Raw genomic sequence first — 57,183 nt, 5'->3', positions numbered from 1 at the left:
CACCGATGGGCGTCTCCATGGAGATGGGCTCCTTGGCGATTTTCAGTACCTTGCGGATCTTGTCTTCCGGCATGCCCATGCGCATGGCCAGCTCTTCCGGGTTCGGTTCACGACCCATCTCCTGCAGCATCTGGCGGGAGATACGGTTGAGCTTGTTGATGGTCTCGATCATGTGCACCGGGATACGGATGGTACGGGCCTGATCCGCGATGGAGCGGGTAATGGCCTGACGGATCCACCAGGTGGCATAGGTCGAGAACTTGTAGCCGCGACGATATTCGAACTTGTCGACCGCCTTCATCAGACCGATGTTGCCCTCCTGGATCAGATCCAGGAACTGCAGACCGCGGTTGGTGTACTTCTTGGCGATGGAGATAACCAGACGCAGGTTGGCCTCAACCATCTCTTTCTTCGCACGGCGGGCTTTGGCCTCACCAATGCTCATGCGGCGGTTGATGTCCTTGATCTGGGCGATGGACAGACCGGTCTCTTCTTCGATCTGCTGCAGCTTGCCGATGGAACGCAGTACTTCTTCGTCCATCTCGAGCAGGCGGGGAGACCACGCCTTGCCGGCCTGCTTCTGGTATTCGAACCAGGCAGTTTCGCACTCGTTGTTGGTGAAGGCCGCGACGAAGGTCTTCTTCGGCATCTTGGCCTGCTCAACGCAGAGCTTCATGATGATGCGTTCCTGCACGCGGACACGCTCCATCATCTCCCGCATGTTATTGACCAGGCGATCGAACTGCTTGGGCATCAGGCGGAATTGACGGAACACATCGGCCAGCTGGGCGATGGCATTCTGGGTGTCGTCGTGGGCACGGCCATTCTGCTGAATGGAGAGACGAGTCACCTCGTACTGGGCACGCAGTTCGCCGAATTTCTCGCGAGCGACTTCCGGATCCGGACCACCGTCGCCATCATCGTCGGAGTTGTCGCCGTCTTCGTCTTCGTCTTCGTCCTCATCTTCGTCTTCGTCGGCGAGGTCGTCCTCGCTGAGCTCGGAGCCGATATGAGTGGCGGTCGGTGCCACGTCATCCACTTCGTTCGGATCGATGAAGCCGGAGATGATGTCGGACAGGCGAAGCTGCTCGGCTTCGTACTTGTCGTACTGTTCGAGCAGGTAAGTGATGGCTTCAGGGTACTCGGCGACGGAGCTTTGTACCTGGTTGATACCGTCTTCAATCCGCTTGGCGATGTCGATCTCGCCTTCGCGGGTCAGCAGTTCGACGGTACCCATTTCCCGCATGTACATGCGGACGGGATCGGTCGTGCGACCAATCTCAGATTCAACAGATGCCAGAGCCTGGGCCGCTGCTTCGGCAGCGTCCTCATCGGCGGTACCACCTTCAGCCATGATAAGGTCATCGGCATCCGGAGCGTTTTCAACCACTTGAATGCCCATATCGTTGATCATCTGGATGATGTCTTCGATCTGGTCTGAATCGACAATGTCTTGCGGGAGGTGATCGTTCACCTCGGCATAGGTCAGGTAGCCCTGTTCTTTACCTTTGGCAACGAGGAGTTTAAGCTGAGACTGCGGGGTTTGCTCCATAGAACTCATCCGGTTGGTGTTGCTAGGTTGCGCGTACAGTGCGCTGCTGCGCAAATAGCCAATTCTAATAGAAAACCGCCAGACATGCTATGTCTGGTTGCGGCGTCGGTCATGAGAAACCCCTGCCCGCAGTGTTGTCGGGGCCAGGTGGTTATAAAGTGTTTGCTTTCAATCCCGTCGATTCGGGCAACGCTATTCATATTGGGACTGCTCACTCAAATATCAAGCCCCACTCTCATTTCTTTTCTCAATCTGCACCTCTCTGATCAGCATCATCAGCTCCTGAGTTTCCTCAGAGCTTAGCCCTTCCTGCGCCACCTTGGCCTGCAATTCTTCGATCCGTTGCTTCAGGAAAAGGTTGATGAAACCGACAAAGGTATCCTGTAATTCTCCCAGAATATCGGGCTCCTGGTCGAGCTTTACCTCTTCAAACAGGTCATGCATCGCCAGCTGGGCAAGTATTTCTCCCTCTTTTGTGCCGCGCCAATGCTCCAGCAGGATACCCGTTGTCACTCCCGGCTGGGTCAGGATCTGCTGGTGCAACTGCAGCAGGAAAGGGATCCCCTGCAGGCGCAGCCCGGCCAACTCGGGCATGGCCGGCAGCTCGGCGGTGATAGCCGGATACTGCACCATCAGGGCCAGAGCCCTGCGGATCGGCGTCAGTTTGGTCGCCTTGGGTTTGTTGACTTCCACCTTGGGCTGGCTGCTGCGGGCAAACAGCTCGGCAATCCGCTGCTTGTTTTCTCCCCAACGCATCATGCTGGAAAGTCGGGTAATCAACCCCTCGCGAGTGAAACCTTCCGGTACCCGACGAATCAGCTCGGCGGCCTTGTTGGCCACTTCAAACTTGCCTGCCTCACCGGAAAGAGCCGCATCGCGCCCGAGGCGTTCGAACATGAAATCCGCAAACGACTGGGCCTTGTCGAGTAACGCTTCGAACCCCTCCTTGCCGATCTGGCGTACCAGCGAGTCGGGATCCTCGCCATCCGGCAAAAAGACGAACTTGAGTTCACGGCCGTCCTGCAGGTGGGAGAGCGCGTTATCCAGCGCACGCCAGGCCGCTTCCCGACCGGCGTTGTCGCCGTCGTAGCAACAGACCACCTCTGCCGTGGTACGGAACAGGGTGTGGATGTGATCGCTGGTGGTCGCAGTCCCCAGTGCCGCCACCGCATAGTCGATGTCGTACTGGCCGAGCGCCACCACATCCATGTAACCTTCTACCACCAGGATCCGGCGCGGATCCTTGTGTGCCTGCTTGACCTCATAAAGGCCGAACAGCTCTCGCCCCTTGTGGAAGATGGGGGTTTCCGGGGAGTTCAAGTACTTGGGCGTGCCATCCCCCAGCACTCGGCCACCGAAGCCGATGACCCGGCCGCGTTTGTCCCGGATCGGAAACATGATGCGATCGCGGAAACGATCGTAGCTGCCCGGGCCGTTGTCACGGGGGATCAGCATACCGCCCGAAATCAACAGTTGTTCGTGATCCCGACTGGCGCCAAAGCGGCGACGCACCTGATCCCAGTCCCCAGGGGCATAACCGATGTTGAAGCGCTTGACCACCTCGCCAGTCAGGCCCCGGCCTTTCAGATACTCCACCGCCTGAGGCGCGTTCTTGAGATTGCTCTCGTAGAAGCGCGCAATCTGGTTCATCAGCTCGAACAGATCCTTGCTGACGGCAGGTTGGCTATGGCTTGATCCACCCGCCGTTTGCTCACGGGGGACCTGCATGCCGTGCAGGCTTGCCAGCTCTTCGATGGCATCGGGGAATTCCAGGCCGTCGTACTCCATGACAAAGCCGATGGCATTGCCGTGGGCACCACAACCGAAACAGTGATAGAACTGCTTCTCCTGGCTGACGGTAAAGGAGGGGCTTTTTTCGTTATGAAAAGGGCAGCAAGCCTGGTAGTTCTTACCGGCTTTCTTCAACCGCACACGGGAGTCGATCAACTCGACTATGTCCGTGCGTACGAGCAGATCATCGATAAAGGATTGCGGGATCCTGCCAGCCATAACCGTCCTGTTTCATTGCATAGGAAATAAAAAAGCCGCGCATTCCAATGGGAAGCACGGCTTCTTCGACCAAACAAGAGAGTTGCCTGTTACGCCAAGCGGGTTTTCACCTGAGCACTGACGGCGCCGACATCGGCACGCCCCTGAATTTTTGGCTTCAAGACAGCCATGACTTTACCCATGTCAGCCATGACGGCAGCACCACTTTCAGTGATGGCTTGCTCGATCAGGGCGGCAATTTCGTCTGCGGTCAGCTGTTGTGGCAGGAACTCCTGCAGCACAACGATCTCGGCAGACTCTTTGTCGGCGAGCTCCTGGCGACCGGCAGCTTCAAACTGGCTGATGGAATCGCGACGCTGCTTGACCATTTTGGTCACGACAGCGAGGATCTCTTCATCGTTGAGCTCGACACGGGTATCGACTTCACGCTGCTTGATTTCTGCCATCAACAAGCGGATAGCACCCAACCGAGGCTTGTCTTTGGCAAGCATGGCGAGCTTTTGCTGATCCTTGAGTTGATCCTTCAGAGACACGGCATGATCCCTTGATTAGTACAGGCGGATACGACGTGCGTTTTCGCGGGACAGCTTCTTGGCGTGACGCTTGACAGCGGACGCTTTGGCGCGCTTGCGAATGGTAGTCGGCTTCTCGTAGAACTCACGGCTACGAACTTCGGACAGGATACCGGCCTTTTCGCAAGAACGCTTGAAGCGACGCAGAGCAACGTCAAACGGCTCATTTTCACGGACTTTGATTACTGGCATGTGCCTTTCACCTCAGTGATAAATTGTTAGCTGACCTTCAATCGATCAGCATGTCTTAAAATGGTGCGAAATTATACTCTGGACAGGGAATGAAAGTAAACCCGCAGAGATCGCTCTGGTTTAAAAAACCCGCGAAGGTTACCATAGCCGTCTCATTTTAGCAGTGAAATTTTTTAGCAATGCGTGTATTGGGCATAGAGACATCCTGTGACGAAACCGGGATCGCGATCTTCGATGATCAAAAAGGGATCCTTTCCCACCAGTTGTACAGCCAGGTCAAGCTGCATGCGGACTACGGCGGCGTCGTTCCCGAGCTCGCCAGCCGGGACCATGTACGCAAGACGATCCCCTTGATCCAGGCCGCCTTGAAAGAGGCCGGACTTGGCAAGGATGACATCGATGGCATCGCCTATACCGCGGGGCCAGGTCTGGTTGGCGCCATCCTGGTCGGGGCGACCATAGGCCGCTCGCTGGCCATGGCCTGGGACAAGCCAGCCATCGCCGTGCACCACATGGAAGGTCACCTGCTGGCCCCCATGCTGGAAGAGCGAGCCCCCGAGTTTCCCTTCGTAGCGCTCTTGGTCTCCGGCGGCCACTCCATGCTGGTCCGGGTCGATGGCATCGGCAGCTACCAGCTGCTGGGCGAATCGATCGACGATGCCGCCGGTGAGGCGTTCGACAAGACCGCCAAGCTGATGAGTCTGGACTACCCCGGTGGTCCACTGCTCTCCCGGCTGGCAGAAAAGGGCACCACTGGGCGCTTCACCTTCCCCCGTCCCATGACCGATCGCCCAGGGCTCGACATGAGCTTCTCCGGCCTCAAGACCTTTGCCGCCAACACCATTGCCGCCAACGGTGATGATGAACAGACCCGTGCCGACATCGCCCGGGCGTTTGAGGATGCGGTGGTCGACACCCTGGCCATCAAGTGCCGCCGTGCCCTGAAAGAGACCGGTCTCAATCGTCTGGTCGTGGCAGGCGGCGTCAGCGCCAACCGTCATCTGCGCGCCCAGCTGGCCGAGCTGATGGAGAGCCTCAAAGGTGAAGTCTTCTACCCGCGCACCGAATACTGCACCGACAACGGCGCCATGATCGCCTATGCCGGCATGCAACGCCTGAAGGCGGGAGTCTTCGAACCCCTCGTCGTCAAGGCCGTGCCGCGCTGGCCGCTGGACACTCTGGATCCGGTGTGATCCTGACGATCCACGACAAAAAGAAAGGGGCCTGCGGCCCCTTTTTCATCTTGATGACGGTATTCATACCCGTTTAGTTGGTGCGGAACAGCGCCTCAATGGACAGCCCCTGCCCCAGCAGAATTTCCCGCAGACGGCGCAACCCTTCCACCTGGATCTGGCGTACCCGCTCACGGGTCAAACCAATCTCGGCGCCCACGTCTTCCAGGGTGGCTGGTTCATAGCCGAGCAGGCCGAAACGGCGGGCCAGCACTTCACGCTGCTTGGGATTCAGCTCCTCCAGCCAGTGCACTATGCTGCTGCGCATGTCATCTTCCTGGGACTCCAACTCGGGTCCCATGCCGCGCTCGTCGGAAAGTACGTCCAGCAGCGCCTTGTCGCGATCGCCACCGATGGGAGTATCCACCGAGGTGATCTTCTCGTTGAGCTTGAGCATGCGATTCACATCGTCCACAGAGCGATCCAGTGCAGAGGCGATATCCTCGGCGGTCGGCTCATGGTCGAGACGATGGGAAAGCTCGCGTGCAGTGCGCAGATAGACGTTCAGCTCCTTGACCACATGGATGGGCAGACGAATGGTACGGGTCTGGTTCATGATGGCCCGCTCTATGGTCTGGCGGATCCACCAGGTGGCATAGGTGGAGAAACGGAAGCCTCGCTCGGGGTCGAACTTCTCGACGGCGCGGATAAGGCCGAGGTTGCCCTCTTCGATGAGATCCAGCAGCACCAGGCCGCGGTTGTTGTAGCGCCGGGCAATCTTGACCACCAGGCGCAGGTTGGATTCGATCATGCGCTTGCGCGCCGCTTTGTCGCCACGCAGGGCACGGCGGGCGTAGTAGACTTCCTCTTCAGCCGTGAGCAAGGGGGAGAAGCCTATCTCCCCCAGATAGAGCTGGGTGGCGTCCATTACCTTGTTCAGCTCGGGCGCCATCAGTTCATCGGAAATGGTCTCTTCGGCTTCGGCCGCCACTTCCTGAACCTCTTCTTCCTCCTGAACCTCCAGCTCCTCGTCGAACTCTAACTCTGCATCCTGCATTACCAGTTGTTCTTGGCTCATGATATCTCTCCCTGACCTACACCAGAGTAAGACTCAGCTCTCTGAGTTAACGCTTTGGCAAATAGCCCATCGGGTTGATCGACTTGCCTTTGTACCGGATTTCAAAGTGCAAGCGCACATCCGGCGCATCCGTGCTACCCATATTGGCGATAACCGCTCCGCCCTTCACGGTGTCTCCCTCCTTGACCCTCAACTCATCGTTGTGAGCGTAGGCGGAGAGGTAGTCATCGTTGTGCTTGAGAATTATCAGCTTGCCATAACCTCGCAGTGCACTGCCCGCATAGACCACTTTGCCGCTGCTCGCAGCGTAAATGGGTTGGCCCTTCTGGCCGGAAATGTCGATGCCCTTGTTGCCTTGTTCCGCAACGGAGAAGCCTTCAACGATCCGCCCTTTGGTCGGCCAATGCCAGGAGAGTGTTGACGAGGAACTGACGGTTTTTTGTTCTTTCGCCTGAGCGTATGCTGTTGACGAGGCAGGAGCAATCGTTTTCTGAGCAATAAATGGTGTGGTCGTACCTGCCGGATCCGTGGCCAGGGGTTTGGGCCCCGTGCTGGTCACCACCGGTGTGGTTGCTGCCACCATCTGACCACCCGAGGACCCCGCGCCCCCCACATTGAGCACCTGGCCCACGTGCAATGCATAAGGAGCCTGGAGGTTGTTGCGCTGGGCCAAGGCCTGGTTGGAGAGACCAAACTGGCGACCGATGCTGCTCAAAGTATCGCCACGGCGCACCTCGTAACTGCCAGACCCCGTCACGCTGCCACGACTGACAGGGCTGCCGACGGTTGCCACCGCCATGGGGGCGGAAGCGCCATCGAGCCTGAGCTGCTGGCCGGGATAAATGTTATAGGGGGGAGTGATGCCATTGATGCTGATAAGCGAAGCCACATCCATGCCAGAACGAAATGCAATGGAGTAGAGAGTGTCTCCTTTGACCACGGTGTACCCGTTGCCTGCAATGCCGGGCTTGGTTATACCTTGACGCACGGGGATGGTCGAAGCGACCTGATCATTGCCCAGGCTGTGCACCGGAGCCGCAGTCTTGCTGGAGGAACAGGCAAGCAGCAGCCATGACAACACGACGACACCGCTACCTTGCCAAACACGCGAACACATAGTGGATCCTTAACGACTAAACCAGAAATAGGCCGCAACGGCCAAACCAATACAGAGCCAGCCCAGCACATCCACATAGTGCATCAGCTTGCGCTCCATCTTCTCGCCGCCCCAGCGCATCAGACCTGCAACCAGGAAGAAGCGCATGCCACGACCGATCAGCGAGGTCAGGATGAAAGGCAACAGTGCCATGTGGAGCAAGCCAGCCGTGACGGTAAACACCTTGTAGGGGATCGGCGTGAAGCTGGCAATAAAAATAACCCAGATGCCCCACTGCGCGAACCACTGCTCGGCCAGGGCAATCTTGTCCTCATAGCCAACCGAGGTCACCAGCGGCTGCACCACTGGCTCCCACAGGGCATAGCCGAGCAGATAACCAAACAGGGCGCCCAGCACCGAAAAGAGAGTGGCCAGCGCGGCATAGTGCCAGGCGCGATGAGGTTTGCCGAGCGCCATGGGCGCCAGCATCACATCCACCGGGATGGGCCAGAAGATGGATTCAATAAAGGCGGTGATGGCCAGATACCAGGGGGCATACTTGTGGCGTGCCCACTGCATCACCAGAACATAAAGGCGGGAAAACAACTTCACTCGACATCTCCGTCAATCAGGGGAACGAAACGTACCGGCTCCAGGATCCGGCTGGTGAGCTGGGAACCCGATCGCTCGATGAGCTGCAGGGTCTGCTGACCATCACCCACCGGCAACACCAGACGACCACCGTCAGCCAGCTGATCGGTCAGGGCCTTGGGGACCTCACTGGCCGCCGCCGTCACCAGAATGGCGTCGAAAGGGCCCTTGTTGGGCCAACCTAGCCACCCATTGCCGTGCTTGGCCGACACATTGTGCAGATCGAGCTGGCGCAATCTGCGCCGGGCCTGAAACTGCAGCGACTTGATCCGCTCCATGGTGTAGACATGCTCCACCAGGTGGGCCAGTACCGCCGTCTGGTAGCCCGATCCCGTCCCGATCTCCAGCACATGGGCCGGATCGTTCTGGATCAGCAGCTCGGTCATGCGCGCCACGATGTAAGGCTGGGAGATGGTCTGCCCATGGCCGATGGGCAGGGCCGTATTGTCCCAGGCCTTGTGGGCCATGGCCTCATCCACGAACAGCTGGCGCGGCACCTTCGCAATCGCCGCCAATACGCGGAAATCGCGGACATCCTGGGCAATCAGTTGATTCAACAGGCGCTGTACTATCACAACGTCATCCCTGCAGATCCAGCCACGCGCCCAGGGTCGACAGACTGCCGTAGGCCGTCATGTCGATGGTCAGGGGAGTGATGGAGACATAACCCTGCTCGATGGCGGCAAAGTCCGTTCCCTCTCCCGCATCCTGCTGGTTGCCGGGGGGCCCAATCCAGTAAACGGGCTGACCACGGGGATCCTCGGTGCGGATCACCGACTCCGCCCGGTGGCGATTGCCAAGACGCGTCACCCTGATCCCCTTGATCTGCTCGAGCGGCAGATCCGGCACATTCACGTTGAGGATCTGATCCGCAGGCAACGGATGCACCATCAGCCCCCGCACCAGCTGGGCGGCGTAGTGGGCCGCACTGGCGAAATGAGTCTTGCCCACCAGCGATACGGCGATGGAGGGGAAACCCAGATGACGCCCTTCCGTCGCGGCAGCCACCGTCCCCGAGTAGATGACGTCATCCCCCAGGTTGGCCCCGTGATTGATACCGGCCACCACCATGTCGGGCTCAGGGCGCAGCAGTTCGTTGACCGCCAGATGAACGCAGTCGGTCGGCGTCCCCTTGACCGCATAACTCTTGATGCCGTGAAAACTGGACGCATCGAGGCGGGTGACCCGCAGCGGTACTTCCAGCGTCAGGGAGTGGCTGGCACCGCTGCGGTTGCGATCCGGTGCCACCACCACGACCTCGCCACAGGCACGCAACGCCTCGCTGAGGGCGCGAATGCCCTCGGCGTGTACCCCATCGTCATTACTGACCAGAATTCGCATCGGTTGAGTTCCTGAAACCGTGATCGGCCTCTTCGGCCTGCATTAACTCTCGTACCACGCTGGTGGCAAAGGCGCCGGCAGGCAGGAAGAACGACAGGGTCAGCACCTCGTCCTCCCGTTGCCAGCTCATCTGCTCCGGCTTGAGCAGCAGCGGGCGCCTGTCCTGATCCAGCCCGGCTTTCTCCAGTCCTTCGCACCAGTCACCATAAGGAGCCAGCACTTCTTGCTCGAACTCGGCAGCAGCGCCCTGGCTCGCCAGACGGCCACGGCCCCACTGGGGAGCGGTCAGCTGCACGTCTCCGGAGGCAAGGCGTGCCTCCAGCTCGGGAGTCACGCTCTCTTCGCTGAAGATGGAGTGGCTGCCCTTGAGCATCACGCAGTCCCCGGCCAGCAGCTGATGGGCCAGTCCCTGCTCGATGCGGGCGCTGACGATGGTATTGAACAGCATGCTGCGGGCGGCGGACAGATAGAGGGAGCGCTTGTTGCGATCCTTGATCCGTTTGCCGGCGAACATCGCCTTGGCGGCCTCCAGGTTGTTGCCACCTCGGCCGAAACGCTGCTCGCCGTAGTAGTTGGGCACCCCCTGGGTTGCTATCGCCTGCAAACGGGATTCCAGCCCGTCGGCCTGCTCCAGCCCGGTGAGACGCAGGGTGAAGTGGTTGCCCTTGAGATAGCCGACCCGCAGCTTCTTGTTGTGGCGCTTCACCTCAAGGATCCGGATGTTGTCGTTCTCGATGACCGAGAGATCCGGCTCGCCCTTGCCCGGCAGATGGATGCCGAACCACTGTTCGGTCACCGCATGGCGATCTTTCAGACCAGCCCAGGTCACTGCATTGCGGGCAACCCCGGCCGCATCGGCCAGCAGGCCAGCCACCCAGGCAGTATTCTCGCCGGTTTTGCGTACCCGGACGAAGATGTGTTCACCCTCGCCGCAAGGTTCGAACCCGAGATCTTCATTGACCACGAAGTCGGCGGCCTCGGCCTTGAGGATGCCGCGAGCAGTGGGCGTCCCGTGCAGATAGGCAAGTTGTTCAAGCATCATTGTTCACCAGCAAGACGACGGCTTCGGTGGCGATCCCTTCCTTGCGCCCCGTGAATCCGAGTTGTTCGGTAGTGGTCGCCTTGACGTTCACCCGGTTCAAATCACATTGCAGATCCGCGGCCAGCACGGCGCACATGGCGTCGATATGGGGGGCCATCTTGGGGGCCTGGGCGATGATGGTCACATCCAGGTTGCCGATGGCATAACCTGCGAGCTGCACGCGGGCAAAGACATCCCGCAGCAGGATGCGGCTGTCGATGCCCTTGAATTCGGCGGCGGTATCGGGGAAGTGGCGGCCGATGTCGCCAGCGCCGATGGCCCCCAGCAGGGCATCGCTCACCGCATGCAGCACCACGTCACCATCGGAGTGGGCCAGCAGGCCCTGTTCATAGGGCACCGCCACCCCGCCCAGCATGCAGGGACCGACCCCGCCAAACTTGTGAACATCAAAACCATGTCCGATCCGCATCATGCCTGCGCCCTCCTCAATACACGGAAATCTGTCTCATCAAAACCATGTCCGGTGCGGATCATGCCTGCTCCTCTGGGGATGAATCGGGTCGTGCCGACCGGCACGCACGTTGTTGCTGTAAATAGAGCCCGGCCAGGGAGAGATCTTCCGGCCGGGTCACCTTGATGTTGTCGGCCCGCCCTTCCACCATGCGCACGGGGAAACCGGCGCGTTCCATGGCGGAGGCTTCATCGGTGATGGCAGCGCCGAGCGCCAGCCCCTCCTCCAGCGCCCGCTTGAGGGGGCGGACCAAAAACATCTGGGGCGTCAGGGCATGCCAGAGCTGCTCGCGATCCACGGTGGCGAGGATATTGCCGGCCGCATCGGTGCGCTTCATGGTATCGCGCACCCGGCTGCCGAGGATGGCACCGCCAGAGGCCATGGCGGCAGCAATGAGCGCATCGAGATCCTCGTGGGTCAGACAGGGCCGGGCGGCGTCATGCACCAGTGCCCACTCCCCTTCTGCCACGTGCAACGCATTGAGCACGGAGAAGGCGCGCTCGCTTCCCCCTTCCACTCGCAGCACCCGCGGATCGGTGGCCACGGTCAAGGTCTCAAACCAGCGGTCGTGGGGCGCCAGCGCCACGATCACACGGGCGATGGCGGGATGGGAGAGCAGACGCTCCAGGGTGTGCTCCAGAATGCATTTCCCTGCCAGGGACAGGTACTGCTTGGGGCAACTGGCCCCCATGCGACTGCCAATACCGGCAGCCGGGACGATGGCGGTCAGGCCGCTCAGGCTATCAGTCATCGTAGGGGGCACCATCAGGCTCCGTCACCTGATCCTTTTCTTTGGGAATGATTCGGTAGAAGGTCTCGCCCTGCTTGATGTAGCCAAGATCGTTGCGCGACAACTCCTCGATGGCCTCAAGGCCAGAGGTAAGATCGTCGATTTCCCGGTAAATCAGGCTGTTGCGGTCCTTGAGTACCAGGTTGTCCTGTTGCTGCCGCTCGATGGCGGTGGAGAGTTCCCGATAGTCGGAGAGGCCGTTTTTCCCCAGCCAGAGGTCATATTGCAGCCCTCCCAACAGGAGGAGCAGGATAAGAGTGAGTAGCCGCATGCACTGAGTCTCCTTCAAGCGGCCTAGTTTCCCATATTCGCAGGCAAGACAAAAGAAAGCCTGTGTGCCGGATGGGTTGGTCGGAATAAAAAATGCAGTTCGCACACGCCCATAAGCGCAGAACGAAAAAGCCCCGCCAGATGGCGGGGCTTTGTGAAGCATGAACGCAGGCGAAAATTAAGCCTGGTTCTTCACTTCTTTCAGACCACGGAACGGAGCCTTGGCACCCAGGGCTTCTTCGATACGGATCAGCTGGTTGTACTTGGCAACACGGTCAGAACGGCTCATGGAGCCGGTCTTGATCTGGCCAGCAGCGGTACCCACAGCTAGGTCGGCGATGGTCGCATCTTCGGTCTCACCGGAGCGGTGGGAGATGACGGCAGTGTAGCCAGCGTCTTTGGCCATCTTGATGGCAGCCAGAGTTTCGGTCAGGGAACCGATCTGGTTGAACTTGATCAGGATGGAGTTGGCGATGCCGTTGTCGATACCGCGCTTCAGGATCTTGGTGTTGGTTACGAACAGGTCGTCACCCACGATCTGGATTTTCTTGCCCAGTTCGGCGGTCTGGTAGGCGAAGCCTTCCCAGTCGGATTCGTCCAGGCCATCTTCGATGGAGACGATCGGGAACTTGGTGGTCAGGTCAGCCAGGAAGTCGGAGAAACCGTTGGAGGTGAAGATACGACCTTCGCCCTTCAGGTTGTACTCTTTCTTCTCTGCGTCGTAGAACTCGGACGCAGCGCAGTCCATGGCCAGGGTGATGTCGGTGCCCAGTTTGTAACCGGCAGCGGCAACGGCTTCAGCGATCACTTCCAGCGCTTCGGCGTTGGATTTCAGGTTCGGAGCGAAACCACCTTCGTCACCGACGGCAGTGTTGTAGCCCTTGGACTTCAGCACTTTGGCCAGGTTGTGGAACACTTCTGCGCCCATGCGAACGGCTTCTTTCAGGGTCTTGGCGCCAACCGGCTGGATCATGAACTCCTGGATGTCGACGTTGTTGTCGGCGTGCTCACCACCGTTGATGATGTTCATCATGGGCAGCGGCATGGAGTAGACACCCGGGGTGCCATTCAGCTCGGCGATGTGGGCGTACAGCGGCATGCCTTTGGCAGCAGCGGCAGCTTTGGCGTTGGCCAGGGAAACAGCCAGGATGGCGTTGGCGCCGAACTTGGATTTGTTCTCGGTACCGTCGAGGTCGATCATGATCTGGTCGACAGTGGCCTGGTCCTTGGCATCTTTACCCAGCAGAGCCTGAGCGATCGGGCCGTTGACAGCTTCGATGGCTTTCAGCACGCCTTTACCCAGGAAACGGCTCTTGTCGCCGTCACGCAGTTCCAGCGCTTCGCGGGAACCGGTGGACGCGCCAGACGGAGCGGCTGCCATACCAACAAAACCACCTTCCAGGTGAACTTCGGCCTCAACGGTCGGGTTACCACGGGAGTCGATGATTTCACGACCGATCACTTTAACGATCTTGGACATGTGTATTTCCTCAGGTTTCGTAAAAAAACAACAAAAATATGCCAAAAAAAGCGGCTGTGGCACAGAGCCCCAACCGCATTTATTTTCAATTACTTCAAATTACGCTTCTGATACTCGCCCGCCGCCTTCACAAAACCGGCGAACAGGGCGTGGCCATCACGGGGAGTCGAGGTGAACTCCGGGTGGAACTGCGCGGCCACGAACCAGGGGTGATCCGGGATCTCGATGATTTCCACCAGCTTCTTGTCGGCGGAGAGACCGGTCACCTTCAGACCTGCCGCTTCAATCTGCGGCAGCAGCTTGTTGTTCACTTCATAACGGTGACGGTGGCGCTCGTAAATGGTCGGGCTGCCGTACATCTGACGCACCTTGGAGTCTTCCACCAGGTGGCAGAGCTGGGAGCCCAGACGCATGGTACCGCCCAGATCGGACTTCTCGGTCCGGGTCTCGACGTTGCCTTCGTCATCCACCCACTCGGTGATGAGACCGACCACGGGGTAAGGGCTGTCTTTCTTGAACTCGGAGGAGTGAGCCCCTTCCATGCCCGCCACGTTGCGGGCGTATTCGATCAAGGCAACCTGCATGCCCAGGCAGATACCGAGGTACGGGATCTTGTTCTCGCGGGCATATTTGGCGGCCAGGATCTTGCCTTCCACACCGCGCTCGCCGAAGCCACCCGGTACCAGGATCGCATCCAGACCTTCCAGCAGCTCGGCGCCACGGGTCTCGATGTCCTGGGAGTCGATGTACTTGATGTTGACGGAGAGACGGGTCTTCAGGCCACCGTGCTTGAGCGCTTCGTTGACGGACTTGTAGGCATCCGGCAGGGAGACATACTTGCCCACCATGCCGATGGTGACTTCGGCAGTCGGGTTGGCCTCTTCATAGATGACCTGTTCCCACTCGGCCAGGTCGGCTTCTTTGCACTCGATGCCGAAGCGCTCGGTGATGTAGCCGTCCAGACCCTGGGATTTCAGCAGCGCCGGGATCTTGTAGATGGAGTCGACATCCTTCATGGAGATGACGGCGCGCTCGGGCACGTTGCAGAACAGGGCGATCTTGGCACGCTCGTTGGCCGGAATGGCGCGGTCGGAGCGGCAGATCAGCACATCAGGCTGGATACCGATGGAGAGCAGCTCCTTCACGGAGTGCTGGGTCGGCTTGGTCTTCACCTCGCCGGCGGCGGCCAGGTAAGGAACCAGGGTCAGGTGCATGAACATGGCATTGTTGCGACCCACGATGGCCGCCAGCTGACGAATGGCTTCAAGGAACGGCAGGGACTCGATGTCGCCCACGGTACCGCCCACTTCGACGATGGCAACCTGATGACCTTCGGCACCGGCAATCACCCGCTCCTTGATGGCGTTGGTGATGTGCGGGATCACCTGGATGGTGGCGCCCAGATAGTCACCACGACGCTCCTTGCGCAGCACGTCTGCATAGATGCGGCCGGTGGTGAAGTTGTTGCGGCGGGTCATCTTGGTGCGGATGAAACGCTCGTAGTGACCCAAATCCAGATCGGTTTCGGCCCCGTCCTCGGTTACGAACACTTCACCATGCTGGGTCGGGCTCATGGTGCCCGGATCCACGTTGATGTACGGGTCCAGTTTCATGATGGTCACATCCAGACCACGGGCTTCCAGAATGGCTGCCAGAGAAGCTGCGGCAATACCTTTGCCGAGGGATGAAACAACGCCACCAGTCACAAAAATATATTTGGTCGTCATGCTGAACCTGAAAGAAGTTTAGGGAATTTTAAGGGGTGCTTCGGGGATGAAGCAGGACGGGGAAACAGTATACCAAAACCCCCACTCCCAAACAATGAACAAAAATCTATCAGGCTCCCCGCCGCCCCGTCTTGCGCCAAATCAACTTTGCTCGGTTTCCTTGGCCTTGTTCCAGGCCTCGTCCAGCTTCTCCAGGGAGCAATCCGTCATTTTCAGACCTTCTGCGGCAATAAAGTGTTCAACCTGACGAAAACGACGCTCAAACTTGGTGTTGGCAGCCCGCAGCACCTGCTCGGGATCCTTGCCCAGATGGCGCACCAGGTTGACGGTGGCAAACAACAGATCGCCGAGCTCGTCGCTCACCCGAGCCTCGTCCACGTCGACCATCAGCGCCTCTTCCATCACCTCCTCGATCTCCTCGTGGATCTTGTCCACCACGGGCCCCAGGGTCTTCCAGTCGAAACCGACGGTGGCGCAGCGCTTCTGGATCTTGGCGGCACGGGTCAGGGCAGGCAGGGAGAGGGGGATATCGTCCAGCACGCTCTCCTTGTCGAGCGCGGCCCGCTCTTTGGCCTTTTCCGCCTCCCAGTTCGCTTTTACCGCCTGCTCGTCACCGAGGTCGGCATCGGAGAAGACATGGGGGTGGCGGCGAATGAGCTTCTCGCTCACGGTATCGACGATGTCGGCAAAATCGAACAATCCCTGCTCCTTGCCGAGCTGGGCATAGAACACGACCTGGAACAGCAGATCACCGAGTTCCCCCTTCAGCCCTTGCCAATCTTCGCTCTCGATGGCATCCGCCACCTCGTAGGCCTCCTCCAGGGTGTGCGGCACTATGGTCTGGAAGCTCTGCTTGAGATCCCAGGGGCAGCCCCCGTTCGGGTCACGCAATCTGGCCATGATGTCGAGCAGTTGGGGAAGGTCGTAGCGTTGGGACATGGGCAACTCACTTTCGATTCGGTAAATGGGGTTCATGAATATCCACTCACGCCATGGCTCCACATGATGTGGAGCCATGGCGGCCGGAGATGGGGCGCATGATATCCGTCTTCAATGCTCTACAAGGAGGGAGAAAATGCAGACCGGCCACTGGGGCCGGTCGGTTGAGCATTACAGCCGCTTGGCGCTGATCACGTCGTTGAGCTGACTGAGCTTGGCCAACGCCCGGTTGAAGGCGTTGATGTTGTAAATCTCCAGCTCCATGTCTATTTCGGCGGTCTGCTCGCGCACGTTGGAGCGCGAACGCACTCCCATCACGTTGATCTTCTCGTTGGCGAGCACGGTGGTGATGTCGCGCAGCAGGCCGGATCTGTCGTTGGAGAGAATGCGGATGGTGAGACCGTAACCGCCGGAGTAGTTCTCCCCCCAGACCGCATCGATCAGGCGCTCCGGGTTGCGACGCGACAGCTCCTTGAGCTGCTCGCAATCCTCCCGGTGGATGGAAACCCCCCGTCCCATGGTGATGAAGCCCTGGATGGCGTCCCCCGGGATGGGCTGGCAGCAGCGGGCGATGTGAGTCATCAGGTTGCCCACCCCTTCCACCACGATGTGATCCTTGGGTTTGGGGCGGAAGGGCACATTGGCCTTCTGCTCCAGCTTCTCCAGCAGACGGCGATCTTCTTCTTCCGCCGTCGGCTTGTTGTAGCGGGTGTCCAGATAATTGAGCAGCTGGTTGATGCGGATGTCGCCGCTGCCAATACCGGCCAGCAAATCTTCCAGCTCCTCCGCATGGAAGCGCTCCAGCACCACCTTGTCCACCTTGGAGAGGGTGAGGTTGTGTCTGTCCAGCTCTTTCTCCAGCAGCTCCTTGCCGGCGGCGATGTTCTTGTCCCGGTCCAGCTTTCTGAACCAGGTGGCCACCTTCGCCCGCGCCCGGCTGGAGCGCAGGAAGCCGGCGTTCGGGTTCATCCAGTCGCGGCTCGGGTTCGGCTCCTTCTGGGTGATCACCTCCACCTGGTCGCCGGTCTGCAGCGTATAGGTGAAGGGCACGATACGACCGTCGATCTTGGTGCCGATGCAGCGGTGACCGATCATGCTGTGCACGTGATAGGCGAAGTCGAGCGGCGTCGCCCCTGCCGGCAGGTCGATGACATCGCCCTTGGGAGTGAAGACATAAACCCTGTCCTCGAACACCTGACTGCGCAGATCGTCCAGCAAGGAGCCGCTCTCCGAGAGATCCTCCTGCCAGGCGAGGAGTTTGCGCAGCCATTCGATCTTGTCTTCGAAGGTGCTGGTCTTCGCAGCGGCCTGGGCCCCTTCCTTGTAGCGCCAGTGCGCGGCCACACCGAGCTCCGCATCCTGATGCATCTGCTCGGTACGGATCTGGATCTCCACCGTCTTGCCCTCCTCCCCCACCACCACGGTGTGGATGGACTGGTAGCCATTGGGCTTGGGGTTGGCGACATAGTCGTCAAATTCGCGGGGAATATGGTGGAAATGGGTGTGAACGATACCGAGCGCCGCGTAGCAATCCTGCAGCCGCTTGGTGATCACCCGCACCGCGCGCACATCGAACAGCTCGTTGAATTCGAGGTGCTTCTTCTGCATCTTGCGCCAGATGCTGTAGATGTGTTTCGGTCGGCCATAGACCTCGGCCTCGACGCCGGCCTCGGCCAGGGCATCGCGCAGAGACTGCACGAATTCACGGATGTAGCGCTCGCGGTCGAGCCGTTTCTCGTCCAGTTGCTTGGCGATCTGCTTGTAGGTGTCCGGGTGCAGGTAGCGGAAGGCGAGATCCTCGAGCTCCCACTTGAGCTGACCGATACCGAGGCGGTTCGCAAGGGGGGCATAGATGTTGGTGATCTCCTGGGCCATCAGCACCCGGGTCTCCTCATCCGCCTTCTTCGCCTCACGCAGGCAGGCGATGCGCTCCGCCAGCTTGATGACCACGGCGCGCACGTCCTCGACCATGGCGAGCAGCATGCGGCGCACGTTGTCCACCTGCTCCGGCGAGGTTTCGCTGCGGTGAAGGGTTTGCAGGGAGCGGATGGCCTCCATCTCCAGCACCCCTTCCACCAGCTTGGCGATCTTGGGGCCGAAGTCCTCGTTCACCTTTTCCTGGCTGATGAGACCGGCTTCGACGAAGGGATAGAGAATGGCGGCCTTGAGGGTGGCGAGATCCATGCTGAGCATCAGCAGGATGCCCACCATCTCGACCCCGCGCACCAGCAGGCGGTTGGTGAGCGCTTCGTCACCCAGGGTCAGGCAATACTGGTAGACGGTTCGCAGCTGATTCTTGTCACTTTCACTCAGGGTAAGGGAACTGACCCACTCATCCAGAGTGAAATTGTCTTTCAAATGAATATCGCGCACCGCAACCATGGTATCAATCCTTAAAAGTGTGGGGTCGAAAGCCGATGCTCTCCTCATCCCCTCATCAACTGATGACTGCCTCAAATGGGGATGCATGAAAGAGTTTTCAAGGCATGTCACCGCGCAAGGTGACAGGGCTCTTCCCCGCATCCGATCCACTATCGACGACCTAGATTACCCTAATCACTCCCGCTCAAACAGCGCTGCCGCCGCTGGAAAACCAAGATAACCGCATGCTGCCCTGCCCGTTGAAGGCAGCGAGAAACACCTGTTTTACCTCACTCTGGCAGCATCATGCACATCGAAAAATCATCACGACCGCATCTTGATTCATCCAGAATAATGCGGTCGCCTCGACTCAGCCCCGTTCGAACAGCGCCATGGACTCCAGATGACCAGTGTGGGGGAACATGTCCAGCATCCCCAGACGGGTCAGCTTGTAGCCCCCCTGCACCAGCACCTGACTGTCACGGGCCAGGGTGACCGGGTTACAGGAAACATAGACCACCCGTTTGGGGGAAAGTGCCACCACGTGGCTCATCACCTCCAGCGCCCCGGGTCTGGCCGGATCCAGCAGCACCAGATCGAACCCTTCCCGGGCCCAGGACATGCCCACGATGTCGCCGCTCAAGTCCGCCTTGTAGAAGCGGGCGTTGTCGATGCCGTTGCGGCGAGCATTCTCCTGTGCACGCGTCACCATGGCGAGCTCCCCTTCCACCCCCACCACTTCGCGGGCCTGACGGGCCAGCGGCAGGGTGAAGTTGCCGATGCCGCAGAAGAGGTCCAGCACCTTGTCATCCTTACCTGCGTCGAGCCAGCTCAATGCCTGCTCCACCATGCGCTGGTTGACGGACCCGTTGACCTGGATGAAGTCGCCGGGAGCGAATGCAAGAGACAGGCCATCCAGCGTGTAACTTGGCTGAGACTGTTGACGCAGAGGTTCGATCTGCTCGTCCGCCGCCTGCAGATAGAGGTCTATCCCCTGGGCGGTGGCAAACTCGGTCAAGTGCGCCCGATCTGCCTCGGTGGGGCGACCGGTGTGGCGCAGCAGCATCAGAATGCCCTGCTCCCCCTTAATGAGTTCCGCATGGCCCAGTTCGCGCTGGCTCTTCAACCGGTTGAGGCATTCGCGCAGAGGGGCGATAAGAGCAGAGAGGGGCTCGGCCAGCACAGGACAGCCGGCAATCTCTACCAGATCGTTCGACTGGCGACGACGAAAGCCCACCCGGGTGCAGCGACCGTTCTTGTCAAACTTGATGGCCAGACGGCAGACCCGGCGGTAGGCGCGGGACTCCCCCGTCAGCGCAGGTGCCAACGCTGGCGCCTGGATGTTGCCAAGGCGCTCGAACAGGCTGACCAGTCCCGCCTCCTTGGCCGCCAGCTGATCTCCCTCTCCCAGGTGCTGGGCACTGCAACCGCCACACTCGCGATAGTGGTCGCAGAAGGGGGCAACCCGGTTGACCGCCGGGGTCACCACCTGTTGCAGGGCGGCGTGGGCATAGTGCTTCTTGTCGTCGATGATGCGGGCCTTGATGGCCTCGCCGGGCAGCGCCCCTTCGACGAAGATGGCCTTGCCTTGATGACGGCCGACGCCGACACAGTGGTGATCCAGACTGTCTACCGTAAATTCAATACGTTGGGGCTGGGTGGATTTCTTTTGGGGCTTGAAAAACTGGGCCATAAAACTTGGTGCCTATAGGTGGCTATGTCATGATTGTGGAATCTGCGGCAGACCATTGTCCCACAAGAATAATCGTATGACCAAATACGGCCTGAGGGCCCCAGCCGCGGCATCCGCCCCATCGTCCATTCTGACCAAAAGTGGCCCATTGATATGACCGGATACGGCCTGAGACCCCGTACAGCGACAATGACTGTATTGCCTGCCCGACCCCGGTGCCTGCATGCGCCCCGGATCATGGCTTCTCTTGCGAAAGGCGGGTCGGCGGCATGACCAAGTACGGTCTCAGGGCCCGGGTGCTGGCCTTCACCATCTTGCCGACCCTCATCATTGGCGGCCTCATCGCCGGCTATTTCACCTTCCACCGCTATCAGCAGCTGGAAAACAACCTCATCGATCAGGGCATCAACATCATCGAGCCCCTGGCCATCGCCAGCGAATACGGCATGACACAGCACAGCCGCGAATCCCTCAAGCGGCTGATCGGGCTCACCCATCGCAAAAACTCGCCCTTCATCAAGTCCATCGCCGTCTTCACCCAGGAGAACCAGCTGTTCGTGACGTCCAACTATCACAGGGACTTCAGCCAGCTTCGTCTGCCGGACGGCAGCGTCATCCCGGCCCTGACCAGCGTCTCCGTCAACGGCGATGACATCATACTGCGCACCCCCATCCAGGCAGAGACCAGCCTGGACGGCTTCCCGCTGCCAAGCGACCTGGAGCCGCCGGTCATTGGCTACATCTCCATGCAACTCGCCACGGACAGGGCCATCGTCCTGCAGTACCGCGACGCCTTCTTCGCGGTCATCATCGTGCTCATCGGGCTGGCCATCAGCGCCCTGTTCGGCTTCCGTCTGGTCAAGAGCGTGACCCAGCCCATCACCGACATGGTGCAGGCGGTGCACCGGATCAGGGAGGGGCGACTCGATACCCGGGTCAGCGGCCAGCTCACCGGCGAGCTGGACATGCTCAAGAACGGCATCAACGCCATGGCCAAGGCGCTCTCCGAATATCACGAGGAGATGCAGCAGAACATCGATCAGGCGACGTCGGATCTGCGGGAGACCCTCGAGCAGATCGAGATCCAGAACGTCGAGCTCGACATGGCGAAGAAGCGCGCCCAGGAGGCGGCCAGGGTCAAGTCCGAGTTTCTCGCCAACATGTCCCACGAGCTGCGCACCCCGCTCAACGGGGTCATCGGCTTCACCCGCCAACTGCTCAAGACCAGTCTGACCCCGAGCCAGACCGACTACATGCAGACCATCGAGAAGTCGGCACGCAACCTCCTTGGGATCATCAACGACATCCTCGACTTCTCCAAGCTGGAGGCGGGCAAGCTGCAGCTCGAGCACATCCCCTTCAGCCTGCGGGACACCCTCAACGAGACCATGCACCTGCTGGGGCCGAGCGCCCACGACAAGCAGCTCGAACTCTCCCTCCAGGTGGATGCCGCCGTGCCGGACTACCTCACCGGCGACCCCATGCGCCTGCAGCAGGTGCTCACCAACCTCACCGGCAACGCCATCAAGTTCACCGAGCGCGGCAACGTGGACGTGCGTGTCGAGCAGACCGGGGAATCGAACGGCAACAAGGTGCGCCTGCGGGCGCTGATTCGCGATACCGGCATCGGCATCTCGGAAGAGCAGCAGCGCCAGTTGTTCCAGGCCTTCAACCAGGCAGACTCCTCCATCTCCCGCCGCTATGGGGGCACCGGGCTCGGGCTCGTCATCACCCAGAAGCTGGTGCAGCAGATGGGGGGCCAGATCCGCTTCGAATCCGAACTCGGCAAGGGGTCGGTCTTCTCGTTCCACCTGGATCTGGATGTCTCGCCCCTGCCCCAGAGCGAGCGGCTTCCGCTGGATCGCATCCAGGGCAAGCGGGTCTGGCTGCTGGAGCCGGATCCCTTCACTCACGCCTCCCTGCTCGCCCTGCTGGGAGAGTGGCACCTGGATGTGCACTCCCTGACGGTGGACGAGGAGTGGCCCCCGATGAGCAGCCAGGACATGGTGCTCATCGGCAGCAGCACCCTGCACAGCCCGCAGCAGGTGATTGCCCGTCTCGACGGACTGGACGGCCAGCAGAACACCATAGTGCTGCTCAGCAGCCACGAGCCGGCCCTCTACGACGCCATGCTGTCCCACGGCGCCGTCCACTGCCTCTCCAAGCCCATCAACCATCGCAAATTGCTGCACGCTCTGCTCTCCCCCGAGGCGGTACGCCGTGCCCCCCTGCCCGCGCCGATGCCGCGCAGCGTGCAGGCGGTCAAGGTGCTGGCGGTGGATGACAACGCCGCCAACCTCAAGCTCATCGCCGCCATGCTCAAAGAGATGGTGACCGAGGTGGTGGTGTGCAAGAACGGCAAGGAGGCGGTCAACCTGGCCCAGAGCCAGCCGTTCGACATCATCTTCATGGATATCCAGATGCCCGTCATGGACGGCATCAGCGCCACCCAGGCGATCCGCCACCACTCCCTCAACACCGAGACCCCCATCGTCGCGGTCACCGCCCATGCCATTCCCGGTGAGCGGGAGCGCCTCATTCGCCAGGGCATGGACGACTACCTGGCCAAACCTATCGACGAGGGGATGCTGGCGCAGCTCATCACCGACTTCGCCCACCGGCGGCACCAGAATCACGGGGATCAGCAGATAGACTGGCCCCTTGCCGTGCGTCAGGCCGCCGGCAAGCCGGCCCTCGCCCGGGAGATGCTGACCATGTTGCTGGCCAGCTTCGACGAGGTGGAGCCCATCCTGGCGGCGGCGCTGGAAGGGAGTGCCGACGATGCAGACGTGCTGGCCCAGCTCCACCGCCTCAACGGTGGCTGCGCCTACTCCGGGGTGCCGGGTCTGCAACGCCTGCTCTCCCAGCTCGAGCAGCAGCTGCGCGACGGGGTCGCCGTGAGCGATCTGGAGCCCGAATTGCTGGAGCTGCAGGATGCCCTGGAGCAGGTGAGGCAGGAGGCCCCCCGCTACCTGGCCCTGACCGACTGAGGCGCTTTTTCTGACTGGACAGGCGGTAGGTGGTAACATCTGCACCGTTTCCACAGGAGTCAACATGACCAACAACGATATTCTGCGCCGCCTGCGCTATGCCCTCAGCATCAGCAACGACCAGATGGTCGAGATCTTTGCCAAGGGCAATCTGGCCATCACCCATGCCCAGTTGCACGGCTGGCTGATGAAAGAGGCCGAAGAGGGCGAGGCACAGGAAGCGGGCTTCGCCGCCTGCCCGGACTCGGCACTGAGCCAGTTCCTCGACGGCTTCATCGCCCTGCGCCGCGGTGTGCGAGAAGATGCCCCGCCCCAGGTGATCCCGAACCGGATCAACAACAACCTGATCCTGCGCAAGCTGCGCATCGGCCTCAACTACAAGGAAGAGGAGATGCTGGGCACCCTCAAGCTCGCGAACTTCAACCTCTCCAAGTCCGAGCTGAGTGCCCTGTTCCGCGCCAGGGATCACAAGCACTATCAGGATTGCGGGGATCAGATCCTGCGCAACTTCCTGATTGGCCTCACCGCCAAATACAGGCCCGGGCCCTGATGACCGCCTCCGGCCAGGTGCGAGGCTAGACCATGGGCTGGCATCGCCTGCTGACTCCACGCCCGTCGGCGAGCGGCGGTGCGTGTCGGTTCGCGGCGCGCTGGTTCTGGTCACTGCCCCTCATCCTGCTGCTCGGCGCCTGCCAGCCTGCGCCCTATCGTCTCAACCAGGATCATCAGAGCGCCAGCCAGAACGAGCGCATCGCCTTTCTCATCCTGCACTACACGGATGAAGAGGATGCCCGCTCCCTGCGCCTGCTGACCGAGCCGGAGCACAAGGTGAGCGCCCACTACCTGATCCCCCGCGACACCGACGAGCAACCGTTCCCGGTCTACCAGCTGGTGCCCGACAGCCAGCGGGCCTGGCACGCCGGACGCAGTCGCTGGCATCACTACGCCGGGCTCAACGCCAGTTCGCTCGGCATCGAGATAGTGAATCTCGGGTATGACGAGAAAGACGCGGCCCTGCCCGCCCATCTGAGACACTGGCAACCCTATCCCCCTGCCCAGATCGCCGCCCTCGGCGCCCTCGCCCGGGATCTGATCGAACGCTACCAGATCCCCCCCACCCAGGTGCTGGCCCACAGCGATGTCGCCCCCGAGCGCAAGCAAGATCCCGGCCCCCGGTTCCCCTGGCGCGAGCTCGCCCTGCGCTACGGTGTCGGCGCCTGGCCCGACGAGGCCCGGGTGGCCGAGCTGCGCCAGACGCAGCTCAATCCCTGGGATGCGCTGCAATGGCAGCAGCAGCTTGCCCGTTACGGCTACGGCCTCCCCCAGCACGGCGCCTGGGATGAGCAGAGCCGCGCCGTCCTGCGCGCCTTCCAGCTTCACTTTCGCCCCGCCCTGGTCACCGGCGAGCCGGATGCCGAATGCCAGGCCATCCTCACCGCCCTGCTGGAGCGCTACTTCCCGGAACCAAGCTGAGGCGCCCCTTCCCTTTCGCCCTCTGCACACGGATGCCCGGCCCCATGCCAGATGAGCACGGGGTTCACCCCGCCTTCCACTCCTGAAAACCACAAGGGACGCCGAAGCGTCCCTTGTGGTTTTCATACCTGCGAAGCGGCATCAGATCCCCTGACGGGCTTCCTGCATCAGCGCACGCATGTCGCTGACCGCCTTGGCCAGACCGTCGAAGGCGGCGCGACCGATGATGGCGTGGCCGATGTTGAGCTCATAGAGCTCGGGGATGGCGGCGATGGCCTTGACGTTGTGGTAGTGCAGGCCGTGGCCGGCATTGACCTTTAGCCCCTTGCCGGCGGCATAGGAGGCCCCGGCGGCGATGCGCTTGAATTCGGCGTTGCGCTCGGCATCCGTGGTGGCATCGGCGTAGCGGCCGGTGTGGATCTCGATGAAGGGGGCGCCGCTCTCCGCAGCCGCGTCGATCTGGATGGGGTCCGCATCGATGAAGAGCGACACCTGGGCGCCCACGGCGGCCAGGCGGGTCACCGCATCGGTCACCTTGTCCAGCTGGCCCGCCACGTCCAGACCACCCTCGGTGGTCACCTCGGTGCGCTTCTCCGGCACCAGGCAGACGAAGTGGGGCTTGATGCGGCAGGCGATGCCGATCATCTCCTCGGTCACCGCCATCTCCAGGTTCATCCTGGTCTGGATGGTCTGGCGCAGGATCTCCACGTCCCGGTCGGTGATGTGGCGGCGATCTTCCCGCAGGTGGACCGTGATGCCATCGGCACCGGCCTGCTCGGCCACGAAGGCGGCCTGTACCGGATCCGGATACTGGGTGCCGCGGGCGTTGCGCAGGGTGGCGATATGGTCGATGTTCACACCCAGGTAGATCTCGCTCATTGCTTACTCCTTGATACAGGTCATCTGTGAATGCCGGAGCGGGTGGAGCCCGCTCCTCTGTCCATGTGCCGCCGCAGGCCGGTTCTGGTCGCGGCGACAGCATTATTGTTCATGAAAGGCGATGTCATAAACACAAAACATCACCAGATAATAAAAATCAGCTTGAAACACTGCCTTTTCGCTTCAAAAAGAGCTCCCTGCTCTTCAGTTGACGCTTGCCGAGATAGGGCTGCAGCGCCAGTCGGCTGAAACGCTTGGCCGCCTGCAGCAAGGGAGGCGTGTCGAAACGCCCCTCGGCGAAGGCCAGCAGGTGGGCGCCGAGGAACAGGGTACGGGGATCCGGCGCCCGCTCGCAAGCGACAAAGCCGAGCTCCCGCTCGAAGCCGTAAAGCAGGGTGGGGTCGATGGGGGAGTCGTCGTCTGCGGCATATTCGAAGTCCACCGCGTAGCCCAGGGCCTGCAGCAGCAGGAACTCGAAGCGGCGCAGGGGCAGCTCCGGGGTCTCGCCGTCCGCCAGGGCCATGATGGCACGGGCATAGGCGTCGAACACCTCGGGGAAGGGGGTGTGCGCTTCCAGCAGGTAGTAGACCAGCTCGTTGAGATAGAGGCCGTAGAAGAGACGATCCCCGCCGAGGCGCAACGAGTGATCCGGGCACTCCACCTGGGTGAGGTTCTTTAGATCCCCCTTGCCGCGCCAGGCAATGGTGAGCAGGGTGAAGGGCTGAAGCAGCCCCTTTAGAGAGGAGCGTGGCCCGCGGGAACCGCGAGCCACCAGGGTGAATCGACCGCTATCCTGGGTGAAGACCTCGACCAGCTGGCTGGTCTCCCGATAGGGCCGACTGTGGATGACGAAAGCCGGGGTCAGCAATCAGTCGTCGCCATACCCGAGGCTGCGCAGGGCCCGCTCGTCGTCGGCCCAGCCGGACTTGACCTTGACCCAGAGCTCCAGGTGCACCTTGTTCTGGAACAGCCGTTCCATGTCGATGCGCGCCTCTGTGCCGATGGTCTTGATCTTCTCGCCCTTGTTGCCGATGACCATTTTCTTCTGGCCTTCGCGCTCCACCAGGATGAGCCCGTGGATGTGGTAGAGACCGGTATCCTCCACCTTGAAGCGCTCGATCTCCACCGTCACCGAATAGGGCAGCTCCTCGCCGGTGAAGCGCATCAGCTTCTCGCGGATGATCTCGGAGGCCATGAAGCGGGAAGATCGGTCGGTCACGTAATCTTCCGGGAAGAAGTGGACGTTCTCCGGCAGCAGATCCTTGGCCCACTCGCGGATCTTCTCCACGTTGGTGCCCTTCTCGGCGCTGATGGGCAGGATGTGGGCAAAGTTCATCTGCTGACCCAGCCACTCGAGGTGCGGCAGCAGATCCTCTTTCTCCTTGACGTTGTCGATCTTGTTGACCGCCAGCACCACGGGGCACTTGAGGTGGCGCAGCTTGCCCAGCACCATCTCGTCATCCTTGGTCCAGTGGGTGCCGTCCACCACGAACACCACCATGGCCACGTCCCCCAGGGAACTGGTGGCGGCGCGGTTCATCAGGCGGTTGATGGCCCGCTTCTCCTCGATGTGCAGACCCGGGGTATCCACATAGATGGTCTGATGGTTCTCCTCGGTGTCGATCCCCAGGATCCGGTGACGGGTAGTCTGGGGCTTCTTCGAGGTGATGCTGACCTTCTGGCCGAGCAACTTGTTGAGCAGGGTGGACTTGCCCACGTTGGGGCGGCCCACGATGGCGACAAAGCCGCAATAGGTGGTATCTGTCATGACCGCGTTCCCAATGCTGATGGAGTGAAAAGAGCGCACAGTGCCGGATCCGTCATGGTGCTCATGACAGCCGTTCCAGTGCTTGCTGCGCCGCGGCCTGTTCGGCCTTGCGGCGGCTGGAGCCGATCCCGACCAGGGGGCCATCCAGCCCATCCACTTCGCACTGGACGGTGAACTCCTGGTTGTGGGCCTCGCCCTTGACGTTGGTCACCGTGTAGGTCGGCAGGGATTTGCGGCTGCCCTGCAGGATCTCTTGCAGACGGGTCTTGGGATCCTTCTGTTCGATCCCGGGCTTGATCTCGCCAAGGCGGCTGGCATACCAGCCAAGCAGGAGGCTGCGCACCCGCTCCAGATCCGTGTCCAGATAGATGGCGCCAATCACCGCCTCGACGGTGTCGGCCAGGATGGACTCGCGGCGAAAACCGCCGCTTTTCAGCTCCCCCGGCCCCAGGATCAGGTGATCCCCGAGGTCGAATTCCCGGCCCAGCTCGGCCAGCGTCTTCTCGCGCACCAGGGTGGCGCGCATCCGGCTGAGATCCCCTTCCGCCGCCTGCGGGAAGCGGTGGAAGAGATCATCGGCAATCACCAGACTCAGGATGGAGTCCCCCAGAAATTCCAGGCGCTCGTTGTGACGGGACCCTGCGCTGCGATGGGTCAGTGCCCGGGTCAGCAGCTCAGGATCCTGAAAGACATGCCCGAGACGGGACTGCAGTCTGTTCATCTTGATATTCATTTACTTGATTCCGCCAATGCGGTTGAAGCGCACACCGGTCGGCACCCAGCTCGGCAAGCTGGACCCTTCCTCGCGCTCGAATTCGAAACTGATCCAGATGGCGACCGCCTTGCCCACTAGGTTCTGCTCGGGCACGAAGCCCCAGAAACGACTGTCGGTGCTGTTGTCGCGGTTGTCACCCATCACGAAATAGTGGCCTTCCGGCACCACCCACTCGTCGGGGTAGGTGCCGGGCTGGCGATAGTAGCGGTCCACCAGGTCCGGCATCAGCGGGTTGCGCAAGGTCTCGTGGGAGACATCGCCCAGCTGTTCGGTGTAGCGATCCAGCGGGATCCCCATCTGGCTGAACTCGCCGCGCTGCTCGAACTTGACGTCCAGCTTCTGGAAGCCGGGGCACGTTTTCCCTTCCTGCTCATCGCACTTGGGCCGGATCATCAGCTCCTTGTTGCGATAGATGACCCGATCGCCGGGCATGCCGACCACCCGTTTGATGTAGTCCACCCGGGTATCCAGCGGATACTTGAAGACCACCACATCACCGCGCTTCGGCTCGCCGGTCTCGAGGAACTTGGTGTTGGTCACCGGGTCCTTGAGGCCGTAGGCAAACTTCTCCACCAGGATGAAGTCGCCCACCAGCAGGGTCGGCATCATGGAGCCGGACGGGATCTGGAACGGCTCGAAGATGAAGGAGCGCAGGATCAGCACCAGCGCGATCACCGGGAAAACCCCGCCGGTCTGTTCGATCCAGACCGGCATGGGGGCCACCTTGGCCAGTGTCTTCTCGTCCACATCCGGACCGGCATTGGCACGGGCGGCGGCAATCTTGGCCGCCCGCTGCTTGGCCCAGACCAGCTTGTCGAGCGTCCAGATGATGCCGGTCAGCAGGGTGACGACGACGAGGATCAGGGAAAAGGTGCTTGCCATCGATTAATCCTTTCCGACGTGGAGAATGGCGAGGAAGGCCTCTTGCGGCACGTCCACACGGCCCAGGGACTTCATCCGCTTCTTGCCTTCTTTCTGCTTGTTCAGCAGCTTCTTCTTCCGGCTCACGTCACCACCGTAGCACTTGGCGGTAACGTCTTTACGCAATGCCTTGACAGTGCTGCGGGCGATGATCTGGTTGCCGATGGCGGCCTGAATGGCGATGTCGAACATCTGGCGCGGGATCAGCTCGCGCATCTTCTCCACCACCTGACGACCGCGATACTGGGCGTTCTCCTTGTGGGTGATGATGGCCAGGGCGTCGACCCGCTCGCCGTTGATCATGATGTCCAGACGGACCATGTCGGAGGTTTCGAAACGCTTGAAGCCGTAGTCCAGGGAGGCGTAGCCGCGACTGGTGGACTTCAGACGGTCGAAGAAGTCGAGCACCACTTCCGCCATCGGGATCTCGTAGGTCAGCGCCACCTGCTTGCCGTGGTAGACCATGTTGGTCTGTACGCCGCGCTTCTCGATGCAGAGAGTGATGACGTTGCCCATGTACTCCTGCGGCAGCAGAATGTGGCACTCGGCGATGGGCTCGCGCATCTCCTTGATGTTGTTGATGGCGGGCATCTGGGCCGGGCTGTCGATGTGGATGGTGGAGCCATCGTTCAGCTCGATCTCGTAGACCACGGTCGGCGCTGTGGTGATGAGATCCAGATCGTATTCACGCTCCAGACGCTCCTGGATGATCTCCATGTGCAGCATCCCGAGGAAGCCGCAGCGGAAGCCGAAGCCCAGCGCCGTGGAGCTCTCCGGTTCGTAGAACAGGGAGGCATCGTTGAGGGAGAGCTTCTCCAGCGCATCGCGGAAGGACTCGTAGTCATCGCTGGAGATGGGGAACAGGCCCGCATAGACCTGGGGCTTCACCTTCTTGAAGCCGGCCAGCGCCTTCTCGGCACCGTGCTTGGCCAGGGTCAGGGTATCCCCCACCGGCGCACCGTGGATATCCTTGATGCCGCAGACGACCCAACCTACCTCGCCACAACCCAGGCCGTCGGTGTCCACCTGCTTCGGCGTGAAGATACCGATGCGATCCACACCCCACACCTGACCGGTGCTCATCACCTTGATCTTGTCGTTCTTTTTCAGGGAACCGTTCTTGATCCGCACGAGCGACACGACCCCGAGATAGGAGTCGAACCAGGAGTCGATGATCAGCGCCTGCAGCGGCGCCTCCGGATCCCCTTCCGGGGACGGGATCTTGGCGACGATCTCTTCCAGCACCAGATCGACACCGAGGCCGGTCTTGGCGGAGCAGCGCACCGCGTCCACCGCGTCGATGCCGACGATGTCCTCGATCTCCTCGGCAACCCGCTCGGGCTCTGCGGCCGGCAGGTCGATCTTGTTCAGCACCGGCACCACTTCCAGATCCATTTCCATGGCGGTATAGCAGTTGGCCAGAGTCTGTGCCTCAACCCCCTGACCGGCATCCACCACCAGCAGTGCCCCTTCACAGGCAGCCAGGGAGCGAGAAACCTCGTAGGAGAAATCCACGTGGCCCGGGGTGTCGATAAAGTTCAGCTGATAGGTGTTACCGTCTTGTGCCTGGTAGTTCAGGGTCACACTCTGTGCCTTGATGGTAATGCCGCGCTCGCGCTCCAGATCCATGGAGTCCAGCACCTGGGCCTGCATCTCGCGATCGGACAGGCCGCCGCAAGTCTGGATCAGACGGTCCGACAGGGTCGACTTACCGTGGTCGATGTGCGCAATAATCGAAAAGTTACGAATGTGTTTCATCGAGCAAGAATCACTCAAAATTAAGTTAGGGTCGGATATGAGGGCAGGATTTTACTGGATAACCCGGTCGACGGCCAATCTTTAGTCGGCGGGCCCCACAAATAGCGCCTTGTCTGGCGGGCGTTGGGCACCTGGATGCCCTCCGCCAGACCCGGCCCCTCAAGAGAGATGACGGGTATTGAGCACCACCCCGAGCATGCGGGGACCGTATTCCCCCTGTTCGAGCCGGTCAGAAAAGTAACGAACCAGTAAAAATCCGATGGCGCCGCCCAGCAGACAGCAGAGGATGGTCACCCCCTCTCCCGCCGACAAGAGCGGCACCAGCCAGAGCTGGCCGAGCAGGGCGCCCAGCAGCAGACAGAAGAGCGGCAGCACGTACACCAGAGCCGCACCGCGCAGGATGCTGGCCTGAGGGATGCCCAGGCGGATCTGCTGGCCCACCGCCACATCACCGGTGAGGGCGACCCGCAGCCGCTGCGCCTTCATGGGAAAGGCCTTGGCGACGGTGCCGGTCCCGCAGCTGGATTGTTGGTGGCAACCGCTGCAGGCGGATCGCCGCTCGCACTCCACCCAGGCGTGATTGCCGTCGATGGCCACTACTGTGGCCAGCTCTTCACTCATGTTACTCACCTGATGACTCCTCACAGGGGACGGTGGATGCTCCGGATCTCAGCACGGAGGCACCCTCAGGGCAAGTCTCACGGCAAAGACTCACTGCACCGCCTCGTTGCGAGCCAGGGGCTGCACTGCCTCGGCGATGCGCTTGGCAGTTTCGGCGGGCACCTCGCCCACCACGGTGATCTCCACCCCGACCTCGTTGACGAAGCTCACTAGCGAGGTGGCCCCCTGGCGAATCAACTGCTGGCGCACCGCCTGCTTGGGATCGACCCGGGAGACGTAGACGGAGAGATCCACCAGCCCGTCGGAGAGCATCATGTAATCCACCGGCAGACTGGTGCTGACCAGCTGATGCCGATCCTGAGAGAGCACCTTGAAGCCATCGGGCAACCAGGTCAGGTGCCAGTTGAGAGTCTGCTGGGGAGCGGGATAGGCATCTTCCAGCGCCAGCGCATCCGGCAGCTTGCTGCGTGCCAGGGTGACCAGCCAGGGGGCCGGCGCAGATTGCCTGTCCAGATCCACCCCCAGCACCTGCTCCACCAGATTGCCCTCTCGATCCACCATGTCCACCCGCAGCAGCAGATGGCTCTGTTCGTCAATCCAGAGCACGAAGCCGTACTTGTCCGCCTCCTTGGGCACCAGCCGTACCACTTGTGCCACCAGGCCGGCCACCCGGCTGCGGCCCGCCAGCACGGGGTCATAACTCTCCATCACCCGGGGCAGCGGCATCCTCACCAGGCTCGACCACACCCCGGGGAAACGCGCCCCCTTGAGGGTGTAGGGTTCATGGGTGTTTTCGAAGAAGGTGTATTCGTTCTGGCGTTGCAGGAACTCCACGGCCTTGCCGTCGAGATAGCTCAGGTGAGCCACCTCCTTGCCATCGATGATCCCGTGGCTGAAACGGATAGGCTCGAGGCGCCCCTGGCGGGCCTTGACCATGGACAATTCGAAGTTTTGTTGCGAAACGGCACTCTGCATCTGCTGCAACAAGGCCTCGGCCGACAGATCGTCGGCCGAGGCCTTGGCACAAATCAACAGGAGAGAGGCCAGCAGGATACGGCTGGACTGGCGCACGATCTGATCCCTAAAAATGCGTTATTCCTGAATCTGCTTGTCTTGCAGCAGACGCTGTTGCAGTTGATGGTCGCGCAGGAAGGCATTGATGCGCTCGCGCTGCTCCTGCATCTGCTGCTCGCTCAGACCTTGCTGACGCACACCGGTCCGGCTGCCATCCTGGGGATAGTGCACGCTCACCGGCGCAGCACTGCCACCCACGGGTATGGTATTGAGCACCGGGCTGGTCGGCACACCATCCTTGCCCTGGTACTGCTGCACGCCGAAGATGACGGCGGCAGCCACGGAGGCGGCAATGGCATACTGCCCCACTTGCTGGCCAAAGCGGCGAACGAATGGGATCACCTTGCCGGCGGGCTGCACCTGGGGCGCAGCAGGCTGAGCCGGCTTGGGCGCCAGTATGGCGGGTTCATCCTCCAGCGCCAGCATGATGCTGTCGCTGAGATCCAGTTGCAGATTGACCGGCAGGTCACCCCGCATGGCATCACCGATCAGATGGTAACGCGACCAGGTATCCTGCAGAGCGGGATCCGTTCCCAGCTCGTTCAGTACCTCGATTTCGCTGAGGTCGCCATCCATCAGGGCTGAAAGTTGCTCTTTATTTGCCATAAGTTTGCCTGTCTTTCCCCAGTTAATGCTCGATCAGAGGTTGCAGCTTTTTATCGATTGCTTCCCTCGCCCGGAAGATGCGGGATCTCACCGTACCCACCGGACAATCCATGATCTCCGCAATCTCCTCGTAGCTCAGCCCTTCCATTTCACGAAGGGTGATCGCCGTTCTCAAATCTTCTGGCAAGGCTTCTATGGCGGTAAACACAGTACGCTTGATCTCGTCGGTCAGCGCCAGGTTTTCCGGGGTGGCCACCTCTTGCAGGGCTTCACCACCACCATAATATTCAGCCTCGTCCGCTTCGACATCACTGCTGGGCGGTCTGCGCCCCTGTGACGTCAGGTAGTTTTTGGCCGTGTTGACGGCGATCCGGTACAACCAGGTGTAAAACGCGCTCTCGCCACGGAATGTCGGCAACGCACGGTAGGCCTTGATGAATGCCTCCTGCGCCACATCCGGTACATCGCCCGGATTGTTGACATACCTGGCCACCAAGTTGACCACCTTGTGCTGGTACTTGCGTACCAACAGGTTGAATGCATTTTTATCGCCACGCTGGACCCGTTCAACCAGCTGTTCGTCCAGTAGATTCTGGTCGCTCATCAGAGCCGTAAAACCCCCATCAGGTTATCGTTTTTCTTTTCCGGCCCCTTCTAAGCGCACAAGTTCAGACAGGAGGAATCAGGGAAAGTTCGCTTGCATTGAAAAAAATGTGATGCGGGCTGCATCACAACCCCCCTTGGGCTACCATGGGGCCAGTTCTTAATCCAGGCCAATGATACTTATGAAAGCAAGTGTTGAATACCTTTGCGACGTACTCATCATTGGCAGCGGTGCCGCCGGTCTGTCCCTCGCGTTGCGATTGGCAGACCAGGCCAAAGTCCTGGTTCTGAGCAAGGGGCCCATCAGTGAGGGGGCCACTCTCTATGCGCAAGGAGGCATCGCTGCCGTGTTCGACGAGACCGACAGCATCGAATCCCACGTGAGCGACACGCTCAACGCCGGCGCCGGGTTGTGCGACCCGGCGGTGGTGGAGTTCACCGCCCGCAACGCCCGCGACTCCATCCAGTGGCTCATTCAGCAGGGGGTCCCCTTCGATCAGGAAGAGGATGCCGAGGGGGAATCCCACTATCACCTGACCCGGGAAGGGGGCCACAGCCATCGCCGCATCTTCCACGCGGCCGATGCCACCGGCAAGGCGGTGCAGCTCACCCTGATCGACCAGGTGCGCGCCCACCCCAACATCCAGCTGATGGAGCGCTTCAACGCGGTCGATCTCATCACCACCCGCAAGTTGGGTCTGCCGGGCAACAAGGTACTGGGAGCCTATGTCTGGAATCGCAACGCCGAGCAGGTCGAGGTGATCCGCGCCCGCTTCGTGGCGCTGGCCACCGGCGGGGCCTCCAAGGTGTACCAATACACCTCCAACCCGGATGTGAGCTCTGGCGACGGCATCGCCATGGCATGGCGGGCCGGCTGCCGGGTGGCGAATCTGGAGTTCAACCAGTTCCACCCCACCAGCCTGTTCCACCCGGACGACCCCAACTTCCTGCTGACCGAGGCGCTGCGCGGCGAGGGGGCCTACCTGCGCCGTCCCGACGGCAGCCGCTTCATGCCGGAGTTTGACGAGCGGGCCGAGCTGGCCCCGCGGGACATCGTCGCCCGCGCCATCGACCACGAGATGAAGCGCCTCGGGGCGGATTGCATGTATCTGGACATCAGCCACAAGCCGGCGGATTTCATCATCAAGCACTTCCCGACCATTTATGAGCGCTGCCTCGCGGTCGGTATCGACATCACCAAGGAGGCGATGCCCATCGTCCCGGCGGCCCACTACACCTGTGGCGGCGTGATGATCGACAACAACGGCCAGACCGACATCCCCGGCCTCTATGCCATCGGCGAGGTGACCTATACCGGGTTGCACGGCGCCAATCGCATGGCCTCCAACTCCCTGCTCGAATGCGTGGTCTATGCCCACCAGGCGGGAGCCGACATCCTGGCCAAGCTGCCCACCAGCGTGGCGCCCCCCAGCCTGCCGGCCTGGGACGAGAGCCAGGTGGATGACTCGGACGAGCAGGTGGTGATCCAGCACAACTGGCACGAACTGCGACTGATGATGTGGGACTACGTGGGCATAGTGCGCACCAACAAGCGCCTGGCCCGGGCCAAGCGTCGCATCGATCTGCTCAAGCAGGAGGTGCAGGAGTACTACGCCAACTTCCGGGTCTCCAACAACCTGCTGGAGCTGCGCAACCTGTTGCAGGTGGCCGAGCTTATCGTCAACTGCGCCCTGGAGCGCAAGGAGTCTCGCGGTCTGCACTACAACCTGGATTATCCGGACATGCAGCCGGACTCCAAGCCGACCGTGCTGACCCCGGATCGGGAATGACGCCGGATCTGGAATAAGGCCGTTGCGTTCGATTCGGGCGTATGCCCTCCCCCAGATGACCCCGCCCAGGCGGGGTCATCTGCTATGAGCGGCAGATGTAGCAGGTAGAGAGAGACGCCCCTAGCGAACAGCGAGGTGGATGGCGCGGGCCAGGGCGCGGTAGTGTGCAGGGGCCAGGGCATCGGAGAAGAGCCAGAGCTGCCCCTCGGAGCCCTCCACCGTCTTCAGCCGCAACCAGAGCACCCCGGGCAGGATGCGGCTGCGGGGATCCAGCCGATGGCGCGCCCCTTGCCACTCGAGCCACTCCCCATCCCAGACGAGCACGCCGCTCGCCGCCGGATGGCGGCGCAACGCGCGCCACAGACTCAGCCCCCAGACAGGGAGGAACAGCCCCCATTGCCAGCCCTGGATCAGGCTGGCGACGGGCAAGAGCAGCAACAGAAACAGGATGCACAGCAGCAGACGCTGCTGGCGGGAGGCGATCACGGGCATCACTACCCGCTGGGAAGACGCGAGGCTGGCCATGAGGGGTGGCGGTCGCGAGTCGGGCTCAGCGCAGGCTGTCGTGGCGGGCCTGGTTGCGCTCGAGGATCAGGGGGATCATGGCGGCAAAATCGGGATCCTCGGGCACGCCGTGACCCATGCACCAGCGGAACAGCTCGGGATCCTCGCACTCCAGCAGGCGGATGAAGGTGCGCTGTTCGGCCTCGCCGAGGCCATCGAACTCGTGCTCAAAAAAGGGCATAAAGATCACATCCAGCTCGAGCATGCCGCGACGGCAGGCCCACTTCAGGCGGGACTTCTCACTTGGGTTCAACATGGAACTCTCCTTACAAAGACCGGGGAATGGTAGCAGCAGGATTTTCCGGCTGACAAACATTCCTTACGTCTTTACCATGCAGGTCACATACTTTCTGTCTCTGGAATCCCATCGTGAGCCTGCCGACCCCTCTTCTTCCTGCCGAGCCGACCCTGTTTTCCCTGACCAACCTGGCCATCACCCGCCTCGGCGGCCCGGATCGCGCCAAGTATCTGCAAGGTCAGGTCACCTGCGACGTCAACGCCCTGCAACCGGGCCAGAGCACCCTCGGCGGCCACTGCGATCCCAAGGGCAAGCTGTGGAGCGATTTTCGCCTGCTCTGCCTGGAAGACAGCCTGCTGATGCTGACCAAGCCCTCGGTGCTGGCCCGCCAGCTGCCGGAACTCAAGAAGTTTGCGATCTTTGCCAAGGTCGAGATCGGCGAGTTTCAGGGCAGCCTGACCGGACTGGCCGGTCAGGGGACGGACGACTGGATGGCACAGCACTTCGCGCTGACCGGCACCGGCCTGGTGGAGGGCGGCATGGCAGTCAGGGTGGAGGCGGACCGCTGGCTGCTGGCGAGCACATCTTCGCTGGCCCTGAACCTGCCGGTGGGCGACGAAGGACTCTGGTGGGGGCTGGAAATCAAAGCCGGTCTCCCCCATCTGGAAGCGGTCCATCAGGGGGAATACATCCCCCAGATGCTGAACCTGCAAGCCCTTGATGGCATCAGCTTCAACAAGGGCTGCTACATGGGGCAGGAGACGGTGGCGCGCGCCAAGTATCGCGGCGCCAACAACCGCGCCCTCTTCGTGCTGAGCGGCACTGCCGCAACGCAGGTAGCCAGCGGTGACACCCTGGAGATCCAGCTCGGTGACAACTGGCGCCGCAGCGGTCTGGTGCTCAACGCCTGGCAGCAGCAGGGTCAGGTGTGGCTCACCGCCGTGCTGCCCAAGGATACCGAGGCCGACGCCCGCTTCCGCCTCAAGCTGGAAGAGGGCTCCAGCCTCGGTCTGCAACCCCTGCCCTATGCGTTGATCGACTGAATTCCCCCTAGCGAGGCACCCGCGCCAGCAGTGCCTCCTGCAACCAGCGCCCCGCCTGCCCGAGCGGGCGGGCGCGATACCACTGCAACTCCAGCGCCAGTTCCGCCTCGGCGATGAAGTCCGGCTTGAGCACCACCAGCTCCCCCCGCGCCAGGGGCCGGTGCAGCAGAAACTCGGGCACCGCCGCCCATCCCAGCCCCAGTTTCACCAGCTCCAGGATCCCGAGATCCCCCTCCACCCACCACACTTGCGCCGAGAGGCGGAAGCGATGGCGCTCCGTCCCCTCCCGCCGTCCGGTCACCATCAACTGGCGAGCCCCTTGCAAGTCGCTCTCCTTCAACGGCGTCTTGTGGGCCAGGGGGTGATCCGGAGAGACCACCAGGGGCATGGTGACCGTCCCCAGGGAGCGGGAGACCAGCTCCCGCTCGGGGTGCGCCTTCTGATAGCTGATGCCAAGCTGGGCACGACCGCTCTTGAGCAGCTCGGTCACGTCCTCCATCAGCGGGAACAGCAGCTCCAGCTCCACCGCCGGGTAACGGCTGGCGAACTCCTCCAGCAGGGAACCAAGCCAGGGCAGGTGGGAGTCATCGTCGATGGCCAGGGTGAGGCGCGACTCGACGCCGTTGGCCAGTTCTCCTGCGATGGCCTGCAGTCGCTCGCTCTGGGCCAGCAGCACCCCCGCCTCCTGACAGATGCGGGCACCCGCCTCGGTCAGCACGGGATAGCGGCCGCTGCGATCGAACAGCGCAAGGCCGAGATCGATCTCCAGGTTGGCGATGGCGGCACTCACCACCGACTGGGCCTTGCCCAGCCTGCGCGCCGCCGCCGAGAACGACCCGGTCTCGGCCGTCGCCAGCAATGCCTTGAAGTGTTCCAGTGAAGGGGTCATGAGCCTGCTCCGCCGTGCTGCCGTGCTGTTGTGTCGTCACATCTATCTATTTTAGCGATAGATACCAACGTGAATCTATCCGGTTTTGGCGATACATTGCCGCCATTCCCTGACCAAAGAGAGAGACAGACCATGCGTACGACCCGTGACCGCCTGCGCCACGCCATCGGCTTCGAATTGATTGGCCTGCTGATCGCCGCCCCGCTGGCCAGCTGGGTGACCGGCGTCGGGCTCAACCACATGGGCCCCCTGGCCCTGTTCTTCTCGGTGGTCGCCACCGTCTGGAACTATGTCTACAACATCGGGGTGGACAAGCTGCTGCTGCACTATCAGGGCCACACCCACAAGGCGCTGTGGCAGCGTGTGCTGCACACCCTGGGGTTCGAGGGGGGCCTGCTGATCGTGGCCCTGCCGGTGATGGCCTGGTGGCTCGACATCGGTCTGCTGGAGGCGCTGGTGCTGGATATGGGCTTCGTGCTCTTCTACCTGGTCTATGCCTTCGTCTACAACTGGAGTTACGACAAGGTGTTCCCCATTCCCATGGGACAGGTGCAGAAGGTGCTGGGATAAGCGATTCGAGGGGTAAGGGCGAGGCACCATCATGCGATGGCATGATGGTGCTGAAGAGGGCCTCGCGGGGTCAGGCCTGGGCCTTGACCTCTTCCGGCGGGGTGTCGTCCTGCCTGGTTTCCTGGCGCATCATGGCTTCGAGGTCGCTCTGGTACTGGTTCAGCATGCGCTGGGCCGCCACCATGTCCCCCTTGTGCAGGCGCTCGAACAGATGATGCTGCACCACGCCGTTGAGGTACTCCACCGTGATGGGTTGCTCCAACGCCGACAACAGCTCCTCTTTTTCCAGCTCCGCATTGATCTCGTCGACACTGGTACGCAGCAGACCGGCCAGTTGCACCAGCATGCGGCGCTCCCCTTCACGCAACAGGCTCAACATGCGGTTTCTCTGCTGCTCATTCTGTTGGGTCATACATTTCCTTACGTAGAATTGGAACAAGCCCGCTCATTCTGCCCTGTCCTTTTCACAGCGTCCATCTCGGGCGCATGACTTATTCCGGGTGCGGGGGGCCGGGTGCTATTTGCCCCCCGGCCCGGTATAGTAACGGCTGATCCAGGGGGCCCGTGCGCCCCGTTGCCGAGACCGTCCATCCCTATGACCGATGCCATTCTGGTGCTCTGCACCTGCCCCGACGAGACCAGTGCAGACCGCCTCTGCGAGCAACTGCTCGACCAGCGCCTCGCCGCCTGCATCAACCAGCTGCCCGGGGTCACCTCCGTCTATCGCTGGCAGGGCAAGACGGAGCGAACCCGGGAGATCCAGCTCGTCATCAAGAGTCGGGCCACTCTGTTCGAGCCCCTGCGCCAGTGCATTCTCGCCCACCATCCCTACGAGGTACCGGAGATCCTGGCGCTCCCGGCAAGCCAGGGCCACCCTGCCTATCTCGACTGGTTGACACAGGAGACTTCATGACCGCCTCTCGCCCCCTCTCCTTCCTGCTGATGCTGCTGGGCCTGCTCTGCGTCCTGACGACGGCCCCCGCCCGGGCCAGCAGCCAGGATCTGCTCGGCAGCCTCGGCATCGAGACCCAGCCCAGATTCCTCAAAGTGGATCAGGCCTTCGCCCTCGAGAGCGAACAACAGGGTGATCGGCTGCTGCTCCGGATACGCATCGCCGACGGCTACTACCTCTATCGCCACAGCATCCGTGTGAAGGGAGAGAACCTCGCCTTTGACGAGCCCGTCCTGCCCCCCGGTACCGAGCACGAGGATGACTTCTTCGGCAAGAGCCGGGTCTATTACCAGGAGGTGCAGATCCCCGTGGCGCTGACCCGGGTCGGGGACGCGGCCAGCCTCACCCTGAGTTACCAGGGCTGCACCGAGGGACTCTGCTACCCACCTACCGACAAGCGGATCGCCGTCGAGCCCCTCACCGCCCCCGCCCAGGTGGAAGCGGCGGCCAGCCTTCAGGACACAGACGTGCCGGGCAGCCAGCAGGACAGGCTGGCGGCCGCCCTCGGCAGCCAGGGGTTCTGGATCAGCGTCGCCGCCTTCTTCGCCCTGGGTCTCGGCCTCGCCTTCACCCCCTGCGTCTTCCCCATGTATCCCATCCTGACCGGGATCATCGCCGGGGCCGGGCATCGCCTCTCCACCCGTCGCGCCTTCCTGCTCTCCTTCGTCTATGTGCAGGGGATGGCGGTCACCTATACCCTGCTCGGACTCGTCGTCGCCTCGGCGGGCCTGCAATTCCAGGCGGCCCTTCAGCACCCCTATGTGCTCATCGGCCTCTCGGTGATGTTCGTGCTGCTCGCCCTCTCCATGTTCGGGCTCTACACCCTGCAACTGCCGAGCAGCCTGCAAACCCGTCTCTCGGGCTTCTCCAACCGCCAGCAGGGCGGATCCGTGGCCGGCGTCGCCATCATGGGCATGATCTCGGGACTGGTCTGCTCCCCCTGCACCACGGCGCCGCTCTCGGGGGCGCTTATCTACGTGGCCCAGAGTGGCGATCTCTGGCTCGGCGGTGCGGCCCTCTATGCCCTCTCCCTGGGCATGGGGCTGCCGCTGCTCTTGCTCGGCACCTCTGGCGGCAAGCTGCTGCCCAGGGCCGGCGCCTGGATGGATGTGATCAAGCAACTCTTTGGCTTTGCGCTGCTGGCGGTACCCATCCTGCTGCTCTCAAGGCTCCTGAGCGACCAGATGTCCACCCTGCTCTGGCTCGGCTGGGGACTGGTGCTGTGCGGTTATCTCTATCACCACAACCAGCATCGCGCCCATTCGGTGGGCAAGAGCCTCGGCGGCTTCGTCCTGCTGCTGGGGATGATGGGCCTTGTGGTGGTGGGCAAGGATCTGCTGCTGCCACCCGAGGGGGCCAATGCCGCCGCCCAGACCCAAGCCCCCCGATTCATCCGCATCAAGACCCTGGACGATCTCAAGGTGCAGCTCGCAGCCGCCCGCGGCAAGCCGGTGCTGCTGGATCTCTACGCCGACTGGTGCGTGGCCTGCAAGGAGTTCGAGCACAAGACCTTCAGCGACCCCGATGTGCAGGCGCGCTTCAGCGAGATGGTGCTGCTGCAGGCGGACGTCACCGCCAACGACGACGCCGACGTGGATCTGCTCAACGGCCTCAACGTGCTGGGATTGCCGACCCTCATCTTCTTCGATCGCGATGGCAACGAGATGAACGGCCAGCGGGTGACCGGCTTCATGGGGCCTGCCAAATTTCTCGGCCAGCTGGACAAGCTGCGCTGATACCGGGTGGCCCGTGCAACCGTGTGGGCCCCCTGTTTGACCGCCATTTTTCCGGCAATCCCTTGTATATGACCGACGCCGTGGCAGAATTTGCCCTTTCCCGTCTCGTTCGTCCGGAGTTTTGATGAAAAAGTGGTTCATCCCCCTGCTGGCCCTCTGGCTTTATGGCTGCAACGCAGGTCCCGGTGAAGAGACCATCCAGAGCCAGGTCACCGCTAGGTTGCAGGCGGGCACGGATGCTGACCTGTTCGACATCCGCGACTTCGCCGTGCTCGGCAAGGAGGAGCGGATGGAGGGGGTCTATCTGGTCAAGGTGAGCTACCAGCTCCACTTCAAGCAGGGACTGGATCAGTTGCAGGTGCTGCACGACGAGGATCTCGTCTATGACAGGGTCGGCCCCTTCCAGCAGGAGATGGGACTGATGGAGCTCGAGCGCAAATATGGCGACTTCGAGGCAGGCCAGGCCCTGGTGCAGGAGACCCAGGTCTGGATGATGAAGACGGAGCAGGGCTGGCGCCTGGCCGAGCCAGACGCGACGCAGCAGGGATAATCCCGAGCCCCCCTCCCCCTAGAGCAGATCCTTCAGCCGATACCAGAGCATCCCGAGCGCCAGCAGCGGAGAGCGCAACGCCGGGCCACCCGGGAAAGTCATGTGGGGGACGCGGCTGAAGAGATCGAAGCCCCGGCTCTCCCCCTTGATCGCCTCCGCCACCAGCTTGCCCGCCATGTGGGTGGCATTGAGGCCATGGCCCGAATAGGCCTGGGCATAGAAGACGTTGGGATGCTGCTCGAGGCGGCCTATCTGGGGCAGACGGTTGGCGCCTATGCCTATCATGCCTCCCCACTGGAACTCGATGGCGGTACCCGCGAGCTCGGGGAAGACCCGCAGCAGCTTGGGCAGCATGAAGGCCTTGATGTCGCGGGGGTCACGGCCCGAGTAGTTGCAGGCCCCGCCAAACAGCAGGCGACCGTCCGCCGACAGCCGATAGTAGTCGAGCGCCACGTTCTGATCGCACACCGCCATGTTCTGTGGCAGCAAGCGCTGGCGCAGGCGCTTCTCCAGCACCTGGGTGGCGAGAATGTAGGAGCCCGCCGGCAGCACCTTGCCCCCGAGATCGGGCTGGAGGTCGCCCAGGTAAGCGTTGCAGCCGATCACCAGGTAGTCCGCGCTGACCCGGCCGTGGGCCGTGGTCACCTCGACCCGCTCGCCGTAATCGATGTGGGTCACCCTTGAGTGTTCGAACAAGGAGACCCCGAGACTGGCTGCCGCACGCGCTTCGCCGAGGGCCAGGTTGAGAGGATGCAGGTGACCGGAGCCCATGTCGATCATCCCGCCGATATAGCGATCCGATCCGACAACGGTGTGCATCTCCTCCCGCGCCACCATTTTCAGTGCGTGCCGATAACCCAGGCTCGCCAGGTGCTCGGCATCCTCCTCGAACCCCCTCAGGTGGCGCGCCTTGGTGGCGAGATCGCAATAGCCCCAGGTGAGATCGCACTCGATGTTGAAACGCTCGACCCGCTCGCGCACCAGCTGCACCGCTTCGATCCCCATGAGATCCAGCTCCCGCACGCCCGCCTCGCCAATCCAGCGGGCGAACTGGTTGGTATCGTGGCCGATGCCGCGGATCAGCTGGCCGCCGTTGCGCCCCGACGCTCCCCAGCCGATGCGGTTGGCCTCCAGCAGCACCACCTTGTAACCGGCATCGGCCAGGTTGATGGCGGTGTTGAGGCCGGTGAAACCGCCACCGATGACGCAGACGTCCGCATCCAGCTCACCACTGAGCTCGGGCCACTGCCGATGGTCGTTGCGAGTGGCCGCGTAATAGGAGGCCGTGTGTTCCTGATGTCCCTGTCTTCCTGTCTGCATGCTCAGCATCCTGCCTGGTTGCATTCGTTTACTAAATTAAACGGGTGTCATCGATAATACCCAGCCCCCCATCCCCAATCCAGCCCGTCAGGATCACAGAAATGCAAAAGGCGCCCCGAAGGGCGCCTTTTCATGCAATCAAGGTGCTGCGAATTACAGTACGTCGATGGCGTTCAGGTCGGAGAAGGCCTTCTCCAGACGCGCGATCATGGAAGTCTGACCGGCACGCAGCCATACGCGCGGATCGTAGAACTTCTTGTTCGGCTTGTCGGCACCTTCCGGGTTGCCCAGCTGGCCTTGCAGGTAGGCTTCGTTGGACTTGTAGAAGTTCAGCACGCCTTCCCAGGTCGCCCACTGGGTGTCGGTGTCGATGTTCATCTTCACCACGCCGTAGGAGATGGATTCGCGGATCTCTTCCAGGGTAGAGCCGGAGCCACCGTGGAACACGAAGTCCAGGGACTTGGCAGGCAGACCGAACTTCTCGGAGACGTACTTCTGGGAGTTGTCCAGGATCTTCGGAGTCAGCTTGACGTTACCCGGCTTGTACACACCGTGCACGTTGCCGAAGGAGGCAGCGATGGTGAAGCGCGGGCTGATCTTGGACAGACGCTCGTAGGCGTAGGCCACGTCTTCCGGCTGGGTGTACAGGGAGGATTGGTCCAGGTGGCTGTTGTCCACGCCGTCTTCTTCACCGCCGGTGCAGCCCAGTTCCAGCTCCAGAGTCATGTTCATCTTGGCCATGCGAGTCAGGTACTCGCAGCAGATGTCGATGTTCTCTTCCAGAGACTCTTCGGACAGATCCAGCATGTGGGAGGAGAACAGCGGTTTGCCGGTTTCGGCGAAGTGCTTCTCACCGGCATCCAGCAGACCGTCGATCCACGGCAGCAGCTTCTTGGCGGCGTGGTCGGTGTGCAGGATCACGGGAACACCGTAGGCTTCGGCAACGGCGTGCACGTGCTTGGCACCGGAGATGGCACCCAGGATGGCAGCTTGCTGGCCTTCCAGCTTCAGACCCTTGCCGGCGGTGAACACGGCACCACCGTTGGAGAACTGTACGATAACCGGGGCTTTGACCTTGGCAGCAGCTTCCAGCACGGCGTTCACGGAGTCGGTACCGACGCAGTTGACGGCCGGCAGAGCGAAGCCGTTTTCCTTGGCGATGGCGAACACTTTCTGAACGTCATCACCAGTGATCACGCCGGGTTTTACGAAGTCGAAAATTTTCTTAGACATGTTTAATCGTCCTGTCTCGTATGCCGTTAATAAAAAGTGGGGGGTTCATCATGAACCGGCACAGCGGCCACATGATAAACGAAACGGGAGGCTTTTGCCCCCCGTCCCGGGTCAATTAGGCTTTGGCGCGCTCTTCGAGAATCGCGACAGCCGGCAGTACCTTGCCTTCTACGAACTCCAGGAAGGCGCCGCCGCCGGTGGAGATGTAGGAGACCTTGTCGGCGATGCCGAACTTGTCGATGGCAGCCAGGGTGTCACCACCGCCAGCGATGGAGAAGGCCGGGGAAGCGGCGATGGCTTCGGCGATCACCTTGGTGCCTTCAGCGAACTGGTCGAACTCGAACACGCCGACCGGGCCGTTCCACAGGATGGTCTTGGCGTTCATGATGATGTCGGCCAGGGCCTTGGCGGAATCCGGACCGATGTCGAAGATCATGTCGCCGTCAGTCACGTCGGACACGGACTTGATGGTGGCCGGGGTGGATTCGGAGAATTCGCTACCCACAACCACGTCGGTGGTCACCGGAATGTTGGTCTCGGCAGCCAGTTTCTTGGCGGTGTCGATCAGGTCGTGCTCGCACAGGGACTTGCCGACGTTGTGACCGGCAGCAGCGATGAAGGTGTTGGCGATGCCACCACCGACCACCAGCTGGTCAGCGATCTTGGAGAGGGATTCCAGCACGGTCAGCTTGGTGGAGACCTTGGAGCCGCCCACGATGGCAACCATGGGGCGCTCGGGCTTCAGCATGGCTTTGCCCAGGGCTTCCAGTTCACCGGCCAGCAGGGGGCCTGCACAGGCAACCGGCGCGAACTGGGCCACACCGTAGGTGGAACCTTCGGCACGGTGAGCAGTACCGAACGCATCCATTACAAAGACGTCACACAGGGCGGCGTATTTTTTGGCCAGCTCTTCGGTGTTCTTCTTCTCGCCTTTGTTGAAGCGGCAGTTTTCCAGCACAACCAACTCACCGGCGGCGACGTCTACGCCATCCAGGTAGTCTTTGGCCAGACGAACCGGGCAGGACAGTGCGTCTTTCAGATAGTTGACAACCGGTGCCAGGGAGAATTCTTCATTGTATTCACCCTCGGTCGGACGACCCAGGTGGGAGGTGATCATCAGCTTGGCGCCCTTTTCCAGAGCCAGCTTGATGGTCGGCAGAGTCGCAACGATACGTGCATCGGAAGTGACCTTGCCGTCTTTTACCGGCACGTTCAGGTCAGCACGGATCAGAACGCGTTTGCCCGCCAGATCCAGGTCGGTCATCTTGATAACAGACATATTCAGTCCTCTATATATTTTCAGGTAATGTTAAAAAAACAGTAACCTTGCGCCCGGTGCAGACTTTCAGCCTGCGGCCATCATGGCCCGGGTGGTATCCAGCATGCGGTTGGCGAAGCCCCATTCGTTATCGCACCACATCAACATCTTGACGAGGTTGGCATCGCTGACCCGAGTCTGGGTACCATCAATGATGCAGGAGTGTGCATCATGATTAAAGTCTACGGAGACCAGTGGCTCTTCCGTGTAGTCCAGAATACCGTGTAATGTACCTCTGGATGCCCGTTGCAGGGCTTGATTTACGTCACTAACTGTCACTTTTTTACGAACAGTAATGCTCAGATCCATGGCGGTTACATTGATGGTGGGTACCCGCACCGCGATCGCCTCGAACTTGCCGGCGAAGTGGGGAAGGATACGTTCCAACCCCTTTGCCAGCTTGGTGTCCACCGGGATGATGGACTGGCTGGCTGCCCGGGTTCTGCGCAAGTCGCCGTGATAGGCATCGATGACTTGCTGATCGTGCATGGCCGAATGAATTGTCGTAATAGTACCACAATTTATCTCGAATTCTCGATGCAATGTTTCGATGACGGGGACCACGCAGTTGGTGGTGCAGGAGGCGTTGGAGACGATCCGCTCCCGCCCGGTCAGCACCTGGTGGTTGACCCCGTAGACGATGGTGGCGTCCACGTCCGCGTCCGCCGGATGGGAGAAGAGCACCTTGCCCGCTCCCGCCCCCAGATGCAGCTCGGCATCGGCCCGGGAGCCGAACACCCCGGTGCAGTCCAGCACCACGTCCACCCCCAGCGCCCGCCACGGCAAGTTCGACGGATCCCGCTCGGCAAACAGGGCGATGAGATCCTCCCCCACCTGCATGCTGTTGCCCGCCAGTTGCACCGGATAGCGGAACCGGCCGTGGCTGGTGTCGAAGCGGGTCAGGTGCACCATGGCCTCGGGGGCCGCCAGCTCGTTGATGGCCACTATCTTGATGGTCTTGTCGCGGCCGCTCTCGTAGAGGGCCCGCAGCACGTTGCGGCCGATGCGGCCATAGCCGTTGATGGCAATCTTGATCATGGAAACGTTGTGTCCTTAGCTGCGACAAAGGGATGGGAGGAAGGGGCGACTCACGAGAGCAGTGCCTCGCGAAAGACGCCGCGGGCCAGCAGTGCGGCACCGAATACCCCGGCGCTATCCCCCAGGGCCGGCGCTATCATGGGGGTGGCGAAACGGGGGTTGAACAGGAAGGGCAATACCGTTTCACGCCCGGCGCGATAGAGGCTCTGCACATTGCCCACGCCGCCACCGATGACGATGACGTCCGGATCGAGAATATTGATCACGTTGGCGAGGGCCTGGCCGAACAGCAGGTGCAACCTGTCCATGGTGAGCCTGGCGACATGATCATGGGCACTGGCCGCAGCAATCTGGGCGAGCGAGAGACGGCGTTTGGTCCTGGCCTCGTACCAGGCCTCCAGCGCCGGGCCGCTGATGAGGGTTTCGACGCAGCCGCGCTTGCCGCAGTAGCACTCTGGCCCCTCCGGCAACAGGACGTTGTGCCCCCACTCCCCGGCGATGCCGTGGTGACCGTTGAGGATCTGGCCGTTGATGACGATGCCGGCCCCGACTCCGGTGCCCATGATGATGCCGAACACCACGCGTGCAGAGGAATGATGCTGGCGCACCGCCCCCAGATGGGTTTCCGCCAGGGCGAAACAGTTGGCGTCGTTGGCGATGAGCACGGGGACGCCCAGCCTGCGCTCCAGATCTTCCTTGAGCGGCTTGCCGTTGAACTCGGTGGTGTTGCTGTTTTTCAGCAGCCCGGTCTGGGGGTCCCGGGCCCCCGGCGTCCCCATGCCGATGAGTGCAGGACGCTGACCGAGTTTGGCGGCACACTCGTCCACCAGTTTGGCGATCTGGCCCAGCATGTGCTGGTAGCCGCCGTGCCGTTCAGTAGGAATGCGGTGGCGCAGCAACACCTCGTCGCCATCGAGCACCACGCACTCGCACTTGGTCCCGCCAAGGTCGATGCCCCAATCCCACGCCCGCTTCTCCATCCAGCCTCCTGCCCCTCAACGACCCCATCCCGGCCACGACTGCCAACATGGGGGTGCAGTGTAACCCGAGCCGCGACCAGGATGCAGCCCCCTGTGTCACGGACAGCAAAACGGGGCCCGCAGGCCCCGTTCATCACGCTGTTTGCCGCCCTCAGCGACCGTGGTACCGGGCGGAGAGTTCATGCACCGCGTTGACGAACACGCCGGCATGTTCCGGGTCCACATCCTGATGGATGCCGTGGCCCAGGTTGAAGACATGACCGTTGCCATGACCGAAACCGGCCAGAATGGTGGCGACCTCTTCGCGGATCCGCTCCGGGGTGGCGTAGAGCATGGAGGGGTCCATGTTGCCTTGCAGCGCCACCTTGTCGCCGACCCGGCGTTTGGCGTCCGCAATGTCGGTGGTCCAGTCCAGCCCCAGGGCATCACAGCCGGTGGCGGCGATCTGCTCCAGCCACTGGCCGCCGTTCTTGGTGAACAGGGTGACCGGCACACGGCGGCCCTCATGTTCACGGATCAGGCCATCGACGATCTTGTGCATGTACTGCAGGGAGAAGTCGCGGTAATCCCGCGGGGTGAGCACGCCGCCCCAGGTGTCGAATACCATGACCGCCTGCGCACCCGCCCTGATCTGGGCGTTGAGGTAGGCAATCACGCTGTCGGCCAGCTTGTCGAGCAGCAGATGCAGGGTCTGCGGCTCTGCATACATCATCTTCTTGATCTTGGTGAACGCCTTGGAGCTGCCCCCCTCCACCATGTAGGTGGCTAGGGTCCAGGGGCTGCCGGAGAAGCCGATGAGCGGCACGTCGCCCTTGAGCTCGCGGCGGATGGTGCGCACCGCATTCATCACGTAGCCGAGCTCGTCTTCCGGATCCGGGATGGGCAGGGCCTTCACGTCGGCCATGGAGGTGATCGGGCGCTCGAAGCGCGGGCCTTCCCCCTGTTCGAAGTAGAGGCCCAGCCCCATGGCATCGGGCACGGTCAGGATGTCGGAGAAGAGGATGGCGGCATCGAGTGGATAGCGGCGCAGGGGCTGCAAGGTGACTTCACAGGCCAGCTCGGCGTTGCGACACAGGGACATGAAATCCCCCGCAACGGCGCGGGTCGCCTTGTATTCCGGCAGATAACGGCCAGCCTGACGCATCATCCATACCGGGGTCATGTCCACTTCCTGGCGCAGCAGGGCACGCAGGTATCGATCGTTTTTCAGCTCTTTCATCCCAGTTCCTGAGTCATGTCACGCATAAAATGGCGGACATGATACCACTTTGTGCAAGGCTGAGGGCGACCCTGACGCCGCACATCGCCGCAGGAGTGCAAAGATGTGAGGGGGCGCATACAAGCGCCCCCGTTTTCCCTCAACGCGCCTCGGCGAGGCACTGTTCGATGAGCCGGCGCGCTATGGTGCCATGAGGGGGCAAGCGCGGCAGCCGGTCAGCCTCAAAGAAGCCTGCCGCCACCAGTTCGTCATCCTGCACCCGGATCTCGCCGCTCTCGTAGTCGGCGGTGAAGCCCATCATCAGGCTGTGGGGGAAGGGCCAGGGCTGGCTCGCCACGTAACGCACATTGCGCACCCGGATGCCGCTCTCCTCGAACACCTCCCGCGCCACGCACTGCTCCAGATTCTCCCCTGCCTCCACGAAGCCGGCCAGCACGGTATACATGGGATCATCCGCCTGATAGTGACGGCGGTGGGCTGCCAGCAAGATGGCCGGCCCCTTGCGCACCGCGACGATGATGCAGGGGGAGATGCGCGGATAGACGACATGGCCGTGATGACACCCCTGGGCCCACTCCCCTTCCCTCGGGGTCATGGGGGCGCCGCACTCACCGCAGAAACGATGGGTACGGCGAAAAGTGGCAAGCTGCCAGGCCCGCCCTGCGAGGCGAAAGCCCTCTTCGTCCCCCGCCACCATGAGCTGGCGCAGCGGGGCCATGGCCCCGGTCTCCGCCTCGCCCCCCAGATCCAGCAGATGGCAAGGCAGGCCGTCCCACTCGTCGAAGCGCTCGAAAGGGGCGGTGTGCAGATGGGTGGGCAAAACGGCGCGGGGCCCTTGTGGAATGCGCCCCTGTTCATCCAGCAGGACGAGGTGATCGCCCCCCAGCACGAACCAGAAGGCCTGTTCAGTTGATGACATATGATGAAGGCTCTTGTTGAGAATGCGCGCGGCACAGGATCGGTTGCCTCATCTTACGAGCGGGAAGGGCCGATGGCGACCCCCGACATGGCCCTCTTCTCGCCAGACACACCATGAAAAAAGGCCGCCTCTGGCGACCTTTCATTCTGTTGACCGCCCGGGCGATCAGTTCATCCAGCGCTCGCTGCTCTTGCGACGGCGCGGGAGCATGGGCAGGAGGATCCCGAGCAGGATGCCGCCCCCCACCATGGCACCACCGCGGATGAACCAGTCCATCTGCATGTCGTGCTCACGGTTGTCATAGCTCTGGGTCAGGGCGTCGTTCTGTTCCTTGAGGCTGCTCATCTCGGCGCTCTGGCTGTCCAGACGGGCTTTGAGGCTGGCGATCTCCTTGCTCTGCTCGGCGATCTTGCCATCCTTCTCGGCGAAGCGTTTCTCGTTGTCGCCATTGAGGTTCAGCAGACGGGCCTTGGCTTCGTCCAGCTCTTTCTGAACCTGGGGAAGGCGTTCACGCAGGCTGATCTCCCCCTGCAGCTCGCTGTTCTTGATCCAGCCCTCGCGGCCACGACCGTCCACCACCTGGGTGAATCCGGCCTCCTGGTTCACCGCCTTGACCTCCAGCGGCTCACCGGCCTTGACGCTGCCGAGGATCCGGTACTGGGTACCCGGACCGTTGTGGATATAGGTAAAGATGTTGTCTGAAACATAGCGGGTATCGGCCAGTGCCTGTTGGGCACACAAGCAGATCAGGATCCCGAGAAGGGCGCGCATGGTCGATCGATTCTCTTCGTTGGATTAGGTTGCAGGCCGAATGTTAAGCCGCCTGCGGGTCAAAGGACAAGCAAAGAAAAGCGCCATCTCCCCGAGTGAGAGCTGTCTCGCAGCGCAGCCGGTTTGCCACGCGACCATTCCAGACGTCGTACCTACTTCTGTTTCAGCGCCTGCACCTCGGCGCGCAGGGCCTTGAGCTCTTTGAGCAGTTGCGCCTGCTGCTCGCTCTGCTGGCGTCGCCACACAGCGGTGTCGTCGTTGGTCTTGCCGGGATGGACGAACAGGCTGGCCATGAAGCCGCTGAGGGCGCCAAACAACCCCACGCCAAAGAGGATCAGCAGGCTGGCGACGAAGCGCCCCTCCTCCGTCTTGGGCACCAGATCCCCGTACCCCACGGTAGAGAGGGTCACCAGCGTCCACCAGAAGGCATCGTAAGGAGTCTGGATCTGGCTGCCGGGTTGCCCCGTTTCCAGCCAGAACATGACGCCGGAGCCGACCCCCAGCAACAGGAAGAAGAGGAAGAGAATGCCGGAGAGGGTGGTTTCGTTGCGTTCACGACGGAACATGGCCAGCAGATCCGGTCTGTCCCGGAGCAACTGGTAAACCCGCCACAGCTGGATGAGCCGCGCCCAGCGCAGTTGTTCCACCATGGGCAGGCTGCCGGGCAGATAGAACCAGTTGCTCTTGAAGAAGGCCATCCTGTCGGAGGCACGCGCCCAGCCATAGGCGAAGTGAGCGAGGAAGAAGTAGCAGATCAGGCTGTCGACATCATAAAAGAGCTGCAAAGTCTGGGGGCTTAGTTCACCGTGCCCCAGCCAGCGAGCGGCCACCAGGCAAACCGAAATCACGGAGAGAAACCCCATCAGCAGATCCATGGTACGCAAATGAGTTAAGTGATGTCGCATACATTTTCCAACTTTAAGCACGGTGCAAATTAATAAAAAGGAAGATAATGCCGATAGCTATGACGGCAAAGGAATAATGGACGTTGAAAGGAGAAAAATTATGCAGTTGAACCCGCTGGAGAGGCGCATGAGCAACATCCGACTGGTGCCCAAGGTGGTGCTGCTCATGGTGTTCAGCACCCTGCTGCTGCTGGCCAAACTCTGGTTCGATGCCAGCAACCTGGAAGCGACCCTGCTCAGCGAGGGCATTGATGCCGCCATGGCCAACACCATCGCCGATCGCCTGCTCTGGACCGGGCTGGTGGAGACGGCGCTCATGGGGGTCGTCTTCGTGGTGCTGCTGCTCACCGGCTCCCGCCTCATGGTCAAGCAGGTCCACTACCTGGTGGGGCTGCTGGAGCGTTTCGCCAACAAGGATCTCAGCCACAGCGTGCTGCTCAAGTCCCGGGACGAGTTCGGCGACATCGCCAAGGCGGTGGCCCACTCCCAGGAGAACCTCAAGGAGGTGTTCGGGACCCAGCGTGCCGCCTGCAAAGAGCTCAACGAGATCGCCTCCCAGGTGACTCTCTGCATGGATGAGGCGAACGAGGCCATCAACGAGGAGTTCACCCAGATTGAGCAGCTTGCCAGCGCCATGAGCCAGATGGTAGGTGCCATTCGAGAAGTGGCCAACCACGCGGAGCAGGCGTCCCACGCCACCGCCGAAACCAGCCAGCTGGCCGAGGAGGGCAGGCGCTGCGTGGCGGCTACCGTCAACACCATCGACACTCTCTCCGGCAACATCCAGCGCTCCTCCACCGTGGTCAACGAAGTGGAGCACGGGGTCGATCGCATCGGCTCCGTGGTGGACACCATCCGCAGCATCTCCGAGCAGACCAACCTGCTGGCCCTGAACGCCGCCATCGAAGCCGCACGCGCCGGTGAGGCGGGTCGCGGTTTTGCCGTGGTCGCCTCCGAGGTGCGCGAACTCGCGAACCGTGCCCAGGCCGCCACCGTCGAGATCCAGAAGATGATCGAGCAGCTTCAGGGCAACGCCCGCCAGGCCGTCGGCCTAATGGCCGAGAGCGTGCAGCAGGCGGACAAGGGGGTGGAGCAGGTGACCCAGGCTGGTACCCAGCTCGACACCATAGTGCAGCGGGTGCAGGGAGTGGCCGACATGAACCGCCAGATCGCCGCCGCCTCCGAGCAGCAGAGCTCGGTCGCCGAGGAGATGAATGCCAACCTGGAGCAGGTCAAACAGGTGGTGGAAGGCTCCGTCGTGGTGCTGCGGGAGCTGAAAGATGCCTCCGAACTGGTGGAACACCACAGCCAGACGCTGGACAGCCATATCCAGGCCTTCAAGCTGGCCTGATGCTGGCCTGATGCTGGCGCCCATCGTCAAACCTTCAGGCTGGCCTGAGGTCGTGATTTGAGTACACTGGAAGGCCCCCTTAGGGGCCTTTCTTTTTTCATCACGGCAAGGAGCCAGGATGCAGACCACAGAACGTGCGCTTGAGATAAGCGACGACAAGGGGCGCCTCGACGTCCCGCTCATTCACCGTTTCCTCAGTGAAGAGGCCTACTGGTGCCTCGGCATTCCCCTCGCTACCCTGCAGCGGGCCATCAACCACTCCCTGTGCTTCGGAGCCTATCTCGACGGCCAGCAGGTCGCCTTCGCCCGGGTCATCACCGACAAGGCCACCTTCGGTTATCTCGCCGACGTCTTCGTGCTGCCCGAACATCGCGGGCGCGGTCACAGCAAGGCCCTGGTGGCAGCCATCCTCGCCCACCCGGAGCTGCAAGGGCTGCGCCGTCTCTCCCTCGCCACCTCCGATGCCCACGGCCTCTACGCCGGTTTCGGTTTTGTGCCGCCGAGAAGCCCCGGCAGCCTGATGGAAATCTACGACCCCGAGATCTACCGGCGTCCCTGAGCCCGGCCGATCGCCAGATCCGTCGCCGGATCACCTTCCGGGCAGCGGCGCTGTGACGCCAGCGCCCGGGAGTGCTAGATTGGCAGCCGGCATTTCACTCTCCCTGCAGACTCGTCAACCACAAGGATGGCAACCGTGGCCCAGCACTCTCCCTCTTTCTCCGCCTTCTCTCCCTTGTTGCAGGAGCAGGCCCTGCGCCACTGGCAGCGGCTGCTCGCCCTGGCGCCCCAGTATGACGCACTGCCCGAGTCCACCCGCCAGACCCTGCTGACCCTGCTCGGCCTCTCCGACTTTGTCGCCGACTCCCTTATCAAGCAGCCGGGGCTGCTGGCCGAGACCCTGGCATCGGACGCACTGACCCGGGCCGAGCGCTGGCCCGCCTATGAACCTGAGCTCGCAGCCCTGCTCGCCGAGGTCGCGGACGAGGAGGCGCTCAAGCGCATCCTGCGTCAGTTCCGCCGCAGCCGCATGCTGGTGATCGCCTGGCGCGAGCTGCTCGGGGAGTCCGAGGTCGAAGAGAGCTTCATCCATCTCACCAAGCTGGCGGATGCCCTCATCTGTGGTGCCCGCGACTGGCTCTACGCCAAACAGTGCAGCGAGCTGGGCACCCCCATGGACGGCGATGGCAACCCCCAGCCGCTGCTCATCCTCGGGATGGGCAAGCTCGGCGGCGGCGAGCTCAACTTCTCCTCGGACATCGACCTTATCTTCACCTTCCCCGAGAACGGCTACACCGTTGGCGGTCGGCGGGAGCTCGCCAACCAGCAGTTCTTCATCAAGCTGGGGCAGCGTCTCATCAACGCCCTCCACCAGCCCACCCAGGATGGTCAGGTGTTCCGGGTCGACATGCGGCTGCGCCCCTTTGGCGATGCGGGGCCGCTCGCCATCTCCTTCGCCGCCATGGAGGACTACTACCAGCATCACGGCCGCAACTGGGAGCGCTACGCCATGGTCAAGGCGCGGGTGCTGGGCCCCCAGTGCGAACACGCCATGGCCCTGACCGAACTGCTGCGCCCCTTCGTGTTCCGCCGCTACATCGACTTCGGCGTCATCGACGGCCTGCGCCAGATGAAGGCGATGATCGCCGCCGAGGTGCGCCGCAAGGGACTGGAGGGCAACATCAAGCTGGGGGCCGGGGGCATTCGCGAGGTGGAGTTCATCGCCCAGGCGCTGCAACTCATCCGTGGCGGGCGCGAGCCCGCCCTGCGGGTACGCCACCTGCCCGAGGCGCTGGCCGCCATCGCCCAGGGGGGTGCCCTGGAGGGGAGCCAGTGCGAACGCCTGCTCACCGCCTATCGCTTCCTGCGCCGGGTGGAAAACATCTTGCAGGAGATCGGCGATCAGCAGACCCAGACTCTGCCCACCGAGGATCGGGATCGCCAGCGGCTCATCGCCACCCTCGGCTTTACCGACTGGGACGCCTTCATGGCCCACCTCGATGAGGAGATGGCCGCCGTCCATCAGGAGTTCGTCGCCGTGGTGGGGGAAGAGAAGGAGGCCCCCGCCCACCTGGAACAGCTCTGGCTCGATCTCTGGCGCACCGAGCTTGATGCCGCCGAGCTGGAAAAACTGCTGACCACGCAGGGAGTGGTGGAGCCCGCCCCCCTCTGCGCCGCCCTGCTGCGTTTCAAGGAGGAGTACAAGCGCCGTCAGGTAGGGCCCCAGGGGCGCATCGCCCTGGACTGGCTGATGCCGGAGCTGCTGCGGCTGGTGGTGGCGAGCCGCGAGCCTGCCCGCCTGTTCGAGCGGGTCTGCACCCTGCTGACCCGCATCTTCACCCGCAGCGCCTATCTGCAACTGCTGGCGGAAAACCCCGCCGCCCTGCGCCAGCTGGTACGCCTGTGTGACGAGAGCAACCTGGTGAGCGAGCAGCTGGCCCGCTACCCCATCCTGCTGGACGAGCTGCTGGATCCCCAGCACCTCTACCACCCCACCCCGCTGGATCAGTACAAGCCCCAGCTGCGCCAGTTCCTGCTGCGCATCCCCGAGGAGGACGTGGAGCAGCAGATGGAGGCGCTGCGCCAGTTCAAGCAGGTGCAGCTCCTGCGCATCGTCGCCGCCGACATCGCCGGCGCCCTGCCGCTGATGAAGGTGAGCGACCACCTCACCTGGCTGGCGGAGGCGATCACCGAGGAGGTGGTCAATCAGGCGTGGGCCCAGATGAGCGAACGCTACGGGGTGCCGCCCGAGGTGGCGGTAAGCGGCCAGCGCGGCTTTGCGGTGGTGGCCTACGGCAAGCTGGGGGGCATCGAACTCGGCTACGGCTCGGATCTCGATCTGGTGTTCCTGCACGGCGGCGACCCCAACAGTTACACCGATGGCCGCAAGCCCATCGACAGCCGCCAGTTCTACCTGCGCCTGGCCCAGCGGATCCTGCATCTGTTCAGCACCCGCACTCCGTCCGGCATCCTCTACGAGATCGACATGCGGCTGCGCCCCTCCGGCGACGCCGGCCTGCTGGTCTCATCGCTGTCGGCCTATGAGCAGTACCAGCAGCAGGAAGCCTGGACCTGGGAGCATCAGGCCCTGGTGCGAGCCCGTCCCATCTATGGCGATGATGCCGTGGTCGCCGAATTTGCCCGCATCCGCCGCGACGTGCTGGCCAAGGAGCGGGATCTGCCCACCCTGGCCCGCGAAGTGCGGGAGATGCGCCACAAGATGCGGGATCACCTGCTCAAGGCGGGAGAGGGAGAGTTCGATCTCAAGCAGTCCCCCGGCGGCATGGTGGACATCGAGTTCATCGCCCAGTACCTGGTGCTGGCCCATGCCTGCGGTGAGCCGGACGCTCTCACCCGCTGGTCAGACAATGTGCGCATCTTCGATGAGTGCGTGATGGCGGGGGTACTCACACTGGAGCAGGCAGAGGGGCTCAAGCAGGCCTATCTGGAGATCCGCAACCTCGGCCATCGCCTCAATCTCTCGGAGATCTCCCGCAAGGTGGGGGACGATCAGTTGCCGCGAGAGCGGGGCCATGTGCTGGCGGTCTGGCAACAGCTGCTGGGAGAATAAGCAGAAGGGGCGCCATGGCGCCCCTTCTCGTTAACACCACCGATATAGAACCGTTTTCTTCTCTAACCACACTCAATAGCGGTGAGCTGGATCCAGTTTCGAGCACTCTGCGCTTGGAATCGTATGGCACTTTGCTATGGAAGGTGCGAATAAGCGGGGAAATTCTTCTCGGCTGACTCAGTCATTTCATTTCTTCATGTTTGAGCCGATTTTTTCTCCCGTAAATGCCTTGAATCAGCCTATTTAGACCGTTTCTTCGCCATTTAAGGCGTTATCCCCAGTTT

The 57,183-nt window shown here is 61.9% G+C and carries 54 protein-coding genes (1 of these 54 only partly in view); 13 read left to right on the top strand and 41 right to left on the bottom strand.

Annotated elements, in window-relative coordinates:
* The 4 genes from rpoD to rpsU all read right to left on the bottom strand — a co-directional run.
* Positions 1-1,591, bottom strand: partial view of an RNA polymerase sigma factor RpoD gene (rpoD, locus tag MUW49_RS00975; protein WP_263639565.1) — the 5' portion only. The gene continues 305 nt to the left of window position 1, outside the view; the window shows 1,591 of its 1,896 coding nt (coding positions 1-1,591); the start codon lies at positions 1,589-1,591; its stop codon lies off the left edge, out of view.
* 183 nt (positions 1,592-1,774) lie between these two features.
* The gene (dnaG, locus tag MUW49_RS00970; protein WP_161470268.1) at positions 1,775-3,562 is read right to left on the bottom strand and encodes a DNA primase; all 1,788 of its coding nucleotides are present in this window, start codon (positions 3,560-3,562) and stop codon (positions 1,775-1,777) included.
* Between the two features lie 89 nt (positions 3,563-3,651).
* Positions 3,652-4,095: a GatB/YqeY domain-containing protein gene (locus MUW49_RS00965; RefSeq protein ID WP_161470269.1), complete on the bottom strand. Its 444-nt coding sequence runs from the start codon at positions 4,093-4,095 to the stop codon at positions 3,652-3,654.
* 15 nt (positions 4,096-4,110) lie between these two features.
* Positions 4,111-4,326, bottom strand: a complete 216-nt coding sequence (gene rpsU, locus MUW49_RS00960; RefSeq protein WP_005309452.1) for a 30S ribosomal protein S21 — start codon at positions 4,324-4,326, stop codon at positions 4,111-4,113.
* Between the two features lie 179 nt (positions 4,327-4,505).
* On the opposite strand from rpsU, the gene tsaD reads away from it, so the two are divergent.
* The gene (gene tsaD / locus MUW49_RS00955) at positions 4,506-5,519 is read left to right on the top strand and encodes a tRNA (adenosine(37)-N6)-threonylcarbamoyltransferase complex transferase subunit TsaD (RefSeq protein WP_161470270.1); all 1,014 of its coding nucleotides are present in this window, start codon (positions 4,506-4,508) and stop codon (positions 5,517-5,519) included.
* Between the two features lie 73 nt (positions 5,520-5,592).
* Here tsaD and rpoS read toward each other — a convergent pair whose 3' ends face one another.
* From rpoS to rlmD, 14 genes are all read right to left on the bottom strand, one after another.
* Positions 5,593-6,576 (bottom strand): RNA polymerase sigma factor RpoS, encoded by a 984-nt coding sequence (gene rpoS / locus MUW49_RS00950; RefSeq protein WP_010675620.1) that lies wholly within the window; start codon positions 6,574-6,576, stop codon positions 5,593-5,595.
* A gap of 46 nt (positions 6,577-6,622) precedes the next feature.
* Positions 6,623-7,693 carry a LysM peptidoglycan-binding domain-containing protein gene (locus MUW49_RS00945; RefSeq protein ID WP_161470271.1) on the bottom strand — a complete coding sequence of 357 codons (1,071 nt, stop codon included), beginning with the start codon at positions 7,691-7,693 and terminating at the stop codon, positions 6,623-6,625.
* 9 nt (positions 7,694-7,702) lie between these two features.
* Positions 7,703-8,284, bottom strand: a complete 582-nt coding sequence (locus MUW49_RS00940; protein ID WP_010675622.1) for a YqaA family protein — start codon at positions 8,282-8,284, stop codon at positions 7,703-7,705.
* Complete coding sequence (locus MUW49_RS00935; protein WP_010675623.1) at positions 8,281-8,898, bottom strand: protein-L-isoaspartate(D-aspartate) O-methyltransferase; 618 nt, start codon at positions 8,896-8,898, stop codon at positions 8,281-8,283. Before MUW49_RS00935 ends, MUW49_RS00940 begins: the two co-directional genes overlap by 4 nt.
* A 4-nt stretch (positions 8,899-8,902) precedes the next feature.
* Complete coding sequence (surE, locus tag MUW49_RS00930; RefSeq protein ID WP_041211067.1) at positions 8,903-9,664, bottom strand: 5'/3'-nucleotidase SurE; 762 nt, start codon at positions 9,662-9,664, stop codon at positions 8,903-8,905.
* Positions 9,645-10,703, bottom strand: coding sequence for a tRNA pseudouridine(13) synthase TruD (gene truD, locus MUW49_RS00925; RefSeq protein WP_182721883.1), 1,059 nt, complete (start codon positions 10,701-10,703; stop codon positions 9,645-9,647). Before truD ends, surE begins: the two co-directional genes overlap by 20 nt.
* Positions 10,696-11,178 (bottom strand): 2-C-methyl-D-erythritol 2,4-cyclodiphosphate synthase, encoded by a 483-nt coding sequence (gene ispF, locus MUW49_RS00920; RefSeq protein ID WP_143237093.1) that lies wholly within the window; start codon positions 11,176-11,178, stop codon positions 10,696-10,698. Before ispF ends, truD begins: the two co-directional genes overlap by 8 nt.
* A gap of 58 nt (positions 11,179-11,236) precedes the next feature.
* Complete coding sequence (gene ispD, locus MUW49_RS00915) at positions 11,237-11,968, bottom strand: 2-C-methyl-D-erythritol 4-phosphate cytidylyltransferase (protein WP_048208397.1); 732 nt, start codon at positions 11,966-11,968, stop codon at positions 11,237-11,239.
* Entirely contained in the window at positions 11,961-12,278 is a 318-nt protein-coding gene (gene ftsB, locus MUW49_RS00910; protein WP_010675628.1) for a cell division protein FtsB, read from the bottom strand. Before ftsB ends, ispD begins: the two co-directional genes overlap by 8 nt.
* A gap of 177 nt (positions 12,279-12,455) precedes the next feature.
* A complete protein-coding gene (gene eno, locus MUW49_RS00905) occupies positions 12,456-13,757 on the bottom strand; it encodes a phosphopyruvate hydratase (protein WP_043154803.1) in 1,302 nt (433 codons plus the stop codon).
* An 89-nt stretch (positions 13,758-13,846) separates the two neighbouring features.
* Complete coding sequence (gene pyrG / locus MUW49_RS00900; protein WP_039041042.1) at positions 13,847-15,484, bottom strand: glutamine hydrolyzing CTP synthase; 1,638 nt, start codon at positions 15,482-15,484, stop codon at positions 13,847-13,849.
* 141 nt (positions 15,485-15,625) lie between these two features.
* Positions 15,626-16,423 carry a nucleoside triphosphate pyrophosphohydrolase gene (mazG, locus tag MUW49_RS00895; protein WP_161470272.1) on the bottom strand — a complete coding sequence of 266 codons (798 nt, stop codon included), beginning with the start codon at positions 16,421-16,423 and terminating at the stop codon, positions 15,626-15,628.
* Between the two features lie 171 nt (positions 16,424-16,594).
* On the bottom strand, positions 16,595-18,805 hold the full coding sequence (relA, locus tag MUW49_RS00890; protein WP_010675631.1) for a GTP diphosphokinase: 2,211 nt from the start codon (positions 18,803-18,805) through the stop codon (positions 16,595-16,597).
* 349 nt (positions 18,806-19,154) lie between these two features.
* Positions 19,155-20,477, bottom strand: coding sequence for a 23S rRNA (uracil(1939)-C(5))-methyltransferase RlmD (rlmD, locus tag MUW49_RS00885; RefSeq protein WP_244812324.1), 1,323 nt, complete (start codon positions 20,475-20,477; stop codon positions 19,155-19,157).
* Between the two features lie 269 nt (positions 20,478-20,746).
* On the opposite strand from rlmD, the gene barA reads away from it, so the two are divergent.
* From barA to MUW49_RS00870, 3 genes are all read left to right on the top strand, one after another.
* Entirely contained in the window at positions 20,747-23,467 is a 2,721-nt protein-coding gene (gene barA / locus MUW49_RS00880; protein ID WP_244812323.1) for a two-component sensor histidine kinase BarA, read from the top strand.
* A gap of 64 nt (positions 23,468-23,531) precedes the next feature.
* On the top strand, positions 23,532-24,017 hold the full coding sequence (locus MUW49_RS00875; protein WP_010675634.1) for a DUF1456 family protein: 486 nt from the start codon (positions 23,532-23,534) through the stop codon (positions 24,015-24,017).
* Between the two features lie 32 nt (positions 24,018-24,049).
* Positions 24,050-24,940: an N-acetylmuramoyl-L-alanine amidase gene (locus MUW49_RS00870; RefSeq protein ID WP_244812322.1), complete on the top strand. Its 891-nt coding sequence runs from the start codon at positions 24,050-24,052 to the stop codon at positions 24,938-24,940.
* A gap of 141 nt (positions 24,941-25,081) precedes the next feature.
* On the opposite strand, the gene pdxJ is transcribed toward MUW49_RS00870, so the two are convergent.
* From pdxJ to rpoE, 10 genes are all read right to left on the bottom strand, one after another.
* Positions 25,082-25,819, bottom strand: a complete 738-nt coding sequence (gene pdxJ, locus MUW49_RS00865) for a pyridoxine 5'-phosphate synthase (protein ID WP_244812321.1) — start codon at positions 25,817-25,819, stop codon at positions 25,082-25,084.
* Between the two features lie 157 nt (positions 25,820-25,976).
* The gene (recO, locus tag MUW49_RS00860) at positions 25,977-26,687 is read right to left on the bottom strand and encodes a DNA repair protein RecO (RefSeq protein ID WP_039040537.1); all 711 of its coding nucleotides are present in this window, start codon (positions 26,685-26,687) and stop codon (positions 25,977-25,979) included.
* Complete coding sequence (gene era, locus MUW49_RS00855; protein WP_103858336.1) at positions 26,688-27,587, bottom strand: GTPase Era; 900 nt, start codon at positions 27,585-27,587, stop codon at positions 26,688-26,690.
* A gap of 61 nt (positions 27,588-27,648) precedes the next feature.
* Entirely contained in the window at positions 27,649-28,320 is a 672-nt protein-coding gene (gene rnc / locus MUW49_RS00850) for a ribonuclease III (protein WP_010675639.1), read from the bottom strand.
* Complete coding sequence (lepB, locus tag MUW49_RS00845; RefSeq protein ID WP_010675640.1) at positions 28,321-29,244, bottom strand: signal peptidase I; 924 nt, start codon at positions 29,242-29,244, stop codon at positions 28,321-28,323.
* A gap of 3 nt (positions 29,245-29,247) precedes the next feature.
* Positions 29,248-31,041: a translation elongation factor 4 gene (gene lepA / locus MUW49_RS00840; RefSeq protein WP_010675641.1), complete on the bottom strand. Its 1,794-nt coding sequence runs from the start codon at positions 31,039-31,041 to the stop codon at positions 29,248-29,250.
* 159 nt (positions 31,042-31,200) lie between these two features.
* Positions 31,201-31,662, bottom strand: a complete 462-nt coding sequence (locus MUW49_RS00835; RefSeq protein ID WP_039040538.1) for a SoxR reducing system RseC family protein — start codon at positions 31,660-31,662, stop codon at positions 31,201-31,203.
* A 90-nt stretch (positions 31,663-31,752) separates the two neighbouring features.
* The gene (locus MUW49_RS00830) at positions 31,753-32,733 is read right to left on the bottom strand and encodes a MucB/RseB C-terminal domain-containing protein (RefSeq protein WP_010675643.1); all 981 of its coding nucleotides are present in this window, start codon (positions 32,731-32,733) and stop codon (positions 31,753-31,755) included.
* Between the two features lie 21 nt (positions 32,734-32,754).
* Positions 32,755-33,342 carry an RseA family anti-sigma factor gene (locus tag MUW49_RS00825; RefSeq protein ID WP_041211670.1) on the bottom strand — a complete coding sequence of 196 codons (588 nt, stop codon included), beginning with the start codon at positions 33,340-33,342 and terminating at the stop codon, positions 32,755-32,757.
* 22 nt (positions 33,343-33,364) lie between these two features.
* A complete protein-coding gene (rpoE, locus tag MUW49_RS00820) occupies positions 33,365-33,946 on the bottom strand; it encodes an RNA polymerase sigma factor RpoE (protein WP_010675645.1) in 582 nt (193 codons plus the stop codon).
* Between the two features lie 181 nt (positions 33,947-34,127).
* Here rpoE and nadB point away from each other — a divergent pair, with 181 nt between their 5' ends.
* On the top strand, positions 34,128-35,735 hold the full coding sequence (nadB, locus tag MUW49_RS00815; protein WP_048208412.1) for an L-aspartate oxidase: 1,608 nt from the start codon (positions 34,128-34,130) through the stop codon (positions 35,733-35,735).
* Between the two features lie 120 nt (positions 35,736-35,855).
* Here the strand turns inward: nadB and MUW49_RS00810 are convergent, their stop codons facing one another.
* Positions 35,856-36,227, bottom strand: coding sequence for a protein YgfX (locus tag MUW49_RS00810; RefSeq protein ID WP_043154867.1), 372 nt, complete (start codon positions 36,225-36,227; stop codon positions 35,856-35,858).
* A 58-nt stretch (positions 36,228-36,285) separates the two neighbouring features.
* Positions 36,286-36,555 carry a succinate dehydrogenase assembly factor 2 gene (locus tag MUW49_RS00805; RefSeq protein ID WP_041213909.1) on the bottom strand — a complete coding sequence of 90 codons (270 nt, stop codon included), beginning with the start codon at positions 36,553-36,555 and terminating at the stop codon, positions 36,286-36,288.
* A gap of 113 nt (positions 36,556-36,668) precedes the next feature.
* On the opposite strand from MUW49_RS00805, the gene ygfZ reads away from it, so the two are divergent.
* A complete protein-coding gene (gene ygfZ / locus MUW49_RS00800; protein WP_052815669.1) occupies positions 36,669-37,580 on the top strand; it encodes a tRNA-modifying protein YgfZ in 912 nt (303 codons plus the stop codon).
* A 7-nt stretch (positions 37,581-37,587) separates the two neighbouring features.
* Here ygfZ and MUW49_RS00795 read toward each other — a convergent pair whose 3' ends face one another.
* Entirely contained in the window at positions 37,588-38,469 is an 882-nt protein-coding gene (locus tag MUW49_RS00795) for a LysR family transcriptional regulator (RefSeq protein WP_010675650.1), read from the bottom strand.
* Positions 38,470-38,601: 132 nt separating this feature from the next.
* On the opposite strand from MUW49_RS00795, the gene MUW49_RS00790 reads away from it, so the two are divergent.
* A complete protein-coding gene (locus MUW49_RS00790; protein WP_244812320.1) occupies positions 38,602-39,039 on the top strand; it encodes a PACE efflux transporter in 438 nt (145 codons plus the stop codon).
* Positions 39,040-39,109: 70 nt separating this feature from the next.
* On the opposite strand, the gene MUW49_RS00785 is transcribed toward MUW49_RS00790, so the two are convergent.
* Entirely contained in the window at positions 39,110-39,451 is a 342-nt protein-coding gene (locus tag MUW49_RS00785; protein WP_010675652.1) for a hypothetical protein, read from the bottom strand.
* Positions 39,452-39,634: 183 nt separating this feature from the next.
* Between MUW49_RS00785 and cutA the strand changes: the two genes are divergently transcribed.
* The 3 genes from cutA to MUW49_RS00770 all read left to right on the top strand — a co-directional run bounded on the left by cutA (position 39,635) and on the right by MUW49_RS00770 (position 42,277).
* The gene (gene cutA, locus MUW49_RS00780; protein WP_104452274.1) at positions 39,635-39,952 is read left to right on the top strand and encodes a divalent-cation tolerance protein CutA; all 318 of its coding nucleotides are present in this window, start codon (positions 39,635-39,637) and stop codon (positions 39,950-39,952) included.
* Entirely contained in the window at positions 39,949-41,727 is a 1,779-nt protein-coding gene (locus tag MUW49_RS00775) for a protein-disulfide reductase DsbD (RefSeq protein WP_244812319.1), read from the top strand. The genes cutA and MUW49_RS00775 overlap by 4 nt, the downstream gene beginning before the upstream one ends.
* A gap of 124 nt (positions 41,728-41,851) precedes the next feature.
* Complete coding sequence (locus tag MUW49_RS00770; protein WP_244812318.1) at positions 41,852-42,277, top strand: hypothetical protein; 426 nt, start codon at positions 41,852-41,854, stop codon at positions 42,275-42,277.
* 18 nt (positions 42,278-42,295) lie between these two features.
* On the opposite strand, the gene MUW49_RS00765 is transcribed toward MUW49_RS00770, so the two are convergent.
* The 9 genes from MUW49_RS00765 to MUW49_RS00725 all read right to left on the bottom strand — a co-directional run bounded on the left by MUW49_RS00765 (position 42,296) and on the right by MUW49_RS00725 (position 51,980).
* Positions 42,296-43,597, bottom strand: a complete 1,302-nt coding sequence (locus MUW49_RS00765) for an FAD-binding oxidoreductase (RefSeq protein ID WP_244812317.1) — start codon at positions 43,595-43,597, stop codon at positions 42,296-42,298.
* Between the two features lie 153 nt (positions 43,598-43,750).
* Complete coding sequence (gene fbaA / locus MUW49_RS00760) at positions 43,751-44,830, bottom strand: class II fructose-bisphosphate aldolase (protein WP_010675658.1); 1,080 nt, start codon at positions 44,828-44,830, stop codon at positions 43,751-43,753.
* A 115-nt stretch (positions 44,831-44,945) separates the two neighbouring features.
* Positions 44,946-46,109, bottom strand: coding sequence for a phosphoglycerate kinase (locus tag MUW49_RS00755; RefSeq protein ID WP_039040546.1), 1,164 nt, complete (start codon positions 46,107-46,109; stop codon positions 44,946-44,948).
* 66 nt (positions 46,110-46,175) lie between these two features.
* Positions 46,176-47,186, bottom strand: a complete 1,011-nt coding sequence (gene epd, locus MUW49_RS00750) for an erythrose-4-phosphate dehydrogenase (RefSeq protein WP_041211676.1) — start codon at positions 47,184-47,186, stop codon at positions 46,176-46,178.
* Between the two features lie 50 nt (positions 47,187-47,236).
* A complete protein-coding gene (locus tag MUW49_RS00745) occupies positions 47,237-48,166 on the bottom strand; it encodes an ROK family protein (protein WP_244812316.1) in 930 nt (309 codons plus the stop codon).
* Positions 48,167-48,317: 151 nt separating this feature from the next.
* Complete coding sequence (gene hemE, locus MUW49_RS00740; protein WP_161470281.1) at positions 48,318-49,385, bottom strand: uroporphyrinogen decarboxylase; 1,068 nt, start codon at positions 49,383-49,385, stop codon at positions 48,318-48,320.
* Positions 49,386-49,524: 139 nt separating this feature from the next.
* Complete coding sequence (gene nudC / locus MUW49_RS00735; RefSeq protein ID WP_161470282.1) at positions 49,525-50,304, bottom strand: NAD(+) diphosphatase; 780 nt, start codon at positions 50,302-50,304, stop codon at positions 49,525-49,527.
* A 165-nt stretch (positions 50,305-50,469) separates the two neighbouring features.
* The gene (locus tag MUW49_RS00730) at positions 50,470-51,075 is read right to left on the bottom strand and encodes a TIGR04211 family SH3 domain-containing protein (protein WP_010675664.1); all 606 of its coding nucleotides are present in this window, start codon (positions 51,073-51,075) and stop codon (positions 50,470-50,472) included.
* Between the two features lie 152 nt (positions 51,076-51,227).
* A complete protein-coding gene (locus MUW49_RS00725) occupies positions 51,228-51,980 on the bottom strand; it encodes a potassium channel family protein (protein WP_180907048.1) in 753 nt (250 codons plus the stop codon).
* A 100-nt stretch (positions 51,981-52,080) separates the two neighbouring features.
* On the opposite strand from MUW49_RS00725, the gene MUW49_RS00720 reads away from it, so the two are divergent.
* The 3 genes from MUW49_RS00720 to glnE all read left to right on the top strand — a co-directional run bounded on the left by MUW49_RS00720 (position 52,081) and on the right by glnE (position 56,899).
* Positions 52,081-53,331 (top strand): methyl-accepting chemotaxis protein, encoded by a 1,251-nt coding sequence (locus tag MUW49_RS00720; protein WP_200164386.1) that lies wholly within the window; start codon positions 52,081-52,083, stop codon positions 53,329-53,331.
* A gap of 118 nt (positions 53,332-53,449) precedes the next feature.
* On the top strand, positions 53,450-53,890 hold the full coding sequence (locus MUW49_RS00715) for a GNAT family N-acetyltransferase (RefSeq protein WP_010675667.1): 441 nt from the start codon (positions 53,450-53,452) through the stop codon (positions 53,888-53,890).
* Between the two features lie 135 nt (positions 53,891-54,025).
* On the top strand, positions 54,026-56,899 hold the full coding sequence (gene glnE / locus MUW49_RS00710) for a bifunctional [glutamate--ammonia ligase]-adenylyl-L-tyrosine phosphorylase/[glutamate--ammonia-ligase] adenylyltransferase (protein WP_244812315.1): 2,874 nt from the start codon (positions 54,026-54,028) through the stop codon (positions 56,897-56,899).
* The last annotated feature ends 284 nt before the right edge of the window (positions 56,900-57,183 follow it).

The sequence above is a fragment of the Aeromonas sp. LsrichE-8G genome (genome assembly GCF_022869435.1).
GTDB lineage: Bacteria > Pseudomonadota > Gammaproteobacteria > Enterobacterales > Aeromonadaceae > Aeromonas > Aeromonas caviae.
Note: the sequence above shows the minus strand (reverse complement) of the source record. Positions and strands in the feature narration are given on the sequence as shown.

Excerpts from the sequence above, each read along its gene's own strand:
- MUW49_RS00725 (WP_180907048.1), bottom strand. The coding sequence starts at position 51,980 with ATGCGACATCACTTAACTCATTTGCGTACCATGGATCTGCTGATGGGG.
- pdxJ (WP_244812321.1), bottom strand. The coding sequence starts at position 25,819 with ATGAGCGAGATCTACCTGGGTGTGAACATCGACCATATCGCCACCCTG.
- MUW49_RS00745 (WP_244812316.1), bottom strand. The coding sequence starts at position 48,166 with ATGGAGAAGCGGGCGTGGGATTGGGGCATCGACCTTGGCGGGACCAAG.
- MUW49_RS00790 (WP_244812320.1), top strand. The coding sequence starts at position 38,602 with ATGCGTACGACCCGTGACCGCCTGCGCCACGCCATCGGCTTCGAATTG.
- epd (WP_041211676.1), bottom strand. The coding sequence starts at position 47,186 with ATGATCAAGATTGCCATCAACGGCTATGGCCGCATCGGCCGCAACGTG.
- MUW49_RS00755 (WP_039040546.1), bottom strand. The coding sequence starts at position 46,109 with ATGTCTGTTATCAAGATGACCGACCTGGATCTGGCGGGCAAACGCGTT.
- dnaG (WP_161470268.1), bottom strand. The coding sequence starts at position 3,562 with ATGGCTGGCAGGATCCCGCAATCCTTTATCGATGATCTGCTCGTACGC.
- relA (WP_010675631.1), bottom strand. The coding sequence starts at position 18,805 with ATGGTTGCGGTGCGCGATATTCATTTGAAAGACAATTTCACTCTGGAT.
- MUW49_RS00945 (WP_161470271.1), bottom strand. The coding sequence starts at position 7,693 with ATGTGTTCGCGTGTTTGGCAAGGTAGCGGTGTCGTCGTGTTGTCATGG.
- MUW49_RS00805 (WP_041213909.1), bottom strand. The coding sequence starts at position 36,555 with ATGTTGAACCCAAGTGAGAAGTCCCGCCTGAAGTGGGCCTGCCGTCGC.
- ispF (WP_143237093.1), bottom strand. The coding sequence starts at position 11,178 with ATGATGCGGATCGGACATGGTTTTGATGTTCACAAGTTTGGCGGGGTC.
- ftsB (WP_010675628.1), bottom strand. The coding sequence starts at position 12,278 with ATGCGGCTACTCACTCTTATCCTGCTCCTCCTGTTGGGAGGGCTGCAA.
- hemE (WP_161470281.1), bottom strand. The coding sequence starts at position 49,385 with ATGAAAGAGCTGAAAAACGATCGATACCTGCGTGCCCTGCTGCGCCAG.
- MUW49_RS00770 (WP_244812318.1), top strand. The coding sequence starts at position 41,852 with ATGAAAAAGTGGTTCATCCCCCTGCTGGCCCTCTGGCTTTATGGCTGC.
- MUW49_RS00785 (WP_010675652.1), bottom strand. The coding sequence starts at position 39,451 with ATGACCCAACAGAATGAGCAGCAGAGAAACCGCATGTTGAGCCTGTTG.
- fbaA (WP_010675658.1), bottom strand. The coding sequence starts at position 44,830 with ATGTCTAAGAAAATTTTCGACTTCGTAAAACCCGGCGTGATCACTGGT.
- rnc (WP_010675639.1), bottom strand. The coding sequence starts at position 28,320 with ATGAATATCAAGATGAACAGACTGCAGTCCCGTCTCGGGCATGTCTTT.
- lepA (WP_010675641.1), bottom strand. The coding sequence starts at position 31,041 with ATGAAACACATTCGTAACTTTTCGATTATTGCGCACATCGACCACGGT.
- barA (WP_244812323.1), top strand. The coding sequence starts at position 20,747 with ATGACCAAGTACGGTCTCAGGGCCCGGGTGCTGGCCTTCACCATCTTG.
- rlmD (WP_244812324.1), bottom strand. The coding sequence starts at position 20,477 with ATGGCCCAGTTTTTCAAGCCCCAAAAGAAATCCACCCAGCCCCAACGT.
- eno (WP_043154803.1), bottom strand. The coding sequence starts at position 13,757 with ATGTCCAAGATCGTTAAAGTGATCGGTCGTGAAATCATCGACTCCCGT.
- rpoS (WP_010675620.1), bottom strand. The coding sequence starts at position 6,576 with ATGAGCCAAGAACAACTGGTAATGCAGGATGCAGAGTTAGAGTTCGAC.
- MUW49_RS00775 (WP_244812319.1), top strand. The coding sequence starts at position 39,949 with ATGACCGCCTCTCGCCCCCTCTCCTTCCTGCTGATGCTGCTGGGCCTG.
- rpoE (WP_010675645.1), bottom strand. The coding sequence starts at position 33,946 with ATGAGCGACCAGAATCTACTGGACGAACAGCTGGTTGAACGGGTCCAG.
- MUW49_RS00870 (WP_244812322.1), top strand. The coding sequence starts at position 24,050 with ATGGGCTGGCATCGCCTGCTGACTCCACGCCCGTCGGCGAGCGGCGGT.
- nudC (WP_161470282.1), bottom strand. The coding sequence starts at position 50,304 with ATGTCATCAACTGAACAGGCCTTCTGGTTCGTGCTGGGGGGCGATCAC.
- MUW49_RS00825 (WP_041211670.1), bottom strand. The coding sequence starts at position 33,342 with ATGGCAAATAAAGAGCAACTTTCAGCCCTGATGGATGGCGACCTCAGC.
- rpsU (WP_005309452.1), bottom strand. The coding sequence starts at position 4,326 with ATGCCAGTAATCAAAGTCCGTGAAAATGAGCCGTTTGACGTTGCTCTG.
- MUW49_RS00795 (WP_010675650.1), bottom strand. The coding sequence starts at position 38,469 with ATGACCCCTTCACTGGAACACTTCAAGGCATTGCTGGCGACGGCCGAG.
- MUW49_RS00720 (WP_200164386.1), top strand. The coding sequence starts at position 52,081 with ATGCAGTTGAACCCGCTGGAGAGGCGCATGAGCAACATCCGACTGGTG.
- MUW49_RS00765 (WP_244812317.1), bottom strand. The coding sequence starts at position 43,597 with ATGCAGACAGGAAGACAGGGACATCAGGAACACACGGCCTCCTATTAC.
- MUW49_RS00835 (WP_039040538.1), bottom strand. The coding sequence starts at position 31,662 with ATGAGTGAAGAGCTGGCCACAGTAGTGGCCATCGACGGCAATCACGCC.
- MUW49_RS00810 (WP_043154867.1), bottom strand. The coding sequence starts at position 36,227 with ATGCCCGTGATCGCCTCCCGCCAGCAGCGTCTGCTGCTGTGCATCCTG.
- ispD (WP_048208397.1), bottom strand. The coding sequence starts at position 11,968 with ATGACTGATAGCCTGAGCGGCCTGACCGCCATCGTCCCGGCTGCCGGT.
- truD (WP_182721883.1), bottom strand. The coding sequence starts at position 10,703 with ATGCTTGAACAACTTGCCTATCTGCACGGGACGCCCACTGCTCGCGGC.
- era (WP_103858336.1), bottom strand. The coding sequence starts at position 27,587 with ATGACAGATACCACCTATTGCGGCTTTGTCGCCATCGTGGGCCGCCCC.
- MUW49_RS00715 (WP_010675667.1), top strand. The coding sequence starts at position 53,450 with ATGCAGACCACAGAACGTGCGCTTGAGATAAGCGACGACAAGGGGCGC.
- lepB (WP_010675640.1), bottom strand. The coding sequence starts at position 29,244 with ATGGCAAGCACCTTTTCCCTGATCCTCGTCGTCGTCACCCTGCTGACC.
- nadB (WP_048208412.1), top strand. The coding sequence starts at position 34,128 with ATGAAAGCAAGTGTTGAATACCTTTGCGACGTACTCATCATTGGCAGC.
- mazG (WP_161470272.1), bottom strand. The coding sequence starts at position 16,423 with ATGTCCCAACGCTACGACCTTCCCCAACTGCTCGACATCATGGCCAGA.
- MUW49_RS00730 (WP_010675664.1), bottom strand. The coding sequence starts at position 51,075 with ATGCGCGCCCTTCTCGGGATCCTGATCTGCTTGTGTGCCCAACAGGCA.
- MUW49_RS00875 (WP_010675634.1), top strand. The coding sequence starts at position 23,532 with ATGACCAACAACGATATTCTGCGCCGCCTGCGCTATGCCCTCAGCATC.
- tsaD (WP_161470270.1), top strand. The coding sequence starts at position 4,506 with ATGCGTGTATTGGGCATAGAGACATCCTGTGACGAAACCGGGATCGCG.
- cutA (WP_104452274.1), top strand. The coding sequence starts at position 39,635 with ATGACCGATGCCATTCTGGTGCTCTGCACCTGCCCCGACGAGACCAGT.
- surE (WP_041211067.1), bottom strand. The coding sequence starts at position 9,664 with ATGCGAATTCTGGTCAGTAATGACGATGGGGTACACGCCGAGGGCATT.
- pyrG (WP_039041042.1), bottom strand. The coding sequence starts at position 15,484 with ATGACGACCAAATATATTTTTGTGACTGGTGGCGTTGTTTCATCCCTC.